The 57,671-nt window shown below is 63.6% G+C and carries 46 protein-coding genes (2 of these 46 running past the window's edge); 26 read left to right on the top strand and 20 right to left on the bottom strand.

The genetic code is table 11. The features are described from left to right. From KLP42_RS15275 to KLP42_RS15260, 4 genes are all read left to right on the top strand, one after another. Positions 1-791, top strand: the final stretch of a protein-coding gene (locus KLP42_RS15275) for an ABC transporter substrate-binding protein (protein WP_215567606.1). 820 nt of this gene lie to the left of the window's left edge; 791 of the gene's 1,611 nt are visible here — the last part of the coding sequence; its start codon lies off the left edge, out of view; the stop codon is at positions 789-791. 90 nt (positions 792-881) lie between these two features. Then, entirely contained in the window at positions 882-1,832 is a 951-nt protein-coding gene (locus KLP42_RS15270) for an ABC transporter permease (RefSeq protein WP_215567605.1), read from the top strand. Position 1,833: 1 nt separating this feature from the next. Further along, complete coding sequence (locus tag KLP42_RS15265; RefSeq protein ID WP_215567604.1) at positions 1,834-2,676, top strand: ABC transporter permease; 843 nt, start codon at positions 1,834-1,836, stop codon at positions 2,674-2,676. Next, a complete protein-coding gene (locus KLP42_RS15260) occupies positions 2,676-4,337 on the top strand; it encodes an ABC transporter ATP-binding protein (protein WP_215567603.1) in 1,662 nt (553 codons plus the stop codon). The genes KLP42_RS15265 and KLP42_RS15260 overlap by 1 nt, the downstream gene beginning before the upstream one ends. Before the next feature lie 30 nt (positions 4,338-4,367). Here KLP42_RS15260 and KLP42_RS15255 read toward each other — a convergent pair whose 3' ends face one another. Continuing rightward, positions 4,368-4,850 (bottom strand): Lrp/AsnC family transcriptional regulator, encoded by a 483-nt coding sequence (locus tag KLP42_RS15255; protein WP_215567602.1) that lies wholly within the window; start codon positions 4,848-4,850, stop codon positions 4,368-4,370. Positions 4,851-5,082: 232 nt separating this feature from the next. On the opposite strand from KLP42_RS15255, the gene KLP42_RS15250 reads away from it, so the two are divergent. Continuing rightward, positions 5,083-6,408, top strand: coding sequence for an NAD(P)/FAD-dependent oxidoreductase (locus KLP42_RS15250; RefSeq protein ID WP_215567601.1), 1,326 nt, complete (start codon positions 5,083-5,085; stop codon positions 6,406-6,408). Positions 6,409-6,450: 42 nt separating this feature from the next. On the opposite strand, the gene KLP42_RS15245 is transcribed toward KLP42_RS15250, so the two are convergent. From KLP42_RS15245 to KLP42_RS15210, 8 genes are all read right to left on the bottom strand, one after another. Next, on the bottom strand, positions 6,451-7,989 hold the full coding sequence (locus tag KLP42_RS15245) for a hydantoinase/oxoprolinase N-terminal domain-containing protein (RefSeq protein WP_215567600.1): 1,539 nt from the start codon (positions 7,987-7,989) through the stop codon (positions 6,451-6,453). Further along, positions 7,986-9,062, bottom strand: a complete 1,077-nt coding sequence (locus KLP42_RS15240) for an S-methyl thiohydantoin desulfurase family protein (RefSeq protein WP_215567599.1) — start codon at positions 9,060-9,062, stop codon at positions 7,986-7,988. Before KLP42_RS15240 ends, KLP42_RS15245 begins: the two co-directional genes overlap by 4 nt. A 78-nt stretch (positions 9,063-9,140) precedes the next feature. Then, a complete protein-coding gene (locus KLP42_RS15235) occupies positions 9,141-10,733 on the bottom strand; it encodes an ABC transporter substrate-binding protein (protein WP_215567598.1) in 1,593 nt (530 codons plus the stop codon). Between the two features lie 21 nt (positions 10,734-10,754). Further along, the gene (locus KLP42_RS15230; RefSeq protein WP_215567597.1) at positions 10,755-11,915 is read right to left on the bottom strand and encodes an S-methyl thiohydantoin desulfurase family protein; all 1,161 of its coding nucleotides are present in this window, start codon (positions 11,913-11,915) and stop codon (positions 10,755-10,757) included. After that, positions 11,908-13,464, bottom strand: coding sequence for a hydantoinase/oxoprolinase N-terminal domain-containing protein (locus KLP42_RS15225; RefSeq protein ID WP_215567596.1), 1,557 nt, complete (start codon positions 13,462-13,464; stop codon positions 11,908-11,910). Before KLP42_RS15225 ends, KLP42_RS15230 begins: the two co-directional genes overlap by 8 nt. Positions 13,465-13,481: 17 nt before the next feature. Next, positions 13,482-15,131, bottom strand: coding sequence for a nickel ABC transporter ATP-binding protein NikE (nikE, locus tag KLP42_RS15220; RefSeq protein WP_215567595.1), 1,650 nt, complete (start codon positions 15,129-15,131; stop codon positions 13,482-13,484). Positions 15,132-15,133: 2 nt separating this feature from the next. Beyond that, on the bottom strand, positions 15,134-16,015 hold the full coding sequence (locus KLP42_RS15215) for an ABC transporter permease (protein WP_215567594.1): 882 nt from the start codon (positions 16,013-16,015) through the stop codon (positions 15,134-15,136). After that, positions 16,015-17,043 (bottom strand): ABC transporter permease, encoded by a 1,029-nt coding sequence (locus KLP42_RS15210; protein WP_215567593.1) that lies wholly within the window; start codon positions 17,041-17,043, stop codon positions 16,015-16,017. The genes KLP42_RS15215 and KLP42_RS15210 overlap by 1 nt, the downstream gene beginning before the upstream one ends. Before the next feature lie 136 nt (positions 17,044-17,179). On the opposite strand from KLP42_RS15210, the gene KLP42_RS15205 reads away from it, so the two are divergent. Together KLP42_RS15205 and KLP42_RS15200 are read left to right on the top strand one after the other, a co-directional pair. After that, complete coding sequence (locus tag KLP42_RS15205; protein WP_215567592.1) at positions 17,180-19,534, top strand: helix-turn-helix transcriptional regulator; 2,355 nt, start codon at positions 17,180-17,182, stop codon at positions 19,532-19,534. 140 nt (positions 19,535-19,674) lie between these two features. Then, on the top strand, positions 19,675-23,139 hold the full coding sequence (locus KLP42_RS15200; RefSeq protein WP_215567591.1) for an autotransporter domain-containing protein: 3,465 nt from the start codon (positions 19,675-19,677) through the stop codon (positions 23,137-23,139). A 193-nt stretch (positions 23,140-23,332) separates the two neighbouring features. On the opposite strand, the gene KLP42_RS15195 is transcribed toward KLP42_RS15200, so the two are convergent. Next, positions 23,333-24,205 (bottom strand): LysR substrate-binding domain-containing protein, encoded by an 873-nt coding sequence (locus KLP42_RS15195; protein WP_215567590.1) that lies wholly within the window; start codon positions 24,203-24,205, stop codon positions 23,333-23,335. A 184-nt stretch (positions 24,206-24,389) separates the two neighbouring features. Here KLP42_RS15195 and argH point away from each other — a divergent pair, with 184 nt between their 5' ends. The 6 genes from argH (at position 24,390) to KLP42_RS15165 (ending at position 30,789) form a co-directional block, all read left to right on the top strand. Next, positions 24,390-25,850: an argininosuccinate lyase gene (argH, locus tag KLP42_RS15190; RefSeq protein WP_215567589.1), complete on the top strand. Its 1,461-nt coding sequence runs from the start codon at positions 24,390-24,392 to the stop codon at positions 25,848-25,850. Further along, on the top strand, positions 25,847-26,719 hold the full coding sequence (locus KLP42_RS15185; RefSeq protein WP_215567588.1) for an amino acid ABC transporter permease: 873 nt from the start codon (positions 25,847-25,849) through the stop codon (positions 26,717-26,719). Before argH ends, KLP42_RS15185 begins: the two co-directional genes overlap by 4 nt. A gap of 10 nt (positions 26,720-26,729) precedes the next feature. Then, positions 26,730-27,500 (top strand): amino acid ABC transporter ATP-binding protein, encoded by a 771-nt coding sequence (locus KLP42_RS15180; RefSeq protein WP_215567587.1) that lies wholly within the window; start codon positions 26,730-26,732, stop codon positions 27,498-27,500. A gap of 80 nt (positions 27,501-27,580) precedes the next feature. Then, positions 27,581-28,408 carry an ABC transporter substrate-binding protein gene (locus tag KLP42_RS15175; protein WP_215567586.1) on the top strand — a complete coding sequence of 276 codons (828 nt, stop codon included), beginning with the start codon at positions 27,581-27,583 and terminating at the stop codon, positions 28,406-28,408. A 99-nt stretch (positions 28,409-28,507) separates the two neighbouring features. Then, complete coding sequence (locus tag KLP42_RS15170; protein ID WP_215567585.1) at positions 28,508-29,899, top strand: MmgE/PrpD family protein; 1,392 nt, start codon at positions 28,508-28,510, stop codon at positions 29,897-29,899. 11 nt (positions 29,900-29,910) lie between these two features. After that, on the top strand, positions 29,911-30,789 hold the full coding sequence (locus KLP42_RS15165; RefSeq protein WP_215567584.1) for a polysaccharide deacetylase family protein: 879 nt from the start codon (positions 29,911-29,913) through the stop codon (positions 30,787-30,789). Positions 30,790-30,902: 113 nt separating this feature from the next. On the opposite strand, the gene KLP42_RS15160 is transcribed toward KLP42_RS15165, so the two are convergent. Together KLP42_RS15160 and KLP42_RS15155 are read right to left on the bottom strand one after the other, a co-directional pair. Then, positions 30,903-31,805 (bottom strand): proline iminopeptidase-family hydrolase, encoded by a 903-nt coding sequence (locus KLP42_RS15160; RefSeq protein WP_215567583.1) that lies wholly within the window; start codon positions 31,803-31,805, stop codon positions 30,903-30,905. Positions 31,806-31,899: 94 nt separating this feature from the next. Next, entirely contained in the window at positions 31,900-32,673 is a 774-nt protein-coding gene (locus tag KLP42_RS15155) for a helix-turn-helix transcriptional regulator (protein ID WP_215567582.1), read from the bottom strand. 137 nt (positions 32,674-32,810) lie between these two features. On the opposite strand from KLP42_RS15155, the gene KLP42_RS15150 reads away from it, so the two are divergent. Genes KLP42_RS15150 through KLP42_RS15130 form a run of 5 tightly spaced genes read left to right on the top strand, consistent with a single transcriptional unit; the run spans position 32,811 to position 38,676 of the window. Next, complete coding sequence (locus KLP42_RS15150) at positions 32,811-33,701, top strand: proline iminopeptidase-family hydrolase (RefSeq protein WP_215567581.1); 891 nt, start codon at positions 32,811-32,813, stop codon at positions 33,699-33,701. A gap of 2 nt (positions 33,702-33,703) precedes the next feature. Further along, a complete protein-coding gene (locus KLP42_RS15145; RefSeq protein ID WP_215567860.1) occupies positions 33,704-34,642 on the top strand; it encodes an ABC transporter permease in 939 nt (312 codons plus the stop codon). A gap of 8 nt (positions 34,643-34,650) precedes the next feature. Further along, complete coding sequence (locus tag KLP42_RS15140; protein WP_215567580.1) at positions 34,651-35,460, top strand: ABC transporter permease; 810 nt, start codon at positions 34,651-34,653, stop codon at positions 35,458-35,460. Next, positions 35,457-37,142: a dipeptide ABC transporter ATP-binding protein gene (locus tag KLP42_RS15135; RefSeq protein ID WP_252193019.1), complete on the top strand. Its 1,686-nt coding sequence runs from the start codon at positions 35,457-35,459 to the stop codon at positions 37,140-37,142. Before KLP42_RS15140 ends, KLP42_RS15135 begins: the two co-directional genes overlap by 4 nt. A gap of 22 nt (positions 37,143-37,164) precedes the next feature. Further along, entirely contained in the window at positions 37,165-38,676 is a 1,512-nt protein-coding gene (locus KLP42_RS15130) for an ABC transporter substrate-binding protein (protein ID WP_252193018.1), read from the top strand. Between the two features lie 107 nt (positions 38,677-38,783). On the opposite strand, the gene KLP42_RS15125 is transcribed toward KLP42_RS15130, so the two are convergent. From KLP42_RS15125 to KLP42_RS15115, 3 genes are all read right to left on the bottom strand, one after another. Beyond that, positions 38,784-40,028 (bottom strand): type II toxin-antitoxin system HipA family toxin, encoded by a 1,245-nt coding sequence (locus KLP42_RS15125; RefSeq protein WP_215567579.1) that lies wholly within the window; start codon positions 40,026-40,028, stop codon positions 38,784-38,786. Beyond that, entirely contained in the window at positions 40,021-40,332 is a 312-nt protein-coding gene (locus tag KLP42_RS15120) for a helix-turn-helix domain-containing protein (RefSeq protein WP_215567578.1), read from the bottom strand. The genes KLP42_RS15125 and KLP42_RS15120 overlap by 8 nt, the downstream gene beginning before the upstream one ends. A 265-nt stretch (positions 40,333-40,597) precedes the next feature. After that, entirely contained in the window at positions 40,598-41,566 is a 969-nt protein-coding gene (locus tag KLP42_RS15115; protein WP_215567577.1) for a GlxA family transcriptional regulator, read from the bottom strand. Positions 41,567-41,766: 200 nt separating this feature from the next. On the opposite strand from KLP42_RS15115, the gene KLP42_RS15110 reads away from it, so the two are divergent. Further along, complete coding sequence (locus tag KLP42_RS15110; protein ID WP_252193017.1) at positions 41,767-42,597, top strand: alpha/beta fold hydrolase; 831 nt, start codon at positions 41,767-41,769, stop codon at positions 42,595-42,597. A 66-nt stretch (positions 42,598-42,663) separates the two neighbouring features. On the opposite strand, the gene KLP42_RS15105 is transcribed toward KLP42_RS15110, so the two are convergent. Next, the gene (locus KLP42_RS15105) at positions 42,664-43,308 is read right to left on the bottom strand and encodes a GntR family transcriptional regulator (RefSeq protein WP_215567575.1); all 645 of its coding nucleotides are present in this window, start codon (positions 43,306-43,308) and stop codon (positions 42,664-42,666) included. Between the two features lie 164 nt (positions 43,309-43,472). On the opposite strand from KLP42_RS15105, the gene KLP42_RS15100 reads away from it, so the two are divergent. The 6 genes from KLP42_RS15100 (at position 43,473) to KLP42_RS15075 (ending at position 51,471) form a co-directional block, all read left to right on the top strand. Continuing rightward, a complete protein-coding gene (locus KLP42_RS15100; RefSeq protein WP_215567574.1) occupies positions 43,473-44,987 on the top strand; it encodes an ABC transporter substrate-binding protein in 1,515 nt (504 codons plus the stop codon). A gap of 95 nt (positions 44,988-45,082) precedes the next feature. Then, positions 45,083-46,000 carry an ABC transporter permease gene (locus tag KLP42_RS15095; protein WP_215567573.1) on the top strand — a complete coding sequence of 306 codons (918 nt, stop codon included), beginning with the start codon at positions 45,083-45,085 and terminating at the stop codon, positions 45,998-46,000. Between the two features lies 1 nt (position 46,001). Then, the gene (locus tag KLP42_RS15090) at positions 46,002-46,901 is read left to right on the top strand and encodes an ABC transporter permease (protein ID WP_215567572.1); all 900 of its coding nucleotides are present in this window, start codon (positions 46,002-46,004) and stop codon (positions 46,899-46,901) included. Next, positions 46,901-48,565 carry a dipeptide ABC transporter ATP-binding protein gene (locus KLP42_RS15085; RefSeq protein ID WP_215567571.1) on the top strand — a complete coding sequence of 555 codons (1,665 nt, stop codon included), beginning with the start codon at positions 46,901-46,903 and terminating at the stop codon, positions 48,563-48,565. Before KLP42_RS15090 ends, KLP42_RS15085 begins: the two co-directional genes overlap by 1 nt. Before the next feature lie 13 nt (positions 48,566-48,578). Then, entirely contained in the window at positions 48,579-49,952 is a 1,374-nt protein-coding gene (locus KLP42_RS15080; protein WP_215567570.1) for a M20 family metallopeptidase, read from the top strand. Positions 49,953-49,965: 13 nt separating this feature from the next. Next, positions 49,966-51,471 carry an amidase gene (locus KLP42_RS15075; RefSeq protein ID WP_215567569.1) on the top strand — a complete coding sequence of 502 codons (1,506 nt, stop codon included), beginning with the start codon at positions 49,966-49,968 and terminating at the stop codon, positions 51,469-51,471. Positions 51,472-51,510: 39 nt separating this feature from the next. On the opposite strand, the gene KLP42_RS15070 is transcribed toward KLP42_RS15075, so the two are convergent. Together KLP42_RS15070 and KLP42_RS15065 are read right to left on the bottom strand one after the other, a co-directional pair. Continuing rightward, entirely contained in the window at positions 51,511-53,895 is a 2,385-nt protein-coding gene (locus KLP42_RS15070) for a thiamine pyrophosphate-binding protein (protein WP_215567568.1), read from the bottom strand. An 81-nt stretch (positions 53,896-53,976) separates the two neighbouring features. Continuing rightward, positions 53,977-54,990, bottom strand: a complete 1,014-nt coding sequence (locus KLP42_RS15065; RefSeq protein ID WP_215567567.1) for a 1-aminocyclopropane-1-carboxylate deaminase — start codon at positions 54,988-54,990, stop codon at positions 53,977-53,979. A 142-nt stretch (positions 54,991-55,132) separates the two neighbouring features. Between KLP42_RS15065 and KLP42_RS15060 the strand changes: the two genes are divergently transcribed. Next, a complete protein-coding gene (locus tag KLP42_RS15060; protein WP_215567566.1) occupies positions 55,133-55,612 on the top strand; it encodes an Lrp/AsnC family transcriptional regulator in 480 nt (159 codons plus the stop codon). Positions 55,613-55,652: 40 nt separating this feature from the next. Here KLP42_RS15060 and KLP42_RS15055 read toward each other — a convergent pair whose 3' ends face one another. Beyond that, on the bottom strand, positions 55,653-56,207 hold the full coding sequence (locus KLP42_RS15055) for an RrF2 family transcriptional regulator (protein WP_215567565.1): 555 nt from the start codon (positions 56,205-56,207) through the stop codon (positions 55,653-55,655). A gap of 24 nt (positions 56,208-56,231) precedes the next feature. Then, positions 56,232-57,671: the 3' portion of an ABC transporter ATP-binding protein gene (locus KLP42_RS15050; protein WP_215567564.1), read on the bottom strand. 342 nt of this gene lie beyond the right edge of the window; the window shows 1,440 of its 1,782 coding nt (coding positions 343-1,782); the start codon falls outside the window, past its right edge — the gene reads right to left on this strand; its stop codon occupies positions 56,232-56,234.

Raw genomic sequence — 57,671 nt, 5'->3', positions numbered from 1 at the left:
ACCCGCGTTCGATGCGTCTGATCGACAGCCAGCCGGGTGTCGTGCAGTTCAAGACCACGGCCGGTAACTATACCAATCTCAACATGCGGCTCGACATGTCGCCGGGCGACAAGGCCGGCTTCGTGGAAGGCGTCAAGCACCTCATCAATCGCGAACTCATCCAGAAGTCCGCGCTGCGCGGCCTGGCGGAAGTCGCCAACGACCAGCCGGTCTCTCCGGCCAGCATCTACCACAACAAGAACCTCAAGCCGAAGGCCTTCGATCCGGACAAGGCAAAGGCGCTGTTCCAGAAGGCGGGCCTTCTGGGGCAGAGCATTCCGATCGTCGCATCGGACGCGGCCAATTCCTCGATCGACATGGCCATGATCCTCCAGCAGGCCGGCGCCGACATCGGCATGAAGTTCGACGTGCAGCGCGTGCCCTCCGACGGCTACTGGTCCAACTACTGGCTGAAGGCGCCGATGCACTTCGGCAACATCAACCCGCGTCCGACCCCGGACATTCTCTTCTCGCTGCTCTACGCATCCGATGCCCCGTGGAACGAAAGCCAGTTCAAGTCGGAGAAATTCGACAGGATGCTGATCGAGGCCCGCGGCCTGCTGGACCTCGCCAAGCGCAAGGAAATCTACGACGACATGCAGGTGATGATCGCCGATCAGGCCGGTACGGTCATCCCGGCCTATCTCACCAATGTCGATGCGGTCTCGTCCAGGCTGAAGGGGCTTGAAGCCAATCCGCTTGGCGGCATGATGGGCTACGCCTTCGCGGAATATGTCTGGCTCGAAGCCTGATCATGGCCAGGGGATGCCCGCAGAGCAGCATCTCTGGCGGGCATCCCCGGCCGTTCCGCTCTCAAACGAGGCCATGGATCGGGATCGTTGATGAACAAGCATGTCCTCCATCTTGTGCTGGCGCGTCTGGTGATCGCGCTGATCACGCTGGTCATCGTGTCCTTCACGGTGTTTGCCGCCACCGTGCTGCTGCCCGGCGACGTGGTCGAAATCCTGCTCGGCCAGGCGGCAACGCCGGAGGCCGTCGCCGGCCTTCGTGCGGCCATGCATCTGGATGACCCGGCCATCTGGCGTTTCCTGCAATGGTTCGCCGGCATCTTCACCGGCGATTTCGGCATCTCCTATGCGAACAACATGCCGGTGGCGGACCTCATCGGTCCCCGCCTGCTCAATTCGCTGAAGCTTGCCGGCATCACCACCGTGTTTTCCGTGCCGATCGCGCTGACGCTCGGCATCACCGCGGCCATGTGGCGCGGCTCCTGGTTCGATCGCACGGTCACCGTGCTGTCGATCGGCGTGGTCTCCGTGCCGGAATTCATGGTGGCAACCTCGGCCGTGCTTGTCTTTGCGGTCTATCTCAAATGGCTGCCGGCACTCTCTTTTGCCAACGAGATCCATTCCTTCGGCCAGATGCTGCGCGTCTACGCCATGCCGGTGATCACGCTCTCCTTCGTCATTTCGGCGCAGATGATCCGCATGACGCGCGCCGCCGTGATCGAAACGCTCAACACGCCCTATGTGGAGATGGCACTGCTGAAGGGCGCCTCGCGGTCACGCCTTGTGCTGAAGCACGCGCTACCCAATGCCATCGGCCCGATCGTCAACGCGGTCGCCCTGTCGCTCTCCTATCTGCTTGGCGGCGTCATCATCGTCGAGACGATCTTCAACTATCCGGGCGTTGCCAAGCTGATGGTCGATGCGGTTTCCACCCGCGACCTGCCGCTGATCCAGACCTGCGCCATGCTGTTCTGCATCGTCTACCTGTTCCTCATCACGACGGCGGATATCATCGCCATCGTCTCCAATCCGAGGCTGAAGTGACATGATGCGCTCCGCCACCCAATTCCGCGCCGCCGGCTACAGCATCAACATCGTCGGTCTCATCGGCTTCCTGCTGGTGTTCTCCTGGGCCTTGGTGGCGATCCTCGCACCCTGGATCATTCCCTATCCGATCGGCGAGATCGTCGATTTCGACTATTTCGGCCCTATCAGCGACAAGTTCTGGCTCGGCACCGATTATCTCGGCCGCGACATCCTTTCCCGCATCCTGATGGGCGCCCGCTATACGGTGGGCATCTCGCTGATCGCGGTCATGATCTCCTGTACGCTGGGCGTTGCACTCGGCATGACGGCCGCGGTCGTCGGCGGATGGTTCGACACCATCCTCAGCCGGTTTCTCGATGCACTGAACTCCATTCCGAGCAAGCTCTTCGGGCTGGTGGTCGTGGCCGGCATCGGCTCGTCGATCCCGGTGCTGATCATGACGCTGGCGATCATCTACACGCCGGGGGCCTATCGCTTCGCCCGGGCGCTTTCCGTCAACATCAACACCATGGATTTCGTCACGGTGGCCCGCGCAAGGGGGGAAGGCACCTTCTTCCTGATCCGGTCGGAAATCCTGCCCAATATTCTCGGGCCGGTCCTGGCCGATCTCGGCCTGCGTTTCGTCTTCATCGTGCTGCTGCTGTCGGGCCTCTCCTTCCTTGGCCTCGGCGTGCAGCCTCCGAATGCCGACTGGGGAGCGCTGGTGCGCGAAAACATCGGCGGCCTGCCGTTCGGCGCCCCGGCTGTGATCTTTCCGAGTATCGCGATCGCCAGCCTGACCATCGGGGTCAATCTTCTGATCGACAACCTTCCGCAGAAAATCCGGGACCGGAGCACGTGATGGCCAATCTTGTCGAAATCCGCGACCTGAAGGTGGAAGCCACCAGCGATGCGGGCCGCGTCATAGAGATCATCCGCGGCGTCAGCTTCGACATCGCCGAGGGCGAGATCGTCGCCCTGATCGGCGAAAGCGGTTCGGGCAAGACGACGATTGCCCTGACGCTGATGGGTTATGCCCGCAACGGCTGCCGGATCAGCGGCGGGTCGGTGAGCCTTGACGGGCGGGATATGGTGCGGCTGTCGGAACGCGAGCGGGCGGCCATCCGCGGCACCGAGGTCTCCTATGTACCGCAGAGCGCGGCGGCAGCCTTCAACCCGGCCCAGACCATCATGGACCAGGTGGTCGAGATCACCCGCATTCACGACCTGATGCCAAGAGCGGATGCCGAACAGCGGGCGGTGTCGCTGTTCAAGGCACTGAACCTGCCCAATCCGCAAAGCATCGGCTCACGCTACCCGCACCAGGTCTCCGGCGGCCAGTTGCAGCGCCTTTCGGCCGCCATGGCGCTGATTGCCGATCCGAAACTGGTGATCTTCGACGAACCGACCACCGCGCTCGACGTCACCACCCAGATCGAGGTGCTGCGGGCCTTCAAGTCGGTGATGAAGAAGGGAGGCATGTCGGGCGTCTATGTCTCGCACGATCTGGCGGTGGTGGCGCAGATCGCCGATCGCATCATCGTGCTGAAGGGCGGCGAGATCCAGGAGGTCGGCGCAACCGAGCAGATCCTGACGGCGCCGCAGCATGATTATACCCGCGAGCTTCTGTCTGCCTTCACGCCGAAGCAGCATGCCCGCCCGCAGGCTCCGACGGCGGCGGCAAGAAAGCCGCCACTGCTGGACGTGCTCGACATCAGCGCCGGCTACGGCCCTATCCAGGCCGATGGCCTGCCGCTGATGCGGGCGCTGAAATCGGTCAGCTTCCGACTGGAGGAGGGCCGCAACCTCGGCGTGATCGGCGAATCCGGCTGCGGCAAGTCCACACTTGCCCGGGTGATTGCCGGTATCCTGCCGCAGGTGAAGGGCGATGTGATCTTCGACGGGCGGCAGCTGGCCCGCTCGGCGGCCCACAGGCAGAAGGAAGAACTGCGCAAGCTGCAGATGGTGTTCCAGTTCGCCGACACGGCGCTCAATCCGTCCAAATCCATCGGCGATATCCTCAGCCGCCCGCTCTCCTTCTATCACGGCATGGGACGGCGCCAGCAGGAGAGCCGCGTCTGCGAACTGCTCGACATGGTGCGCCTGCCGCGCGCGGTGCGCCACCGCCGCGCCAGCGAGCTGTCCGGCGGGCAGAAGCAGCGCGTCAATCTGGCCCGTGCGCTTGCGGCAGAGCCGAAACTCATCCTCTGCGACGAGATTACATCGGCACTCGACACCGTGGTGGCCGCAGCCATCCTCGATCTCCTCAAGGAACTGCAGCGGGAACTCGGCCTTTCCTACATGTTCATCAGCCACGACCTGTCCACCGTGCAGGCGATCTGCGACGAGGTGATCGTGATGTACAATGGCGAGAAGGTCGAGGAAATGGCGACCGGCCTTGAGGAAGGCCCCGGACATCCCTATTCGCGCCTGCTGTTCTCCTCGGTTCCGAAGCTCGACACGCGCTGGCTGGACAGCCTGGAACTCGACCCTGAACTCGTCAGCGCCTTTGCCCGGCGCTGACGGGGATGCGGCAGGCATTCCCGTCGGACGTTACGAATCCACGCTGAACAGGCTGGTCAGCGGCATATGCGCCTTGATGATCGGCGATTTCAGCACGACGAAACTGAAATACTTGTCGATACCGATCTCCATGTCGATCAGCCGTTCCATGATGGTCTGGTATTCGACCACGCTCGCGGTAACGAATTTCAGGAGATAATCGTAGCCACCGGAAACCAGGTGGCATTCGATGACGGAATCCACCTTCTCCACCGCTGCCAGGAAGCGGGCGAAATCGATCTGCCGGTGGTTTTTCAGCGTCACTTCCGTGAAGACCGTCAGCGTCTGGCCAAGCTTTGCCACGTTGATCTGGGCGGAATAGCCGGTGATGTAGCCCTCGCTCTGCAGTTTCTTGACGCGCATCAGGCAGGGACTTGGCGACAGGTTGACGAGATCCGCCAGTTCCACATTGGTGATCCTGCCGTTCTTCTGCAGTTCGGAGAGGATCTTGATGTCGATGCGGTCCAGTTTCATGGGGCCTCTCCTTGGGTTACCGTGCGCGGGCACCGTCAGCATAATCTGCCTGATCCTTCCCGCGGGAAGACCCGGCAGGAGCACCGATGCACCGCAAACCTATGATATTTCATGCTGCAATAATACGCCGTCGGCAGGATCATCTGCAGCATGAAATGCTGTGGATGATGCCCCTGCGGCATCGCACGAGGTCTCATCTCGCTAAGATGCCGTAACCATCCGGAGAGAGACCATGCCTGCACCGCTTCTGCATATCGAAACGACCCAACCGCTGCCAGACCATGCGGATGCCGTGGTGATCGGTGGGGGTATCGTCGGTGCTTTCTCCGCCTATTATCTGGCGCGGCGCGGGCTGAAGGTGGCCCTCATCGAGAAAGGCCGCATCGGCGCGGAACAATCGAGCCGCAACTGGGGCTGGTGCCGCCAACAGAACCGCGATGCGCGCGAACTGCCGATCTCGACCAAGAGCCTTGCGCTGTGGGAGGAGTTTGGCGCCGACACGGACGAAGAGACCGGCTTTCGCCGCTCGGGTCTGTTCTATCTCAGCAACGACGAGGCCGAACTGGCCGGCTGGGCGCGCTGGGGCGAATTCGCCCGGACCGTCGGCGTTACTACCCACATGCTGTCCGCCGAGCAGGCCAGCGCGCGGGGAGCCGCAACCGGCCGGGCCTGGAAAGGCGGCGTCTTTTCGCCGACCGATGGCATTGCCGATCCGGAGCGGGCGGCCCCGGTGGTTGCCCGCGCCATGACGAAGCTGGGCGGATCCGTGCATCAGATGTGCGCCGCACGTGGCATCGAAACCGAGGCCGGCAGGGTGAGCGGCGTGGTGACGGAGGCCGGCACCATTCGCACGAGGCTTGCCATCCTGTCCGGCGGGGCCTGGGCTTCGTCCTTCTGCCGCCAGATCGGTATCCGTTTCCCGCAGGCTTCCATCCGCTCCTCGATCCTCGACGTACGTTTCGAAGGCGGGCATCTTCCGGATGCGCTGCATACCAAAGACGTGTCGATCACCCGTCGCGGCAGAGATCATATCCGCCTTGCCATCAGCGGCAGGGCGCGCGTCGATCTCACGCCGCAGCAGTTGCGCTTCGCACAGTATTTCCTGCCGATGTTCGCCAAGCGCTGGCGCGCCCTGGCGCCCGGCGGATTGCAGGGCATGCTCTCCGGCCATGAGACGCTGTCACGCTGGTCGCTCGACCAGGTGACGCCGATGGAGCGCAACCGCATTCTCGATCCCGTACCCGACCGCAAGCAGATCGCCCTGACGCTTGCGCGGGCAAGGACGCTGCTGCCGGACCTGCAGACCGCGCCGGTGGCCGCAAGCTGGGCCGGCTATATCGACAGCACGCCCGACGGCGTGCCGGTGATCGCCGATGTGCCGAGCCTGCCGGGCTTCGTGCTGGCGGCGGGCTTCAGCGGCCACGGCTTCGGCATCGGGCCGGGTGCAGGCCATCTGGTGGCGGACATCGTCACAGGAAGCACGCCGATCGTCGATCCGCGCCCCTACCGCCTGGAGCGGCTGAATGATGCCGCCTGGGGCAAGGTGGCCGAATTCTAGCCGAGCGGGGAGCGGTACGGCACGCCCCGCCCTGCTCTGCGTTCAACCGAAGGCGATGTCGCCGATGACGCGCACGCGCACGCGTCGCGCGCCGCCCGGCAGATAGGCGATCGGAATGTCCTCGACCTCCAGTGTCTTCAGGCTGCCGCGCAGGGCGCCGGACGCGACGGCGGCTTCCTGCGCCGCGCGTTCCGCCTCGGCAAGCGCCGCCTCCCGGCTCATGCCGGAAAAGACCTGATCCACCTCTCCCGATACCTGGGCCATGGCCGCGCCCAGCGCATTGGCGACACCGGCGTTTTCGACGCGCACCACTTCGGAGGCTCCCGTCACCTCGTCCGGGATCAGGAAGGCGCCGCCGCCGACGGCAACCAGCGGCACATCCTCCGCCGAAGTCTTCATCTGGTCGAAATTGTCCGAGACCAGGTCCCGGATGCGGGCAAGCATCGCGCGCACGAAGGCGGGATCGAGGTCCTTCACACGGTCGCGATCCCCCATGTCGACGAGACCCGCCGCCACGGCGATGTCCGATGCCGTCAGGGTCCTGCCGCCGAACACGCGGGCCTCCGTCAGGATGCGGTACCCGACCGAACGGGGGCCGATCCGCCCGGTGTCGGGGTCGATGATCGTGCCGCCGCCCAGCGCGATCGGCAGAAGGTCGGGCATGCGAAACAGCGTGCGCACACCACCGATATGGACGATGTTGTTGGCTTCGCGGGGGAAACCGCCGACGAGGCAGCCGATATCCGAAGTCGTGCCGCCGACATCGACGACCATGGCATCCTGAAGGCCGGTCAGGAAGGCGGCGCCGCGCATGGAATTGGTGGGGCCGGAGGCAAAGCTGTGGACGGGATTGGCCGCGGCCACATCGGCAAGCGCGACGGTCCCGTCGTTCTGCGTCAGGTAGAAGGGCGCCGTAACGCCCATCTCCGAGAGCGCATCGGCGAAGGCCTGTACCGTCGTCCTGCCCAGCGATTGAAGCGCCGCGTTCAGGATGGCGACATTTTCCCGCTCCAGCAGACCGATGCGGCCGAGCGTATGCGACAGCGTGATCCTCGCATCGGGAATGACCGACCGGACGATCTCGGCCGCCACAACCTCGCATTGCGTGGTCAGGGGCGAAAAGGTGGCGGAAATCGCGACGGAGGTGATTCCGGCGTCGCGGATGCGCATCGCCGCTTCGCGGATTTCGTCCGGCTGCATCGGCACCAGCGGGCTGCCGTCATATTCATGGCCGCCATGCACCATGAAGATCATCGGGTCGACGGCCTCGTAAAGGTCGCGCGGCCAGTCGCACATCGGCGGCAGCGAACCGCCCGTGGGAAGCGCCACGCGTATCGCGGCCACCCGTTCCAGGCGCGCGCGCTCCACGACCGCATTGGTGAAATGAGTGGTTCCGATCATCACCGCATCGACGGCAATGCCGGCGGACGCGGGGGCGCCGATGACATGCGCCAGCGCCGCCTTGACGCCCGACAGAACGTCCTGCGTGGTGGGAACCTTGATGGAGGCGACGATGCGCTCGCCATCGACCAGAACGGCGTCCGTATTCGTGCCGCCGACGTCAATACCAATGCGTTTCATGGGAAGACCGATCTGAAATCAATGTCATAGCCGAAGGCACGCGGGCCGACGGCGGCAATGCCCGCAGGCGTGGTCAGCAGGCTCGGCGCCGGAAGCGCGACCACCGTGACACGCTGCCCGTAGCGGACCGATTCCGTGCCGATGGCGCTGCCGGAGACGGTATCGAGAAGGCAGAGCAGGTCCGGCGTCATGGCCACCGCTTCGCCGTCGCGGAAGGCAACCGCCCATTCGTTCTGGAAGGCGAGTTCCATCCGTGCGCCGCGATCGCCATCGATCCCCTCGATGAGCGTGCGGCCGCGCAGGAAGCCGCCGGTCGTTTCGCGCGCCACGTCGATCACCTTGCCGCGAAACAGACGCTTGCCGCCCTCGTGGTCGAGAATGGCCTCGACCGGATCGGCATGGCGGCTGCGCGCGTCAAGAACGGTTCGCCCGAGTTCGACGGCCTTGGTGACCGTGTCGTGGATGCCCCATTCCTTCACCTCTCGGCCGGTGCGCGGCGCCTTGCAGGTGGCCGCCGTCGAGCCGACCTCCGTGCAGACCTTGCGCGAGATGCGTTCCATCCACTTCCACGAGGCGGCGCGGGTCACGATCACCTCGTTGTCGCGCACGTCGACGAGCGAGAGCGGGAACATCGGCAGGTTGCCGATGGCAAACGAGGTCATCTGCGCTTCCGGATAGGCGCGGCCCATGGCATCGGCATTGACGACGGGCCGGTCGAGAACGGCAGCAGCCAGGAAGGAGGAGAGCGCATTCGAGCCGCCGATCTCCACGCTCATGATGGCGCGGAAACGCTTGCCGATATAATCCTCCATCACCTCCACGGCGCGGGCAAGATGGACGGGATCGCCGAGACGTTCCTGACCGACGAGCGGCGCGCCCATCTTGGAGACCACGGCAACCATGTCGTCGTCCTCAAGCGCCATGGGATCCATCACATCGACCCGGCGCCCCTCGGCGTAAAGTCGCCGGAGGTTGAGGGTCGAGATGTAGGGGTCGCCACCGCCGCCGGTGCCGAGAATCCAGGCGCCGATGGCAAGCGGTTCGATGTGTTCTTCTGCAAATTCCTGAAGCATGTCCAACCTTCGGCTAGGCAAGGAGGGGATAGACCGGCCCCGCAAGCGGGGCCGGTTGTCAGCGAAAAGCCTGCGGGATCAGTTCGCCTTGCAATCCCAGGTGAAGTTGGAGAAGTTCAGGTCCCAGCTCTGCATGGGAATGAACTTGTAGCCCTGCAGGCACTTGTTGGCGGCATAGCGGCGGTTCGGCGCGACCGCCCAGACATCCGGCTGCAGGTCGACGATCTTTGCCTGGAGCTCCTTGTAGACGGCGTTCTGCTCGGCCACGTCCGTCGTGCCGCGCGACTTGTCGATCAGCGCGTCGATCTCCGGGTTCTGCAGCCATTCCATCGACATCCAGGTGCCGGCGGCCTTGGAGTGATACTGGTTGTAGAACATCGAGTCCGGCGAGGGATAGGTCGGCGAGATGTTGACCTGCGTGGAAGCCGGCGTGGTATCGACCTTGGACGACAGTTCCACGATGCGGTTCCACGGTTCCGGCTTGATGTCGAGCGTGATGCCGATCTGTTCCAGATTGGCCTGCAGGAGCAGCGCCACCTCGGCCTCGAAGGCGAGCGAGGCGACATAGCTGTTCACCAGCGTGATCTTCTGGCCGGCATATTTCGACTTCGCCAGTTCCTCCTTCGCCTTTTCGAGATCGAAGACACCCGGCAGGATATCGCCGTTATGGGCCTCCTTGAAGGCGGTCGACAGCGGACCCTGCATGTCGGTGCCCGGATAAATGATCTCCTGGATCGTCTTGTAGTCCGTCGCATAGGCGATGGCGCGGCGCACATGCACGTCGTCGGTCGGATAGACCTTGGTGTTCAGCTTGATGACGAAGCCGCCCGAGGTGCGGGTCTGGATCAGCTTGTAGCCGGCCATCTTGCCGATGGATTCATAGGTATCGTTGCCGAGACCATGCGAGGAGAGCCCCAGTTCGCCCTTTTCCGCCAGCGCCTTGACGGTGGCATCGTCGCTGGTCTGCACGAAGCGGACCTCATCGATCGGGGTGCCCTTCGTCCAGCCGAGGAAGTAATCCGCATTGCGGGCGATCACCATGTCGGCGGAGCGGTTGTAGCTGACGAGCTTGTAGGGCCCGGAGCCTGCGGAATGCTCGCCGACATAGGCCTCGCCCCACTTGTCGTCGGCCTTGGCATTGGCGGTGATCAGCGTCTTGTTCAGCGCCATCATCAGCGGCGTGGCGGCAAGGAAGGGCGAAAACTGCCGGTCGATCTTCAGAACGAGCGTCTTTTCGTCGGGAGCGGTGACGTTCTCCGGCTTCAGCACGCCGACGATCAGGTTGGACGGCCCCTTGTTGATGCCGAGCAGGCGCTGGATGGACCAGACCATGTCGGTGGCCTTCACCGGCGTTCCGTCCTGGAACTTCACGTCGTCGCGCAGATGGAAGGTGTAGGTCAGGCCGTCGGCCGAGACATCCCAGGACCTGGCCAGATGCGGCACGATCTCGCCGGACGGGCTGACGGTGGTCAGACCGTCATACATGTTCACGATCGCCATGTAGCCGGTGTAGTCGGTGACCTTGGCCGGATCGAGCGAGCTGAAGATCTGCTGCACATTGACGACGGTCGAGACCTTGTCGGCAGCCGATGCGGCCTGCGGGCCGCCGGCAAGCGAAAGGGCCGTGCCGAGCGCCAACAGGGCCAGGCGAGTGGATAGGACTGTTCTCATGGTCGAAGTTCTCCTCTTTTATCAGGCGGGAACCGCCCCGCTTGTCGTTCGTGGTTCTGTCCGCGTTGCCACCGGCAACGGCGAGAAGGCGATGTCGGGATAGCCGAAGGCTGCCGGTCCGACGACATCAAGCGCAGCCGCCGTGCGCAGGAGGTCGTGGCAGGGGATGGCGATGACGGCGACACGCTGGCCGTAACGCAGGATTTCCGTGGTGATCGGATAGCCGGTATCGACATCGAGCAGCACGATCAGATCCGGAACGGTGACCTCGACCACGCCGTTGCGACGGAAGATGAGGAATTCGTTCTGGATCGCGACGCTTGCCGTTTCGCCTGCCCAGGCATCGAAGCCGGCCAGTTCCATGTCGCCGACTGCAAAGCCGCCGCGCAGGTGGCGCTTCAGGTCGGTGATCTTGCCGTTGAAGATGCGCCGGCCGCCCTCAAGCGCGCAGACGGCGGCGATCGGGTCCTCCTGCATCCGCCGGGCGCGGATAACCGCCTCGCCAAGTGCAATCGCCTTGGTATAGCTGCGCGGAATGGCGTGCTGGTGGACGAAATGCGCCTGCATGGGCGCCGTTGCCAGCATGGCGCCGCCCCCCTGGGCGACAACGCAGGCGCGCGCCATGCGCTCGTGCCAGACTTCCGACACCGCATGGCTGAAGATCACCGCATTGCCATGCAGATCGCACATCACGGACGGCGTGGAACTGTGGCCGTAGATCGAGAAGGTGGTCATCTGCATTTCGGGGAAGGCGCGGCCCATGCCGTCGCAATCGAGGATCGGCAGTCCGCCAAGGGCCGCCGTCACCAGCGGGCTCATGGAATTGGCGCCGCCGATTTCCTCGCACACGATCGCGTCCATCGGGGTGCGGACCAGTTCCTCCATGGCGCGCAGGCAACGCAGACCCTCCCGCCCTTCGCGAATGCGCTCGACGCCGACAACCGGCGCGCCGATACCACCGATCGACATGCACAGCGCATCCGGCTCGATGGCATCGGTGGCGAGCAGCTTCATCTGGTAGCCCGCCTTCAGGGCCTCCAGCGCCAGAAGCTTGCCCTGATAGGGGTTGCCGCCGCCACCGGTCCCGAGAATGCCGGCGCCGATTTCCAGTGCTTCGAGATCCTCGCGGGTCAGGGTGCGCAGGGCAGCCTCGTCATATTTCAGCTTGCGCGTGTCAGCCATGATGGGCTCCCATGTCTCCGACGACCTTGACGTGAATGCGGGTCGCATTGCCCGGCAGATAGGCGAGCGGGGTATCCTCCCGCTCGATGACTTCCAACGTGTCCGGCGCCGCCCCGGCGGCGATCGCCTTCTGGCGCGCCTCGGCCTCAGCCTCGGCCAGTGCCCCTTCCCGCGTCTTGCCGTCGATCAGGGAGAAGACGCGATCCGTCTCGCCGCTGATCTGGGCGATGGCCGCGCCGACGGCATTGGCGACCGCGAAGTTTTCCGGCCGGATCACCTCCAGTTCGCCGATCCGGTCGGGCATCAGGATGGAGCCGCCGCCGACCGCAATTACCGGCACCGGCGTGGAGGAAATGCGGCTGCGTTCGACGCAGGCCTCCAGCATGGCGTTGATGCGCGCAACGGCCGCCTCGACGAGCGAGGCATCCAGACCGGCAACGAGCGAACGCTCCCCCACATCGGTCTTGCCGGCGGCAACCGCGATATCGGTCGCCGTCAGCGTCGAGCCACCGAAGCAGAGCGCCTCGCGACGCACGCGATAGCCAACCGATTTCGGGCCGATGGAGACACCCTTGTCGCCGCCGACCACGAGAGAGCCCCCGCCGAGACCGATCGAGAAGACATCCGGCATCCGGAAGTTCGTCTTGACACCGCCGATATCGACGGTGGTGGAGGCCTGCCGCGGGAAACCGTGCGACAGCGAGCCGACATCGGTCGTCGTGCCGCCGACATCCACCACCACGGCATCCTTCAGCCCGGTGAGGAAGGCTGCACCGCGCATGGAATTGGTCGGCCCGGAGGCGAAGGTGAGCACCGGGAAGGCGCGCACCACTTCGGCTGCCATCAGCGTTCCATCGTTCTGGGTGATGTAGAAGGGGCAGGTCAGTCCCGCCTGGCGCAGCGCCTGCTGGAAGGCCGCGACCGTGCGCTCGGCGAGCGAAAGCAGGCTCGCATTCATGATGGCGGCACTTTCGCGCGCCAGAAGACCGTGACGGCCGATATCCTTCGACATCACCACCGGCACGCCGGGGCAGTGCCGGTTGAGAAGCTCCCGCGTGCGCAGTTCCATTGCGTCGTTGATGCCGCTGAACACGCAGGTAACCGAGGCCGCCTTCAGTCCCTTGCTGCGGATCTCGCCGGCAATGCGGACGATCTCGTCCTCATCGAGAGGGGACAGGATGCGACCGTCGAACTCGTAGCCGCCCTTCACCTGATAGCCGTGATTTCCGACGATGTCGCGAATGTCGTCCGGCCAGTCCACCATGGGCGGCAGGCCCGCTCCGGACGGCAGGCCGAGCCGGATGGCCGCCACCTCATCCATGTGGCGGCGCTCGATGACCGCATTGGTGAAGTGGGTGGTGCCGATCATCACCGCACCAATGGCCTTGCGGTCGATGCCCGAAGCGGCCATCACCTTTTCCAGCGCCTCGATGACACCCGAGGTCACGTCCTCCGTGGTCGAGGCCTTTACCCCGGCCAGGACCGTCTTTCCGTCCAGCACGACGGCATCCGTATTGGTGCCGCCGACATCGATCCCTACGCGATACACGCCAGGCTCCTCTTCCATCAGTCTGTAGATTTGACGAGGAAGCGCATGCGTTCCTCTTCGGTGACAACGGGCTTCTGTCGCTCCTCCTCGTCCGAGACGACGGGAATGGCGGCGATCAGCGCCCGCGTGTAGGGGTGGGCCGGCGCGGCAAAGACATCGGGCGTCGCCCCCTCCTCGACGATCTCTCCCCGCAGCATCACGGCAATCCGCGAGCAGAAATTGCGCATCAGCGACAGGTCGTGGGAAATCATCAGGTAGGTCAGGCCCAGTTCCTCGCGCAGCTGCACCAGAAGCTCGATGACGGTCTTCTGCACCGAGACATCGAGGGCCGCCGTCGGTTCGTCGAGGATCAGGATCTTCGGCTCGGCGGCGAGCGCACGCGCAATCGCCACGCGCTGCTTCTGGCCGCCAGACAGCTCGTGCGGATACTTGGCCAGATAGGATTGCGGCAGGCGCACGAGATCCATCAGCTCACCAAGGCGCGCTTCGCGCGCATCTGCCTGCATGCCGATCGATTTCAGCGGCAGCGTCAGGGTCTGCCGGACGGTGCGCTTCGGATTGAGCGAGGTGCCCGGATTCTGGTAGACGATCTGGGTCAGGCGCCGGCCTTTTGCGGGCGGCGCTGCGTCGATGACAAGGTCGCCGGAACTCGGACGCAGCAGCCCCATGATCATCCGCGCGACCGTGGTCTTGCCGGAGCCGGACTCGCCGGCCAGGCCGAAAATCTCGCCTTCGCGCAGCGTCAGGTTGACGTTGCGCACCGCGTGATAGCCGTTGCGCCGGCCATAGACCTTGTTGAGATCGCTGACCTTGATGACGGGCGCCCTGTCGCTTTGTGCCATGTCGACGACCTTCGGCCCGTAAAGCGCCGGCACGGCATCGAGCAGCGCACGGGTATAGTCGCGCGCCGGACTGCTCAGGATCTCGCGGCAGGGGCCGCTTTCGACGATGTCGCCGTGATGCATCACCACCACGCGGTCAGCCACCTTGCGGACCACGCCGAGATTGTGGGTGATCATCAGCAGGGCCATGTTCTCCTCGCGCACCAGCGTGTTGATCAGGTTGAGGATCTCGTCCTGCGTGGTGACATCAAGCGCCGTTCCCGGTTCGTCGGCGATCAGCAGCTTCGGCTGGTGCAGCAGCGCGAGCCCGATCAGCACGCGCTGGCGCATGCCGCCGGACAGTTCGAACGGATAGGCATTCATGATCCGCTCGGCATCGGCCAGTTGCACCCGGCGGAGAACGGCGGCGATACGGCTGCGCCGCTCGGCACGCGAGGCGGAAATGCCGTTGCGGCGGTCGGCAAACCGCATCACGTCATCCAGGTGCGTGCCGATGCGAAACACCGGATTGAAGGAGGACAGCGGATCCTGCATGATCAGCGAAAAAGCCGTTCCCTTCAGCGCCTCGCGCTCGGCGCGGGCAAGGCCCAGCACGTCCCGCCCGTCGAAACGGATGCTGCCGGAGCGCACCGTCGCATTTTTCGGCAGCGTTCCGATGATGGCCTTCGCCGTCACCGATTTGCCCGATCCCGTTTCGCCGATCAGGGCGACGCGTTCACCGGCCGCAACCGAGATGCCGACATCGCGCAGCACCTGCCGGGTGCGCCCATAGGCGGTGAAATCGACACAGAGGTTGTCCACCATCAGAAGCGGTTGGTTCTGCATCCTCAGCCCTCCACGTCGAACATGTCGCGCAGGCCGTCGCCCAGCAGGTTGAAACCGAGCGTGACGTAAAGCACCGCCGCACCGGGGCAGAGCACCTCCCACCAGAAATCCGGCATGAACTGGCGTCCGTCCGCCACCATCGAGCCCAGATCCGGTGTCGGCGGTTTCACACCGAAGCCGAGGAAGCTCAGCGTTGCGCCGAACAGGATGACGAAGGCCGCGTCCAGCGTCGTCTTGACCGAGATGACCGCCACGCAATTGGGCAGGATTTCCCGGAAAAGAATGTGGAACGGGCCGGCGCCGGCAAGGCGAGCCGCCTCGATGTAATCCTCGGACGCAATCGACTTGGAGACCGAATAGATGAGGCGCGCATGCCAGGTCCACCAGAGCAGCGTGATGGCGATCATCGCATTCGTCAGGGTAGGTTCAAGCAGGTTCGAGATGGCGAGCGCCATCACCAGCGGCGGCATGGCCAGCATCACATTGGTCAGCCCGCTGATCAGCTTTTCGGTCCAGCCGCCGAAATAGCCGGCAACCAGCCCGAGAACAGTGCCGACGGGCACCGAAATGCCCAGCACTCCGACGACCAGCAGGAGCGAGACGCGCAGGCCGAAGATGGTGCGCGAGAAGATGTCGCGCCCGGCCTTGTCGGTTCCGAACCAGTGGGCCGCGTCCGGAGGCAGGTGGCGCGCGCGGAAATCGACGATGCTGCCGACATGCTTCGGATAGGGCGTGAGCCAGGGCGCGAAGAGCGCGAGCACCACCACCGAAAGCAGGATCAGCGTGCCGATCACCGCAGCCGGGTTGCGGCTGAAGCGGTACCACATCATGTAGCCGGCGCTCAGGCCGCGATCGCGGGGATCGAGCATTTTCATGTCAGCCATCAGCGTGCCTCCTTGCGGCGCATGCGCGGGTCGATGATCGAAATCAGGAGGTCAACGATGAGATTCGCGACGATGAAGAAGAGTCCGGCCACGAGGACCACGGCAGTCACGGCGTTGAGATCCTTCTGCAGGATGGCGTTGAGGCCATAGGAGGCAAAGCCGCCCCAGGCGAAGATCATCTCGATGACGAAGGCATTGCCGATCAGCGAGGCGAATTCGAGCCCCATGATCGTCAGCGGCGCGATGGAGGACAGCTTCAGCAGGTAGCGGAAGATGATGACACGCTCGGGCACGCCAAAACTCTGCAGCGTCAGCACGTGGTCCTTGCGCTGGTTCTCGATCATCGAGGAGCGGGTGATGCGGGTGATCTGGCCGATGCCGGCCATCGACAGGGCAAAGGCCGGCAGGGCGATGTGCTGCAGGGCGCTTGCCACCACGTCCAGCCGCCCGGCCACAAGTCCGTCGAGCAGCAGGAAGCCCGTCGGCCCGCCCTGCCAGCCGAGCGCGTGATCGATGCGCCCGATGATCGGCCAGTCGTGCAGCAGGCGTGCCGCCAGCAGCTGAAGGGTAATGGCAAACAGGAAGCTCGGAATGGTGACGCCGGTGAGCGACAGCACGCGGCCGATGTGATCGAAAGCCCGGTCGCGGTAATGGGCGGTGACGACCCCCAGCGGAATGGCGACGAGGAACATGAAGATCACCGAGACGAGCACAAGCTCGACCGTTGCCGGAACGGTCTGGGCAAGGTCGGTGGTCACCGGGCGCTGGGACACCAGCGAGATGCCGAGATCGCCATGCAGCGCCTTGCCGAGATAATCGAGGTACTGGACCGCGACCGGCCGGTCGAGCCCCATCTGCAGGCGCAGAGCCTCGACCTGTTGCGGGGTCGCCGCCGGCCCGAGCGCCATTCTCGCCGGGTCGCCCGGCACGATGCGCGCCAGCGCGAATATCATCAGCGACAACACGACCATCACCAGCAGAAAGGTGCCGAGCCGCGTCAGTATGGCCGCCAGCGGGTGTTGCTGCATTGTCCGAAACGTCCTCTCCCTGGGGTTTTCCAGCGCCAAGCTTCCACGCAGGACCGGTCATCGACAACCGAGAGAAAGGATAGTTTTTAACGCAAGAGGGATAGGTTTTTGGTCGAGCCACCTCTATGAAGGCAGGATGCAATCGCATCTGCCCCGGCCCCGTCTCCGCGATCTCATCCACGACGCAACCTGCGGCGTGGTCTTCCTGCGCGCGCCGGCAGGCGCCGGCAAAAGCGTGCTGCTTCGCCAGGTTGCAGCGGCAGCCGGTCTCACCGTCTGCACGTCCTCGCGCCCCGCCCTTCGGGACATGGTGCGCGGCTGGCTGTTGTGGGACATGCCGCCGTCGCTGCGGTCGGTGCGGCTGTCCCCCGATCTGGCGGAGGCGGCACAACGCATTGTCATTGCCTGCCGTCCGGAGCAGAAGGTGGGCGGACTGAGCCGGGTGGCGCTGCATGCCGGGCAACTGTCGATCGGGGCGGAGGCGCTGTCCTTTCGGGCGGACGAACTTGCTGGGCTCCCCGGCGAGACGGTGCAAAGCTTCTTCCATCACTATGCCGGCTGGCCGGCCTTCCTGCCGCTCGTCCGCGCCCCCGACGAGCGGGCGCTGATCGACTACCTGAAGGAGACCTGTCTCGACCGCTTCACGCTCGGCCAGGTGGCGGCGCTGTCGATCTGGCTCCAGACGGGAACGGAACCGGCCGGGCAATCGTCGGCACCCCTGCTTCCGCCCGCGTTGATGGCAGAGCCGCAGCGCTATCCGCTGCTGTGCGGTGCACTGAAGACAGCCGTCGCCGAAAGCCTTGCATCCTGCACCAGTCCCGGCGCGCTGGTCGACATCGCCGCGACCCTGGAGCAGTCGGGACAGGCGCTCGCCGCCATGGACATGCTGCTCGATCACGGCCACGAGACACAGGCCGCGCAGATCCTGGAGCGGGCGGACGGACGGGACCTGATCTATCGAAGCAGCGTGACGGCCTTTCAGGATATCGTCATGCGTTTCTCGCACGAGATGATCGCCGGCAACGAGACGATCCTGTTTGCCATCTGCCGCAGCCTGATGAAGCAGGGCGAACTGCAGCGCGTACGCCATCTTCTCGCCCGGCATCTGGGGTTCGATTACCTCGATCCGCTGAAGGTTCTGGTCAAGGGATCACGCTATTCCTTTGCTGCACGGACCTTCCGCCTCAACCTGATGATTTCGGAGGACCTGACGCCGAGCGACGCCATGATCGGCCGGCTGGGCGAGTTCATGGCCGATTACCCTATGGGGGAATACGGCAAATGGGCCGCCTACTATAACGCGCTTCTGGAGTTCGAAATCCGTCGGCGCAACTTTCGCGAGGCGGAGGCGGCCGCAGCAAGGGCGTTGATCTACCTGAAGAAGATGGGCGGGCAGCCTCTCCTCGAATTCTTCATTCACCTGCACCAGATCGTCCTTCGCCTGACGAGCGGCGACGTGCTTCTGGCGCGCCGCGCAGCACAGGATGCAAGGGGCCGGCTGGAACAGGTGCCGCACCAGGCCGAGGCGGAATTCCGCATGCTGCGCCTGGCGGAGGCCTGTCTCGACTACGAGGCGGGGCGCCACCGCGCCCTGCTGGACTTCGTTCAGCGGGACTTCGAAGCCTTTGCCGCTGCCGAAATCTGGCCGAGCCTCATGCAGTTCGCCCTGCATTATGCCTCGCAGGTGCTGATCGACCATTTTCCGATGACGATACGGCCCGGCTTTCTCGACGGGCTGTGGATCCACCTGTCCGACGGGCTTCAGTTTCATGCGATGATGGAAATCCGCGCCGCCATCGCCTACCAGAATGTCGAGCGCTGGCGAGAGGCTGCGGCGACGCTTTCGGCCATCCGAATGCCGCTTGGCAAGCACTGGATCGAAAGCGCGACAGACGATCTGGCGCGGCTGGGCCGCCGTGACGAGATCGCCTATGTGATGGCCTGGCTGCGCGAGGGCGTCCACCTTTGGACGCCGCGACCCTACCTGCCGCGACAGATCGAGGCCCTGCTTGCCAATCCGAAGGTGACGAACAGGGAACGGGTGGCGCTTCTGATCTGGCAAAGCTATGCCGCCCACCAGCGCCGCGACACGGCGGCAGCCCGCGCCCATCTGCTATCCGCGCTCGAAAGCGCGTCCCGGCAAGGATGCCACGGCGTGCTTTCGGAAGAAAGGCTGTTTCTCTCGCCGCTCCTGGAAAGCCGGGCGATCCGCAGCTTCGTCGAGACCTCCGCCGAAGTGCGAAGCGCCCTGTCCATCTTCAGCGCCTCGCTCAACTCCCCGCATGCCCGCGCCCTGCGCGGCGGGCTTTCGCAACGCGAGGCGCAGATGCTGCAACTGGCGGCGGGCGGCCTGTCGAACAAGCGGATCGCGGCAACGCTGAACATTTCCGAAGTCACGGTGAAGTTCCACCTGAAAAACCTGTTCCGCAAACTCGGCTGCAATCGCCGCGCAGAAGCAATTCGTGCAGCAACGGCGCTCGGCTGGCTGTGAGCGCCTGCGCGCCATTGTTGCATTTCTGTCTCTGTATCGAACATTCGCCGCCATTTTCCTGCCTGAGGTTGTGTCCGCCCCATCTTACAAATTAGAAACTTGAAAGAAATCGATATCTTATGTTCGGGGGGAGCGCATCAATGAACAGCTTACGGTCTATATCGGGCGAACGTCGGCATCGCCGCCTGATGGTGTCGACGGCATTGGCGCTTCTTGTCGTTCAGTCTTTCTCAGCCCGTCAGGCATATGCGGATACTGTACTATGGTCCGGCGGCGGCGGCACCAGTGACTGGTTCACCGACAGCAACTGGATCTGGGACGGCCATAGCCCGACGGCAGCAGACGACGCCCGAATCAACGCAACGGGCGTTGTGGTGGGCGCGCCGGGAGCGGTCAAGAACCTGCTCGTCGGCGTCGGCGGTACGGGCTCGCTGACGCTCCAGGATGACTTCAACTCCACCAACGTGACGCTCGGCAACGGCGCCGGCGATTCGGGAACGCTGACCGTTTCCGGTGGCTCCGGCAATGTCTGGACGAACAGCGCCGCAATCTATGTGGGAAACGCCGGAACAGGCCGGCTTGACATCCTCAGCGGCTCCGCCGTTGCGACGGACGACCTTTATCTCGGCGCGGCCGCAGGCGGAAGCGGAACGGCACAACTGGAAAATGCCTCCACCCTGACCGCAAACGGCACGATCTATGTCGGCTACGGCGGCGACGCCACCAATGGCGGAACCGGGTTCCTCAACATCTACAGCGGCTCTAGCGTAACCAGCGCCGCCGCCAGCATTGCGGACGGGCTGAACACGCAGGGCACGGTGGCCGTGGAAGGCAGCGGCTCCCTCTTCGACAACACGGGTGCGCTGGTCGTCGGTGGCGGCGGACGCGGTCTGCTGGCAGTCGCCAACGGCGGTGCCGTCGATACGGGAAGTCTCTCGATCGGCAGCCTTGCCACGGCGTCCGGCAGCGAGGTGACAGTCGAGGGGAACACCAGCAGCCTCACCGTGGATGGCGACGTGGCGGTCGGCGGCTCGACCGACGCAGAACTTGCCTTGACGGACAAAGCCTCGGCAACGGTCGGCTCGGTCAAGCTCGGCATCACCGCACAGGGCGACGGGACACTGACCGTCGATGACGCCAGCCTCGACGTGACCGGCCGCGTCTATGTCGGCCAGGAGGGGACAGGCACGCTGGATATCGGCAATGCCGGCACTGTCGATGCGGCCAGCGCGGTGATCGGCTGGTATGCGGGCAGCACGGGCGACGTCACTGTCGATGGGGCCGGGAGCCGCTTCGACAATTCCGCCGAACTCTATGTCGGCAACGAAGGCGATGGCGCCCTCACCGTCTCGAACGGCGGCGTCGTCAGCAGCACTGCCGGCTATGTGGGCACGGTCACCGGCTCACAGGGCGAGGTGACCGTCACCGGTACCGGCTCCCGCTGGGACATGACCGACGCCTTCATCGTCGGCTATCAGTCCGGAACCGAAGGCATCGTGACGATTTCGGCCGGCGGCGTGATCGACGGTCTCCAGGGGTCTCTGGGTGACCTCGCAGGATCTGTGGGGCGGATGACCGTTACAGGCTCCGGATCGACATGGAGCGCCCACCTCGATCCAAACATCCAGTATTCTGGCGACCTCAACGTCGGGCGCCATGGCGAGGGCCATCTCAGTGTCGAAGACGGCGCAACTGTCTCCGGCCGCATGCTGCATATCGGCAACGAGACTGGCTCCTCCGGCGAGGTAACCGTCACCGGCATGGGCTCCAGTCTCGATATCACCACGCAGCTGTCGATCGGCCTTGACGGAAGCGGCACGCTGACGCTCAGCAATGGCGCCACCATCGTTGCCGGGCGGATCGTCATTGCCGGCGGGGCGGCATCGACCGGCATCCTGACCATCGGCACCGGGGCAGGGTCGGTGACCACCTCCACGGTGACCTTCGGCGACGGCACCGGCAAGATCGTCTTCGATCACGGCGCCAGCAATTACACCTTCGCCGCGGATGTGGAGGGCAACGGCACCCTGCAATTCGATTCCGGCTTCACAAACCTCACGGGCGATTACACGGATTTCATCGGCAATCTGCTGATCGCGGGCGGCTTCGTCTCGGTCAACACCTCGACGCTCTCCGTCGTGACGGATGTGGAGGCGGGCGCGACGCTGGGCGGATCGGGCACGCTTGGCAATGTGAACGTGGCCAGCGGCGGCACGGTCGCCCCCGGCAATTCGATCGGCACGCTGACGGTGGCCGATATCGACTTCGCCTCGGGCTCCACCTATTCGGTCGAGATCGACGAGACCGGCGCCAGCGACCTTCTGCATGCCACGGGGATCGCCACGATCAGTTCCGGCGCGACCGTTCACTTCGCACCGGAAAACGGCACCGATGACGGCAGCACCTACACGATCGGCACCCGCTATACGATCATCACCGCCGATGGCGGCATCTCCGGGCAATTCGGATCGCTGACGGACAGCTTTGCCTTCCTCGACGGAACGCTGGTCTATGATGCCAACAACGTCTACCTGACGCTTGCGCGCAATGGCGTAAGCTTTTCAAGCCTCGGCATCACCGCCAACCAGCGGGCCGTTGGCACCGCCTTCGATGCGATGGCCGCAAGTGGCGCCCTGTGGGGCTCCGTTGCCACGCTGACCGATGCGGCCGTGCCCGGTGCCTATGATCAGCTGTCCGGGGAAATCCATGCCTCCCTGCGCGGCGTTATCGCCGAAGACAGCACGTTCCTGCGCGATGGTTTGCTTGACCGGCTTCGCAGCGGCGATGACGGCGTCTGGCTGTCGGCCTTCGGCGGTTGGCGCGATGGTGGAGGCGATGGCAATGGCGCCTCTCTGCGACGCAATACCGGCGGCTTCGTGACCGGCCTTGACAGCACGGTGACCGAAGACTGGCGCCTCGGTGTCGCCGCCGGCTACAGCCGCACCAGCATCGATGTCGACAGCCGTTCGAGCAAGGCGACGCTCGACAACTATTCGGTCGGGATCTACGGCAGCAGCGCGCTCGGAATGGTCGATCTGCGGTTTGGCGGCAGCTATACGGTCCACCAGATCAGCACCGACAGGGCCGTGGACGTCAATGGCCTCAGCAACCGGCTGACGGCCGACTACGATGGCGGCACCGCCCAGGCCTTCGCCGAGGCAAGCGTTTCGATCGAGGCGGGACAGGCGAAGCTTTCGCCCTTCGCAGGCCTTGCACATGTGCGCAGCCACACCGACAGCTTCAGCGAGGCGGGCGGCGATGCGGCCCTTTCCGTTGCCGATGACGACTATGCCGTCACCTATGCATCGCTCGGTCTTCGCGCGGAAACGCCCGTCGACATCGGTGGCATCGCTGCCGCGCTCCACGGTCAGCTCGCCTGGCGACACGCATTCGGCGACGATACGCCGGATGCCGTCAACCGCTTCAGGACTGGCGAGATGTTCTCGGTCTCCGGCACGCCGATTGCCCGCGATGTCGCCTTGCTGGGTGCCGCTGTCTCGATGCCGGTCTCAGACAGCGCAAGCCTCGGCCTCGCCTATACGGCCCAGCTGGGAGACGGCGACTGGCAGAACCAGATCAAGGCCCGGTTCGACGTGAAGTTCTGATCGACACCACGTCGCGCGCGCCGTGCCACCGTGCGGCGGCGTGGGCCATCTCGCTGTCGTTCGAGCAACCCGCTCCGCATCAGGGCATTCCGGCGCATGTCAGTCTCGCAGAGCGCCCTGTCGCCGGTCCATCCGGAGGCGCGGCAGATCAAGCCGATGCTTCTCCACCTCCTTGCGGATGAGCCATCGCGGGTTAATCCCTCATCGTGCGGGCTTCGTCGTGCAGCCACCGCTCGAAAAGGCGCATGGAGTGGCTGGTCGGAATGTTGCTTGGCCTGGTGAACCAGTATCCGTAATCGCTGCGATAGCCGAGACCGGCGGGATTGACGAGGCGGCCGGCGGCAAGGTCATCGACGATCAGCCCATGCGGGATCAGCGCCATGCCCTGGCCGGCGAGAGCCGCGCGGATGACCATCGTGTAATAGCCGAAGCGCATCGTATGGCGCGCCGCCAGCGCCCCGGCACCGTGGGCCGCCGCTAGGAAGGGCCAGTGAAACGGCGTTTGCGGATGTTCGAGCATGACGCCCCGCGCCGCCGCTTCGAGGGACCGGGGATTGCCGAGCTTTTCCCAGTAGGAGGCGGCACTGACGAGGCGGATATCCTGGCCGAACAGATAGGCGCCCTCCTCGTCCGCAGCCGGCGTCACCAGAAAGCGCACGCTTCCATCGGGAACCTCGGTCTGCGTGTTCGACACGAAGGTGGTGAACTGCACCTCGATGTCCGGATGCGCCTCGGTGAACTGGACAAATCGTGGCAGAAGCCAGCGATCCCCGAAGATCGGCGGCACCTGCAGGCGAAGAACGCGCGGCCCCGGCTTCAGGCGCGCAACCTTGAGCGCGGCATCCTCCATCGCCTTGATCGCCGTGCGCGCATGTTCGATGTAGATGGCGCCGAGCTCGGTCGGAACCATGCCGTTCGGCGTGCGCGCAAAGGCGGCCCCTCCGATGCGCTCTTCAAGCGCGATCAACTGCTTGCTGACGGCACTCTGCGAGAGCGCCAGCGGGCCGGCGGCAGCGCTCGTCGAGCCCCGCTCTGCCACTGTCAGCAGAACCTGAAGCGCGGTCATCGATGGAAACTGCTTGCGACCTGTCACACTGACCTCATGCGGCTCGCCTGATCATCCGGAAACCTAGTCCGCGGGCGGGCCATTCGCTAGTCGTTTTTGTCATAGCCCAAGGAATTAACTTCGCTTGCCCAGTTTGGTGGCGCATGGGAGCGTTGCCTCAATATTAAACACAAGGGAACAATTCATGTCGGAGCCGACCCAGCTCTGGGGTGGACGCTTCAAGTCCGGCCCATCCGAAGCACTCGCCAATCTCTCCCGCTCGCATCCCAGCTATTTCCGTCTTTACCGGGAAGATCTCGCAGGCTCTCGCGCGCATGCATCGGAACTGAGACGTGCAGGCGTACTGGACGAGGTGGAGTTCCTCACCATCCGCGCGGCACTCGATGAGATCGAAGCTGATGTCGCAAGCGGGTCCGAGAAGCCCATCGCTGCGGATGAAGACATTCACACTTTCCTTGAGCGCCTGCTGATGCAACGGCTTGGCGTGCTGGGCGGCAAGTTGCGGGCCGGACGCTCGCGCAATGACCAGACGTCCAACAACACGCGCCTCTATCTGCGCCGCATGGCGCGCGAACTGTCGCGCGGCGTCATCGCCGTCGAGCTTGCGCTCGTTTCCCAGGCTTCCCGGCATACAGAAACGGTGATGCCCGGCTTCACCCATCTGCAGCCGGCCCAGCCGGTGGTGCTCGGCCATCACCTGATGGCGCATGCGCAGAGCCTGTTGCGCGACCTCGAACGTTTCGAGGAGTTCGACCGGCGCTTCGACCGCTCGCCGCTCGGTGCGGCCGCGCTGGCCGGTTCCGGCATCGCCTGCCGCCCGGATCTGTCGGCCATCGAGCTTGGGTACGCAGGGGCCTGCGAGAACTCCATCGATGCGGTTTCCGCCCGCGACCACGTCGCCGAGTTCCTGTTCATCTGCTCGCTGGTCACCATCAGCCTGTCGCGCCTTGCGGAGGAAATCTGCATTTGGAGTTCGAAGCAGTTCAGCTGGGTGCGGCTGCACGATTCCTATTCGACCGGCTCGTCGATCATGCCGCAGAAGAAGAACCCGGACATTGCCGAACTGACCCGTGGCATGACCGGCACGCTGATCGGAAACATCGCCGGCTTTCTGGCGACGATGAAGGCCATGCCGCTGGCCTACAATCGCGACCTCGCGGAAGACAAGCGGGCCCTCTTCGAGAGCATCGACGTTCTCGAACTCATCCTGCCGGCCTTTGCGGGCATGGTCGAGACGCTGGAATTTGATGTGGCCAAGCTGCGGGAGGAAGCACCGAAGGGCTTTACGCTTGCAACCGAAGTGGCGGACTGGCTGGTTTCGCAGAATGTGCCGTTTGCGCAGGCCCACGAGATCACCGGCGCCGTGGTGCGCTATTGCGAAGAGCGCGGCCATGATCTGGCAGGCCTTGTCGAGGAAGACTTGCCCCGCATCGACGCCCGTCTTGCGCCCGGTGTTCTGAAGGCTATCACGCTGGAAGGCGCGCTTGCCAGCCGCACCGGTTTCGGCTCGACCTCGCCGGACAGGGTCCGGGAACAGATCGAGCGCTTCACCGCCGCGCTTGAGTCAAGAAAGGCCTTCGCGGCAAGCACGCTGAACCTGCCGGGCGCCGTTTCCGCACCCGGGAGCGCGGAGGCAGGACGATGAGCATGTCCGCTCCCCAGCCTGTCTCCGGCGACCAGACCTACGAGATTGCCCATCTGACACTCGTTCCCAAGCGCCATATCGGGCGCATGGTGGCCGCCGCCCTGGTTCTGGCCGCTCTTGCCGCCCTTGTGCGTGCCTTCAGCGTCGGGCAGATCGAGTGGTCTTACGTCCGCGACTTCCTCTTCGCGCCGGCCATCCTGCAGGGCCTGCAGAGCACGCTGCTGATGACGGTTGCTGCCATGTCGCTCGGCATCGTGCTGGGCGTGGTCATCGCCTTGATGCGTGTTTCGGGCAATCCGGTGCTCTCCTCCATCGCGGTCGGTTATGTCTGGATCTTCCGCGGCGCGCCGGCACTCTTGCAATTGATGATCTGGTTCAACCTGGCGCTGATCTTTCCGACCATGGGCATTCCGGGTCTGTTCGAGTTTCGCACCGTCGACATCATGACGCCGTTCGTCGCGGCCATGCTCGGCCTTGGCATTTCGCAGGGCGCCTATACGTCCGAAGTCGTGCGCAGCGGCCTTCTGTCGGTCGATAGCGGGCAGTATGAGGCGGCCCGTTCCATCGGCATGACGCAGATGATGATGCTGCGCCGCATCGTGCTGCCGCAGGCCATGCGGGTCATGGTACCGCCGATCGGCAACGAGGTGATCGGCATGGTCAAGCTCACCTCGCTTGCCAGCGTCATCCAGTATTCGGAAATCCTGCACAACGCGCAGATCATCTACTTCGCCAATACCCGCGTGCTGGAACTGCTGCTGGTCGCCAGCTTCTGGTATCTCGCAGTCGTCTCCGTCCTCTCGGTCGTCCAGCATTATATCGAGCAATATTTCGGCCGCGGCAGCAAAGCCGTCAGCGCATCGATGTGAGGAGGATGAGATGAGCAAGGACATCGTTGTAAAGGCCGTGGACGTTACCAAGCTCTTCGGCACGTTCAAGGCGCTCGACAAGGTCAGCCTCGACATCGCCAAGGGGGAAGTCTGCTGCATCATCGGTCCATCCGGATCGGGGAAAAGCACTTTTCTGCGCTGCATCAACCAGCTGGAAAAGATGAATTCCGGTGCGATCTGGGTGAACGACGAACTGGTGGGTTATCGTCGCGAAGGCAATAACCTGCATGAAATCGGCGATGCGGAAATGTCGCGGCAGCGCCGCCGCATCGGCATGGTTTTCCAGCGCTTCAACCTGTTTCCGCACAAGACGGCGCTGGAAAACATCATGGAAGGGCCGGTGCATGTGCTGCGCGAACCGGTCGCCGATGTCCGCAGGCGGGCACAGGATCTGCTGCAGCGCGTCGGGCTCGGCGACAAGGGCTCCCACTATCCCTCGCAGCTGTCGGGCGGCCAGCAGCAACGTGTCGCCATCGCGCGCGCCATGTGCATGCGACCCGAGCTGATCCTCTTCGACGAACCCACATCCGCACTCGATCCGGAACTTGTCTCCGAGGTTCTGGAGGTGATGAAGGATCTGGCCGCCAGCGGCATGACCATGATCGTGGTGACGCACGAACTGGGCTTTGCCCGCAGCGTCGCCAACACCGTCGCCTTCATGGAAGCGGGCAAGATGGTCGAGGTCGGCCCCGCATCTCAGGTCCTGAGCGCGCCGAACAGTCCGCGCACGGCGGAATTCATCAAGGCCGTCCACGCCTGATGCCATCGGACCGACCGACCCGGCCGGTCCGCAACACGAAGCACAAACCGATCCAGCCAGTGTCCAGAAGGGGAACGTTCATGAAAACAGCTCTTATCACCCTCGCCGCGATGGTCGCCGCCACGGCGGTACAGGCAGAAGGCCTGCCGGACCGCATCAAGTCCGCCGGCAAGGTCATTGTCGCCAACCAGCCCAACTACCCGCCGATGGAATACAAGGACCCGGCCACCAATACGCTGATGGGGGTGGATATCGACCTCGGTGTCGCCCTTGCCAAGCAGCTCGGCGTCAAGGTCGAATGGGCAGATATCGGCTTCGAACAGATGATCTCGTCTCTCGAGACGGGTCGCGTCGACCTGATCCATAGCGGCATGAGCGACCTGCCGAAGCGTCGCGATACCCTCGATTTCGTCGATTACATGAAATCCGGCGCGCAGTTCTATACCTCCGCAGCCCGCGCTCAGGAGTTCAAGACCCCGGCCGATTTCTGCGGCAAGACGGTGGGCATGAGCCGCCGCACGTCCTTCCCGGACGAAACGGCAAAGTGGAGCGCGGCCAATTGCGAGGCCAAGGGTCTTGCCGCCATCAAGGTGGTCGGCACCGAAGGCTCGGCCGATGCACGCGCCCAGCTGAAGCAGGGCCGCGTCGATGGCGCCGTGCAGGGCTCCGAAACGCTGCCGTACCTGATGACGCTGGAGAAGAATACCTATGCCATCGTCGGCGAACCGATCACGGCCGTCTATCAGGGCATTGCCTTCTCCAAGAAGGACCCGGCCCTGCGCGATGCCTATGCTGGCGCCCTGAAGGCCATCATGGCTTCCGGCGAATACAAGGCGGTCTTCGCAAAACACGGTCTGGAAGGCACCATGCTGGACGGCATCTACATCAACGGTGAAGCCGTGAAGTAATCCGGAAATCCCGCACGACAGTCCCGGGCGCAGCTGACCTGCGCCCGGGCTTTCTCCTGCAGTTGCGCTGCGGGCAGCCTGATTCTCCAAGGACATAGCATGAACCGTCTTCTTGCCGACGCGCCAATCGACAGGCTTGCGCGTTTCGTCTCGGCGCTCGATTATGACGCCATTCCCGAAACCGCCGTCGCAAAGGCGAAAATCCACATCGCAGATACATTGGGTGCGGCCATCGCCGGTGCCCGTTCCGTCGAATATTCCCTGGCGCTCAAGGCGATGCAGCCGGTGGGCCCCACGCAGCTCTGGGGCACGGGTCTTTCCGGCTCGCCACGCGATGCAGCGCTGATCAATGGCGTTGCAGCCCACGCCTTCGAACTGGACGATTCCGGCGGCTGCGACCATTCGGGCGCGGTGATCATGCCGGCGGTGTTTTCGGCCTTGCAGGAGACGGGCGCACCGGTGAGCGGCCGGCGGATGATCGCCGCCGTTGTCGCAGGTTATGATGCCGGGCGCCGCATTCTTGAGGCAACCGGCGGTTATGATGCGCATAACAGTCTTGGCTGGCATTCGACCGGCACCTGCGGCACCTTTGCCGCAGCCGCCGCCGTCGCCAATCTGCTTGGCCTCAATGCCGCAGCGACGCGCGATGCCATGACGCTGGCGACAAGTTTTTCATCCGGTCTCTGGGCCTTCATCCATGATGGTTCGCAGGCCAAGAAGCTGCATGCCGGTCGTGCCGCGGAAGGTGGTCTGCTGGCAGCACGTCTGGCGGCGCAAGGCTATGCCGGCCCGTCACGCGTCTTCGATGAGGTCTGGGGCGGCTTCTTTACGTCGTTCAACAAATCCGCATGCCAGCCTCAGCTTCTGTCGGAAGGGCTGGGCGAGGTCTGGAAGGTCAATCGGGCGGTGCTGAAACCCTATGCCTCCTGCCGCGGCGCCCATTCCGCCGTCGATGCGCTGGAGGACCTGCTTGCCGAAACCGGCCGCGCGCCTGAAGAGATCGCCCGCATCGGCCTTCGGATGAGCGGCATGCTCGCCGACATGTGCGGCGCAAAGGCAGCGGGCGCCATGGCGCCAACCCAGATGAGCCTGCCTTTTGCGCTTGCCGCCCGGTGTGTCTTCGGGACCGCCGGCCTTCAGGCCTATACCGGGGAACGGCGCAGCCATCCGGCTGTCAAAGCAATGATGGACCGGATCGACATTGCCGTTGATGCATCGATGGATGCCATGGCCGAGCCACGGGTGACGCTGACCTTCAGCGACGGCCTGGTTGTCGAGCGGATGGTACCGCGCGCGACGGGCTCTGCCGAGCGGCCGATGTCGCCGCTTGCCGTTGCCGCAAAGTTCGGCGAGCTTGCCGCCATGAGCATGGCCGAAGGCCAGGTGGAGACGCTCTGGCAAAGGCTCGGCAGCCTTGAGGAAGTCAGCGACTGCACCGAAATCGAGGCGCTGATGGCCGGCCACGCCGACACGCTTCCCACTTTCCGCTGAAAGGCACCGTCATGACGTTTGATCTCACGCCACGCCCCCTCAACCCGGCAGCGAAGGCGCCTCACATGATGTGGCCGAACGGCGCGAAAAGCGCGCTGTTCATCGGCTTCGACGTTGACGCCGAAACCGCCTGGATCGGTAACAATCCCTCCAATGTCGACCGCATGGTCACCACCTCGCATGGCGGTTATGACGCGCGCGTCGGCATTGCCCGCATCCTTGGCCTGATGGACGAGCTTGGCCTGAAGGCGACCTTTTTCACGCCCGGCTGGACGGCGCTGGCGCACCGGGCCGAATGCGAGGCCATGGTGGCAGCCGGCCACGAGATCGGCCATCACGGATATCTCCACAAGCTGCCGGACCGGACAAAGCTGGATGAAGCCGTGGAGGAAATCGACCGGGGTTTCGAGGCCCTGCAATCGGCGCTCGGGGTGCGTCCTGTCGGTTACCGCGCACCATCGGGCGAGAATTTCCCGGAACTTCTGGCCTATCTCAAAAAGTCCGGCATCCGCTATTCCAGCTCCTTCCGGGATGACATCATGCCCTACCGGCATGGGCCAAGCGATGGCGTGCCCGGCCCGGTCGAAATTCCGGTCAACTATGCCTTCGACGACTGGAATTTTGGCATGACAAGCCGCACCAGCCCGCGCGCGATCTTCGGGCGCGATATGATCCTGCCGCTCTGGATCGACGAATTCGAGGCAACCCATGCCTGGGGCGGGGTGACAACGCTTGTGCTGCATCCGCAGGTCTCCGGCCGACCGATGCGTTGGCACATTCTGCGCGACTTCCTGAAACATGTGCTTGCCCGGGGCGATGTGTGGATCGCCACCGGACGAGAAATCACCGACCACTTCGAGGCGCAGGAAACGGCAGGCCTGTCGATCTGAACGACAGGCGGAGAATGAGCCGGCTCCTTCCGGATGCCGCAACGGCACCCGAGGGCACCATTTCCCGCGTAAAACCTGCCCGGCGGCAGGCGTGAAGGCCGGCGCTGCCGGCCTCAGTCATATGCCGAAAGAAAATCCGAGACCGTCTTCAGGCAAAGCTCGCGCTCCTCGACATGCGGCATGTGGCTCGACTGCTCGAACAGCACCCAGCGGATATCGGGAACGCGCTCCCTATAGGGGCGCACCACCTCCGGCGTCGCCTCGTCATGAGCGCCGGAGATCAGAAGCGTCGGCGCCACGATACGGTGGAGCCGGTCCTCGATGGTCCAGTCTTTCATGGTGCCGATGACGTGGAATTCCGTCGGACCGTTCATGTTGCGATAGACGGTATTGTCTTCGTCCATGGCCGCAAAGGTGCGGGCCACATCCTCCGGCCAGGGTGTGACGCGGCAAACATGCCGGTCATAGAAAACACGGGAGGCGGCGATGTAGTCGGGATGCGTCAGCGTGCCGGCCGCTTCATGAGCGAGCAACGTTTCCTGCACCTCAGCGGGAAGCGCGCTGCGCAGGCGGTTTGCCTCCGCCACCCAGGTGTGCATGTTGGCCGGGGAATTGGCAATGACCAGCGCCTTCAGGCCGCCGGGTTGCAGCACTGCATGTTCGGCGCCGAGCATGCCGCCCCAGGACTGGCCGAGGAAGGCGTAGCGATCCGCAATTCCGAGATGGCTAAGCAGACTGTCCAGCTCCTCCAGGAAGAGCGGGACCGTCCAGAAATCCGGCCCCTTGTCCGGCAGATGGGTGGACTTGCCGTTGCCGAGCTGGTCGTAATGGATGACGGCGCGCCCGTCGAGCGCGGCAATGCCCTTGAAGCTATCCACATAGTCATGCGTGCAGCCCGGCCCGCCATGGGCAACGACAAGCGGCAGGCGATCGCTTTCGAGATTGCCGGTGATGCGATACCAGGTCTGGTAATCACGGAATGGCAGGAAACCTTCACGCGTTTCGACAGGTTGCACTCTGCGCTCCTTGAATTGGGAAATCCTTCTGAGCGCACAATAGAGCCGCAGCTGGCGGGGCGGCAGCTATCACAACTGATAGGGTGCGGGATGGTCAGCCGCGCGGCTGGTCGAACAGGCGCAGATGCGCTGCCCGGGCAACGGCCTGCGTGCGGTTGCGGGCACCGAGCTTGCGGGTCGCGGCATTGAGATGCATCACGACGGTTGGCACCGAGCGGTTGATGACCCGTGAGATCTCCTTGGCGGACAGTCCCTCCGCCGAATGGCGCAGGCATTCGCGTTCGCGCGTGGTCAGCCGCGGCAAGCCGGTCAGTGTCTGTTCACGGGCTATGCGAAGCGCTGCCGCGCGCTGGAAGAGATGCGCGATCAGGCTGAAATCGCCAAGGCACAGCCGCGCCTCCCGCTCAAGGCGCACAGGGTCTCCCGCGCGGATGCCTGTAACGGTTGCGTAATCTCCACCCGGCAGATGGATCGGAACGGTCACACCCGCCGTCAGGCCGCGCTCCCACAGGAATTCCGCCACGGGAGCCGATTCCTCGTTCATGAAGGCATGGATGAGTGTCTGCGCCTTCGGGTCATAGTTCCAGAAGAAGGGCGCCGTCGTGCCGAGCGCGGCGTGCTGCACGGGGTCATGCCGGAAATAGCCGCGGCTGAACCAGTAATCACGCATGGCCTCGTCCACATTGCGCAGTTCCAGCACCGTCGGGATCATCAGTTCGCCGCTCAGATCGTAGCGGCCGGGCGTATAGTCGTAGATCAGCGTGTCGAAGCCATAATCCTGCATGGCGAGAAACAACTCGTCGATCTGGCCGGACAGGCTCGCCGCCGCCGCAAACCGTTCTTCGATGCCGATCGTGTCCATACCCATCTCCGTCGTCCTCAGCCGGGCTCGAACCTGGAACACTCTTCCAAGGATCTTCACCCTATCACTTCTGATAGCTGGTGTAGAGCCTCATTTGCTTTAGAAATAAGCCTGCATAAATGTTGTGCAGGAGCAGGCGAACAATGTGGCGCGAGATCGAACCGGACGAGAGGCATGAGCTGACGATCCAGGGGTTCCGCGTCATGGCCTATGTCTTCGGCGCCGGACCGGAAACTCTGCTCTGCCTGAATGGCGGACCGGGTCTGCCTTGCGATTACCTGCGCGAGGCACATTCCTGTCTGGCGGAGCAGGGTTTCCGGGTGGTCGCCTTCGACCAGCTTGGCACCGGCGCCTCCGAACGACCGGACGATGCAAGCCTCTGGACGATCGAGCGCTATGTGACCGAGACGGAAGCGGTGCGCCAGGCGCTGGGGCTCGGCCCGGTGCATCTGCTCGGCCATTCCTGGGGCGGCTGGCTTGCCATCGATTACGCGCTGGCGCATCCGGATGCGGTCAAGAGCCTCATCCTTGCCGATACCGTCGCTGACATGCCGCATCTCGTCGGCGAACTGGAGCGCCTGCGGGCAGCACTTGGCCCCGAGACGGTGGCGATGATGCAGGCGCATGAGGCGGCCGGAACCTATGATCACCCCGAATATCTGGCGGCCATCACGCTCTTGAACTACCGCCATGTCTGCCGGCTGCCGGAATGGCCGGCGCCGGTCCGCCGCTCGCTCGGCGATTGGAACATGGCGCCTTACATGACCATGCAAGGGCCGAACGAATTCCTCTACACCGGCAATCTGAAGGACTGGAACCGCATTCCGGACCTGCCGAAGATCAAGGCACCGGTCCTGATCGTGGTCGGCGAGCATGACGAACTGACACCGGCCTGTGCGCTGCGCATGAAGAACGCCCTGCCCGACGGCGCGCGGATCAATGTGGTGCGCAATGCCAGCCACATGCCCTTCTACGAGAACCCTGAGGGCTATTACCCGCCGCTCCTCTCCTTCCTGAAGGATGTGTCGCGCTGATGCTGCACCGCTATCGCTTCATTCTCACAAGGCCGCTGCAGTTTCTGCCTGTCATCCTCGGTGTCAGCATCATCACCTTCGTGCTCGTGCGCCTGATCCCCGGCGATCCGGCCCGCGTGCTGCTCGGCACCAAGGCAACGCCGGAGGCGATTGCCAATATCCGCGCCCAGTTCGGTCTCGACCAGCCGATCTGGCAGCAATATTTCTATTTCGTACAGAATCTGCTGCATGGCGAAATGGGCCGGTCGATCACCTTCAGGATCGACGTGCTGCAATTGATCTCGACCCGTATCGAGCCGACGCTGGCGCTTGTCTTTTCCTCGGTTCTGCTCTCCGTTGCGATTGCCGTTCCGCTGGCGGCGATTGCCGCGCGCAACGAGGGCCGCGTCATCGATCATGCCGTGCGTCTTGTCTCGACCTTTGGCATCGGCTTTCCCTCCTTCTGGCTGGCACTGATGCTGATCCTGCTGTTTTCCATCAGCCTGCCGCTGCTGCCGGTGTCCGGCTACGGAAATACGTTCTCCGACAAGCTCATCCATCTCATCCTGCCATCGCTGACCATCGCGCTTTCGCTGTCCACCGTCCTGTTGCGGTCGCTGCGCGCGGCGATGATCGAGTGGCTGAAATCGGATGTGGCGACAGCTGCCCGCGCCCGCGGCATGCCGGAAAGCATAGTCTTCTGGCGTCATGTCGTGCCGAACGCCATCGTGCCGACGATCAATCTCCTTGCCGTCAACATCGGCTGGCTGATCGGCGGAACGGTGGTGGTGGAAAGCGTCTTTGCCCTGCCCGGCATGGGCCAATTGCTTGTGCGGGCCATCTTCTCGCGCGATTACATGGTGGTGCAGGGCGTGGCGATGGTGTTTGCCTGCGCCACCGTCCTCGTCAATTTCCTGGCCGACATTGCCACTGTCGCAGCAGACCCGCGGGTGAAGCTGTGAGCGGCGCGATGATCACCAGACGCAACACGACGCTTGCCGCCGGGCTTGCCATTCTCGCGGTCTTCGTGCTGATGGCCGTGTTTGCGCCGCTCGTCGCGCCCTATGATCCGATCTTCCAGGATGCGGCGGCGCGGCTGAAAAGCCCGAGCCTCCTGCATCCCTTCGGCACCGACAATTTCGGCCGCGACATTCTCTCCCGCGTCATCCATTCGACCCGCATCGACCTGCAGATGGCGCTGATCGGCGTCGCCTTTCCCTTTGCGATCGGCACCGTGGTCGGCGCCATAGCCGGCTTCCTTGGCGGCATCGTCGATGCCGTGCTGATGCGGCTGATCGATGTGATCCTCGCCTTTCCCTTCCTGGTTCTGATGCTGTCGATCATTGCCATCCTCGGCACGGGGCTCTCCAGCTTCTACATCGCCATGGCGCTGGTCGGCTGGGTATCCTATGCGCGGCTGATCCGGGCGCAGATCCTTGTCCTGAAGAACAGTGACTATGCGATGGCCGCCGAGAGCCTCGGCTTTTCCAGGGCGCGTATCCTCTTTCGCCATCTTCTGCCCAATGCGGTGGCGGGCTCGATCGTCTTTTCCATGTCAGATGTGGTGCTGGTACTCCTGTCGGGGGCCGCGATCAGCTATCTCGGCCTCGGCGTGCAACCGCCGACCGCCGAATGGGGGGTGATGGTGGCGGAAGGCCAGAGTTTTGTCACGCAGGCCTGGTGGATCACGCTGTTTCCGGGTCTGTCGATCGTCATGCTCGCCTTCGGCTTTTCGCTCATCGGCGATGGTCTTGCCGAGCGGCTGGGAGTGAACGGATGACGACCACCATGCTGTCGGATACCCCGCTTCTTGCCGTGCGCGATCTCTCGGTCACCGTCGACGCCCCGGAGGGGGCGCGCACGCTGCTCGACCGCGTGTCCATCGAAATCGGCCGCGGCGAGGTGCTGGGCCTTGTCGGCGAAAGCGGTTCGGGCAAGAGCCTGCTCTGCCGCACGCTGGTCGGGCTGATGCCGTCCAGCACTCTTCGCCGCACCGGCGGATCGATCCTGCTCGATGGCCAGGAGATCGCCGGAGCCGACGAGAAGGCGCTGCAGGCGATCCGTGGCGCGCGCATCGGCATGATCTTCCAGAATCCCACCAGCCACCTCGACCCGGTGATGCGGATCGGCGACCAGATCGTCGAAGGCATCCGCTTCCACCAGGGGCTTTCCCGCGAGGCGGCGAAATCGCTTGCGCTCGACATCATGGATCAGGTCGGTTTCACCGATCCGCCGCGCCAGTTTGCAAGCCACGCGCATGAATTTTCCGGCGGCATGCGCCAGCGCGCCATGATCGCCATCGCACTCGCCTGCAATCCGGAAATCCTGATCGCCGACGAACCGACGACGGCACTCGATGTCACAATTCAGGCGCAGATCCTGCATCTTCTGCTGGATCTCAGGGGCAGACGCGGCCTTTCCATCATTCTCGTCACGCATGATCTCGGCGTCGTCGCCCAGACCTGCGACCGTATTGCCGTGATGCGCCACGGCCGCATTGTCGAGACCGGTGCCAAACGGCAGATCCTGAAGGCGCCGCAGGCCGACTACACACGCACGCTGATTGCGAGCCACCCCTCCATGCCGGCAGAACCGGAGGCCGGCATTGCGATTGCGTATTCCGGTGAAGCGCGGCAGGTGGCCGGCACGCCGCTGATCGAGATCGATGACCTGTCCGTGCGCTTTCCGGCCGGCGGCGGCCTTTTGTCCAGGCGCCGCAGCTTTAGCGCGGTGGACGGCGTGTCGCTGCAGATCTGGCCAGGCGAGACGGTCGGCATCGTCGGTGAAAGCGGATCGGGCAAGTCGACGCTTGCCCGCGCCATGCTCGGCCTGACACCGGCCACATCAGGCCATGTGAGCTTTGACGGCACAAGCCTTCGCCTGCAGCGCGCGCAGGCGCTGAAGGCGCTGCGAAGCAAGGCGGCCATGGTGTTTCAGGACCCTTACAATTCGCTGAACCCGCGCATGACGATCGGCGAGACGCTTGCCGAGGTGCTGCGCGTCCAGAAGAAGATCCCGGCGGAACGGATACCGGAGCGGGTAAACGAGCTTCTCGATCTCGTGGAGCTTGACCGCAGCTTTGCCAGCCGCAAGCCGCGCACGATGAGCGGCGGCCAGTGCCAGCGCGCCGGCATTGCCCGGGCGCTCGCCATCGATCCGCGCGTCATCGTCGCCGACGAATGTATTGCCGCCCTCGATGTCACCATCCAGGCGCAGATCGTTGCGCTCTTCCGCAAGCTGGTCGCGACCATGGACCTGACGCTGGTGTTCATCGCCCATGACCTGCCGGTGGTGCGCTCGCTCTGCCGTCGCGTCATCGTCATGCATCACGGCCGCATCGTCGAGGAAGGCCTGTCCGACGATGTCTTCGCCCATCCGCGCGAGGCCTATACCGCCGCCCTTATCGACGCCATTCCCGATATCGACCCCGACCGGCCGCTTTCAGGACGTTCCACCCCATAATAACCACCAGAGGATCGCTCACATGAAGTTCAAGATGACAAAAGCCATAACCGTCGCCTTTGCCGCCGTCCTGTCTCTTTCGGCCTCCTATGCGGATGCTGCGGGCGTGCTGACCATCGGCCGCAACGAGGATTCCACCACTTTCGATCCGATCAAGTCGGCGCAGAATGTCGACAACTGGGTCTTCTCCAACGTCTTCGACGTGCTGGTGCGCGTCGATGCCACGGGTACCAAGCTGGTGCCGGGCCTTGCCGAAAGCTGGACGGTTTCCGATGACGGGCTGACCTACACGTTCAAGCTGCGCGATGCGAAATTCTCTGACGGCAGCCCGGTGACGGCTGGCGATGCCGCCTTCTCGCTCACCCGCATCCGCGATGACAAGGGCTCGCTCTGGTCCGACAGTTTCAAGATCATCGACACCGCGACCGCCGCCGATGACAGGACGCTCGTCGTCAAGCTGAAGAGCAAGTCGGTGCCCTTCATCTCCATGATGGCGCTGCCGAATGCCTCGGTGCTGCCGAAGAAGGCGGTCGAGGCCGATCCCGATGCCTTTGCCGAAAAGCCTGTCGGCTCCGGCGCCTTCACGGTCGCCGAATGGCGACGTGGCGATCGCATCATCCTCAAGAAGAACCCGACCTACTGGGATGCCGGCCATGTCAGCCTCGACGGCGTGGAATGGATCGTGATCCCGGACGACAACACGCGCATGCTCAACGTCCAGACCGGCCAGATCGACGTGGCGATCACGGTGCCCTTCTCCCGCGTTGCCGAAATGAAGAACAACCCGGACCTGACGGTGCGGATGGATCCCTCGACGCGCGAGGACCACTTGCTGATCAACCATGAGCACGGCGCGCTTGCCAAGAAGGAGGTGCGCGAAGCGCTCGATCTTGCCATCGACAAGAAGGCGATTGTGGAGGCTGCCACCTTCGGTCTCGGTGAAGTCGCCAATTCCTACATTCCAAAGGGCGCTCTCTACCACTATGCCGACAACCTGCAGCGCCCCTACGATCCGGAAAAGGCGAAACAGATGCTGAAGGCGGCTGGCGCCGAAGGGCTGACGCTGAATTACATCGTCAATGCCGGCAAGGAAACCGACGAGCAGATCGCCGTGCTGATCCAGCAGCAGCTTGCCAAGGCGGGTGTCACCGCAAACCTCCAGAAGGTCGATCCGAGCCAGAGCTGGGACATGCTTGTTGCTGGCGACTACGACATCTCCGTGGCCTACTGGACGAATGACATTCTCGACCCGGACCAGAAGACGACCTTCGTGCTGGGTGACGACTCCAACTTGAACTATCTGACCCGCTACAAGAATGAGAAGGTCAAGGAACTGGTGGCTGCCGCCCGTCTGGAGACGGACCCCGTCAAGCGCGAGGCGATGTATGTCGACCTGCAGAAGATGGCCAAGGCCGACGTCAACTGGATCGACCTGTTCTACAGCCCCTACATCAATGTGATGCGCAAGAATGTCACCAATTTCTACCAGAACCCGCTCGGTCGCTTCTTCCTGGAAGACACCGTGAAGAACTGAGGCCCGAAGGCTGCCGGCGAATCTTGGCATTGCCGAGGTTCGCCGGCGCTTTGATCCGGGGACGGAATCCTCCGGACACTCGATCGCCCCACCACAAGGCAACGCCTTCAGGCGCGAAGCACCGGCATCATCTGCCGCACATGCGCATCGATCCGCTCCAGCACCCTTTCAGGAATGAAGGCACGCTCGGGAAGGCTCCACCAAAGCTCGTCGACGCGCTCGACCGTCTCGGCAACCGCCTTCAGGACAGCGGGCTCCGGCAGGCGCGCGCGGTTGGCAAAGCTTCTCCATCGCTGCGCGTTCAGTGCCTTGAAGGCGCGCTCGCCCGCAAGCGACAGCGCCATGCTGTCGGCCGGAATATAGGGAACCGTCGAAAGCACGTCGTAGACCGGGGCAAGGGCCGGCCTGTCGCCGGCGCCCGGATAGATCAGCGACCAGTTCTTCAGATGCATGTCGCCATTGCCGGTGATGGCCGCAAGGGCCAGCCGGCGGACAAATTCGAGCGCGGCGGAGGCGGAAACGGCCATTCCCAGGGCCGCGGCGATATCATGATAGGCCGCGCCTTCATATTTGCGCGCGGGATAGATGCCGAACACCTGGGCAAAGTCCTCGATATGGACCCGCGCGCCGCCTGGCCCGCGATCGAAGCGCCGGACCAGCAGGACCTTGCCGTCCGACAGCGTGCGGAACTCCTCGGGAATGCCCTCGAATTGCGACTGCTCGACCAGTTCGCGCTCCGGCACCTCCATGCCAATCGCTTCGGCCAGGGCGAGGTTGGCATATTCATTCTCCGAAACACCGGGAAACGATGTCGAGGGAAACTTGGCGATATAGGCCCCCTGCTCGTCGCCCAGCGGAATGGTCAGGCCGCCTCCCTTGCCGATGTTCTTGATGACGGAAAGCTTCATCTGCACGCCCGCAAGCGAAAAGCGGGCCTTCGGCCTCACCGGCGGCGGCGTGTCCTGCCGCGCGATAGTCGCTCCGGCCGGGATCACCCGCACCGCGCCGGGCAGATCCGATCCGAGTGCTGCCAACAGATCGAAATCATTGCCGGGCCGGACAGTGCCGGCATGGTGCTTCTCCATCGCCTCGCGCAGCTTGTCCTCCGGAAGAAGATTGGCGAAAAAGGCCGGCAGCGCCCGGGCGACAGGCCTGGGGTCCTTGCGCAATCCGCCGGTCGCCGCGCGAAAGGACAGGCTGAGCACGGGAAAGCCCCCGGTGGCGCGGTAGCTGTCCTCAAAGCTGAACGCGTTGAAATCGCCGGGTGTCCTGACAATCGTGCCGATCTTGCGATCGTTCAGCAGCACCTCGAGCGACGAGACGGATCGCGGATCGGCAAAGACATCACGCATCGGCATCCCCTTCGGGATGGGACACGAAGGCCGGCAGATCCTCATCGTCATCATGCGGCCGCAGCAATGCATCGACCGCAGGAACCATGGCTTGCGGCACGAGCATCAGTTCGAGACCCAGCGCGCGCGCGATGTTGATGAGGGTGGAGGTTCGCGCTGCCGTGCCGCCCGCTTCGATCTCGCGATAACGCGGGCGCGACAGGCCCGCCATGTCGGCCACCTGCTCCTGGGTCAAACCCTGCCCCTTGCGCGCCGCCTTCAGCAGTTGGCCGATCTGTTGCAAGGCTTCTGATTCAGGCTTCATCTTGATCCATAAACCTATCATTTCTCGGAGAATGATACGCCTGTGTATCTTTCTCTGTGATGGTTGGTCAAGCGAGTGATACGAAAATGGATCTCACAGCAATAAATGATCCGTAAAAGGATCTATTTCAAGCGGGCCGGGGCAGAACCAGGTGAAAGACCACCCCCTCCCCGATGACGTGCATGCGGATCACCGCAGGCACCGTCTACCGCCTAATCCGGCATCCATCTCACCCGCATTCCGATCCGCCGGCGGCGGCAGACCTCTATCTGGCTGCGATGCCGAACTGCTGGCGATAGGCAGCCGGCGGAAGGCCCGTCAGCTTCTGGAAGATCTTGCGGAAGGCTGCCGGGTCCGAATAGCCCACGTCCCAGGCGATCCGGTCGACGGGGACCATGGTTCTCTCCAGTGCCTCGCGGGCCTTGGCGATGCGCACCTGCTGCAGATATTCGACGGGGGTGATGCCGGTTGCGGCGGTGAAACGGCGCAGGAAGGTGCGGCCGGTCATTCCAGCGGCGGCGGCGAGGTCCGCCACCCCCTGCATCGTGGCGGCATGCGCGTGGATATGGTGCTGACTCTGCCGGATCGCATCGTCACCGTGGTCGAAACGCGGCAGAAACTGCGCGAAGGGACGCTGGCTGTTGCGGGGCGGCTCGATGAGAAGGAAGCGGGCGGTGGCCAGCATCGTCGCGGGCCCCAGCAGGCGCTCGACCAGGGTGAGACCGAGATCCGCCCAGGCCAGGATGCCGCCTGCGGTCATGATGTCGCCCTCGTCCACGACCATGTGCTCGTCGGCCAGATGCACCTTCGGAAAACGCGCGGCAAGCTGCTGTGCAAAGGCCCAGTGGGTCGTGGCGCGGCGACCGTTCATCAGGCCGGTTTCCGCCAGGACGAAAGCGCCGGCACAGACGGAGCACAGCGTGGCGCCGGCGGAATGCTGGTCCAGCAGCCAGGAGGCAGCCCGAGGCGCCGGGCGCATGTGCTCCGGCATGATGATGCTTGGCGGCGCAATGACATGCGTGAGCCTGTGATCCTGACCCGGATGACTGTCCCAGATGCAGGCGACGTGATCGTCGTTCGCCTGCCAGTGCGAGACGCGGATGGCGCGCCTGTCCTCCCCCGCCCAGTCGGCGGCGATCCGGAAAAGATCGGTCAGCCCATGGATCGCTGCCAGCTGACATCCCGGATAGATCAGCAGGCCGATATCGGCCACCAGGGACACCGTTTTCGCCATTGTCCTTTTTGCCTCGATTATTGTCTTTTTCGCCGCGCCCGGTCATCGCCCCCACAGCCTATCTTGTCAACATCGAACAGGGAGACAGCGCGATGAACCCAAGCCTGACCAGACGCACACTGCTGGCAACCGGAGCCTCTACGGCTGCCCTTCTCATCATGCAACGCACACTTTCGGCTCAACCTCAAGGAGACCTCATCATGGCAACCATCAAGACCCAGGACGGCACCAACATCTTCTACAAGGACTTTGGCCCGCGCGACGCCCAGCCCATCGTGTTCCACCATGGCTGGCCGCTTTCCAGCGACGACTGGGACAACCAGATGCTCTACTTCCTCGAACAGGGCTACCGCGTCATCGCCCATGACCGCCGCGGACACGGGCGCTCCGACCAGACCGAGACCGGCAACGACATGGACACCTATGCCCGTGACGTGATCGAACTGGCGCGTGCCCTCGACCTGAAGAACGCGATCCATGTCGGCCATTCCACCGGTGGCGGCGAGGTTGCCCGCTACGCGGCACGCGCCGAAAAGGGGCGCATTGCCAAGGCGGTGCTGATCGGCGCCGTACCGCCCGTCATGGCCAGAACCGCCAGCAATCCGGACGGCATTCCGCTGGAAGTGTTCGACGGCTTCCGGGCCGCGCTGATCGCCAACCGGGCGCAGTTCTTCCTGGATATCCCGTCCGGTCCGTTCTTCGGCTTCAATCGCGCCGGCGCCAAGGTCAGCCAGGGCCAGATCCAGAACTGGTGGCGGCAGGGCATGATGGGCGGAGCCAAGGCGCAGTATGACTGCATCAAGGCCTTCTCGGAAACCGACTTCACCGAGGATCTGAAGGCGCTTTCGATCCCGGTCCTGCTGATGCATGGCGAAGACGACCAGATCGTTCCGATCGAGAATTCCGCCCACAAGGCGATCAAGCTGTTGAAGAACGGCACGCTGAAGACCTATCCGGGCCTCTCGCACGCCCCCTTTGCGACGCATCCGGACCTGATCAACGCCGATCTGCTGGCATTCGCCAGGGCCTGAGCGGCGCATGAAGCGAGGGGGCGGATCATCCGCCCCCCTGCCCCGTTCTGCATCCGGGGCTCTGAATCAGCCGCGCAGCTGCTGGTAGACCACGCTCTGGATGCGCAGATGGGCACGCGCCAGATCCTCGGCCTTCGGCGCATCCCGTGCCTCCAGTGCGGCCAGGATCTGCCTGTGCTCCTCCATCGAGCGATCGAGCCGGTCGACGGCGAACAGTTGCGCCTGCCGGAACGGGCGAAGCCGTCTCTGCATGCTTCGGGTCTCTTCCGCCAGAAACCCATTGCCGGCCGCATCATAGATGATGCCGTGGAACGCGGCATTTTCGTCGTAGTAGCGATGATAGTCCTTCTGCCCCAGCGCTCTTTCGCACAGGCTGGCGGCCTGGCGCAGCAAAAGCAGTTCCGCCGACGTGATCCTGTGCGCCGCAAGCCTGGCGCACCACGCTTCCAGTTCCGCCATCACCTCGAACATCTCGACCAGCCGCGTGAAATCGGGCTGGCGCACGAAGGTGCCGCGGTTCGGAATGAATTCGGCAAGGCCGGCATTGGCCAGCAGGCGCAGGGCTTCCCTGAGCGGCGTGCGCGACACGCCGAATTCTGCGGCCAGCCGCACCTCGTCCAGCCGCTCGCCATCGGCAAAGCGCCCCTCCGCCACCAGGCCTTCAAGACGTTCATAGATCAGGTCGGCAGTGGCTGTTTTCGGTCGCGACACGATGTTTCCCCACGGGATACCGGGCGCTCGCCCGGTCCTCGGACATTTTATTAGCGTGAAGCCATTTTGCGTTCAAACGGAAAAAATTGTGTACAATTTTGATGACGTGTCTATAGTGACAGCAGTTCATAAAAATGCACATCGAACGTGCAAAGGGGAACGATATGAGACTGATCAATGCCGCGGCAGCGGTGCTGCTGCCCGTTTGCCTATTCTCGTCGACCGCTCTCGCAGGAAAAGCCGATGATACGCTGAACATCGCTTTTTCCAAGGAACTGGAGCATGTGGATCCCTATTACAACACGGCGCGCGAGGGCATCCTGCTCGGTGCCGCCGTCTGGGACGCGCTGCTTTACCGCGACCCGAAGACCGGCAACTATGTCGGCAATCTCGCCACAGGCTGGACCTGGATCGACGATACGACGCTGGAACTGACGCTGCGCCAGGGGGTGACGTTCCACAATGGCGAGCCGTTCGACGCCGACGATGTGGTGTTCACGCTGAACTATGTGATCGATCCGAAGAACGGCAACAAGTCCCAGGCCAACACGAGCTGGATCAAGTCGGCCGAGAAGGTCGACGCCTTCAAGGTTCGCATCCACACCAACGGGCCCTTCCCGGCAGCGCTTGAATATCTCGCCGGCCCGATCATCATCCAGCCCAACGAATATTACGCCAAGGTGGGCCAGCAGGGCGTGGCACTGAAACCGATCGGCACCGGCCCCTATCGCATGGAAAGCGTCGAGCCCGGCAAGCATTTCGTGCTGAAGCGAAACGATGCCTATTTCGCCGCAGCAAAGCCGAAGGCTTCGATCGGCACCGTCGACATTCGCACCGTGCCGGACGCAAACACCCAGATGGCGGAACTGTTCAACGGCGATATCGACCTCGTCTGGGGCGTGCCGGCCGACCAGGCGGACAAGATGGCGAAGATGGGCAAGTTCCAGGTCATCAATGCGCCGACCATGCGCGTCGGCTATCTGAGCCTCGACGCGGCCGGCCGCACCGGCGCCAAGAACCCTATGACGGATCTCAGGGTCCGTCAGGCCGTCAACCACGCCATCAACCGGCAGGGCATCGTCGATGCGCTGATGAAGGGCACCTCGGCGGTCATCAACAGCGCCTGCTCGCCGGTACAGTTCGGCTGCGAGCAGGCGGTCACCACCTATGCCTATGATCCGAAAAAGGCCAAGGCGCTCTTGGCGGAAGCCGGCTATCCGCAGGGCTTTTCCATCGACTTCTATGCCTATCGCGACCGGCCGCTCGCCGAAGCCATGATCGGCATGCTGGCCGAAGTCGGCATCACCGCCAAGCTGAACTACATGCAATATGCCGCCCTGCGCGAAAAGCGCATCAAGGAAGGCACGCCGATCTCCTTCATGACCTGGGGCTCCAATTCCATCGCGGATGTTTCGGCCATCACCAGCGCCTTCTTCCGCATGGGCGGCGAGGACGATGCGCGTGACCCCGAAGTGGCCGCACTTCTGGAAAAGGGCGACAGTTCCGTGGCGCTGGATGCACGCAAGGCAGCCTATGGCAAGGCCCTGACGACCATTGCGGACAAGGCCTACTGGGTGCCCTTGTGGATCTATTCGAGCAATTACGTCATGGGCGCGGATGTCAGCTTCACCCCGACGCCGGACGAACTCATCCGCTTCTACGATATCAGCTGGAAATAGGCCCAGTCTGCCGCTGCCCGGCAGTTCCCGATGTCGGGCAGCCTCCTGCACAGGCAAACCTGCCGCCCCAAAGGGCCGGTCGCATGAGGTGACGGATGCTGAAATTCATATCGATGAAGCTGGGACTGGCCCTGCTGGTGGCGCTCACGGTGTCCTTCATCAGCTTCATCCTGCTGTACATGGCCGGCGATCCGGCCGTCTCGATTGCCGGCGAAGGCGCCACGGCCGACGTCATTGCCGCCATCCGCCAGCAATACGGCTTCGACCGGCCGCTGCTCGCACAATATATCGAGTGGCTGATGCGGGCGCTCTCCGGCGATTTCGGCATGAGCTACTATTTCAAGATGCCGGTCTCCGACATGGTGGCGGAGCGCCTGCCCGTCACGATAACGATCGGGGTGCTCGGCATGGGGTTTGCCCTGGTGCTGGCCATCCCGATGGGCGTTCTGGCGGCTGCCTTTCCCAACAGCTGGCTGGATCGGCTGGCACTCGGCATTGCCGTCGTCGGCCAGGCCATTCCCAGCTTCTGGTTTGGTCTCATCCTCATCGTCATCTTTTCGGTGAACTTGGGCCTGGTTCCGGCATCGGGCACGCGGCACTGGACCGGCTACATTCTGCCGATGATCGTGCTCGGTTATTATGCCACGCCGGCCATCATGCGCCTCACGCGCGCCGGCATGCTGGAGGTGCTGTCTGCCGATTACATTCGCACCGCCCGCGCCAAGGGTCTGAACTGGCGCTCCATCCTCTTCAAGCATGCCCTGCGCAACGCCATCATTCCCGTGGTCAGCCTTGCCGCCGTGCAGCTCGGCTTCATGTTCGGCGGCTCGGTGGTGGTGGAGACCATCTTTGCCCTGCATGGCGCGGGCTTCCTCGCCTGGGAATCCATCTCGCGCAACGACCTGCCGACCATGCAGGCGCTGATCCTGATCTTCTCGATGTTCTACATCGGTTTCACCCTTCTGGCCGATATCCTGAATGCCTGGCTGGACCCGCGCCTGAGGAGTGGCTGACATGAGCGATATTCCCATGACAGAGGCAGCAGCGATCACTGCCCCTCCCTCGCCGGCCCGTCTTCTCGCACGAAAGGCGCTGCGCCATCGCGGTTTCATGCTCGGCCTCGTCGTCGTCGGCTTCATCACGCTGGTTGCCGTCTTCGCGCCCTTTCTTGCCCCGCATGATCCCTACAAGCAGGATCTGCTGGCCCGCATGGCGCGGCCCGTCTTCCTGGGCGGTGACTGGAAGCACATTCTCGGTACCGACGCGCTTGGCCGCGATTACCTGTCGCGGATGCTCTACGGCGCCCGCGTTTCGCTGATGATCGGTTTAGTGGCCGCCATGATCTCGGCTGTCATCGGCACCACGCTCGGCATTCTCGGCGGCTATTTCGGCGGCAAGGTGGATGCGGTGGTGATGTTCATCGTTTCGGTGCGCCTGGCGCTGCCGGCCACGCTGGTGGCGCTGGCGGTGGTTGCCCTGTTCGGCGGTTCGCTGACCGTCGTCGTGCTGGTGCTCGGCTTCCTGCTCTGGGACCGGTTTGCCGTGGTGATGCGCAGCGCCACCATGCAGGTGCGCCAGATGGATTATATCGCCGCCGCCGAAGTGCTGGGCGCCAGCCTGCCGCGCATTCTCTGGAAGGATGTGCTGCCCAATGTGATGAATGCTCTGATCGTCATCATCACGCTGGAAATGGCGCATGCCATCATTCTGGAAGCAGCGCTCTCCTTCCTGGGGCTTGGCGTGCAGCCGCCGACGCCCTCCTGGGGGCTGATGATTTCGGAAGGCAAGGAAATGCTGCTGTTCGAAAGCTGGCTCATCACCATTCCCGGCATTGCGCTTTTCATTCTGCTTTTGGCCATCAATGTTCTGGGCGACGGCATTCGCGACATCACGGCTCCGGAGGGACGCAACTGATGACCGAGCATGATCCAAGATCGGTACTGTCCATCCGCAACCTCACCATCGACCTGCCGAAGGGTGGCGATCGCCCGCACGCCGTCAGCAATCTTTCGCTGGATATCCGCGAGAAGGAGATCCTGTGCATTGTCGGTGAATCGGGATCCGGCAAGTCCATCACCTCCTTCGCCGCCATGGGACTTCTGCCCAAGGTGCTGAAGCCCTCCGCAGGGGAAATCTGGTTCGACGGGCGCGACGTCCTGTCGATCTCTGCGAAGGAGCATGCGGCACTGCGTGGCAAGCGGATGGGCATGATCTTTCAGGAGCCGATGAGTGCGCTCAACCCGTGCTACACGGTGGGCGACCAGATCGAGGAAGTCTTCAGCGCCCATACCAGCCTGACGCGCGCGGAACGGCGGCAGATGACGCTGGCGCTGCTGGCCGAAGTGCGGCTGCCGGAGCCGGAGCGGCTGTATCACGCCTATCCGCACCAGCTATCCGGCGGCCAAAGGCAGCGCATCGTCATTGCCATGGCGCTTGCGATGGAGCCCCGCCTGCTGATTGCCGATGAGCCGACCACCGCGCTCGACGTCACCACCCAGGCGCAGATCCTCGACATGTTCAAGGAACTGAAGGAAAGCCGCAATGCCGGCATCCTGTTCGTCACCCACGATTTCGACGTGGTGGCGGAAATTGCCGACCGCGTTCTGGTGATGCAGAAGGGCGTGGTCGTCGAGCAGGGAAGTGCCGCCGACGTGCTGAACAATCCGCGTCACGCCTATACCCGCAAGCTGATCGATGCCGTACCACGCCGCCACGTCACCAAGGGCGCGCCCCCAGAAGACAGGCCCGTCGGCCTTCGGGTGGCAGGCATCGAGAAGACCTTCAAGAGCCCGCGCACCCTGTTCAAGCCGGCCCGCACCGTGCACGCCGTCCGCCCCATCGATTTCACCATTCTGGAGGGCCAGACGCTCGGCATTGTCGGCGAATCCGGATCGGGAAAATCGACGCTGGTGCGCTGCCTCATGGGGCTGGTGGAGCCGGATGAAGGCAGCGTCTGGATCGGCAATGAACGGCTGAAGACCGATACGGCAGAAAGCCGACGGGCCTTCCGCAAGCACATCCAGATCGTGTTTCAGGACCCTTACGGTTCGCTCAATCCGCGCCGTCGGATCGGCGACCTGTTGATCGAGGGGCCGCTGAATTTCGGCGTCTCGAAAGCCGAGGCGCTGAAGAAGGCACGCGAACTGCTGAAGATCGTGCGGCTGGAGGAGGATGCGCTCGATCGTTATCCCTCGCAGTTCTCCGGCGGGCAGCGGCAGCGGATCTCGATTGCCCGCGCGCTGATGGTGGAGCCAAAGATCCTCATTGCCGACGAGGCCGTGTCGGCGCTCGATGTCTCGGTGCAGAAGGACGTGCTGAAACTGCTCGATGACATCAAGCGCAGTGTCGGCCTGACGATGATCTTCATCACGCATGACCTGCGGGTCGCGGCGGAGATTTCCGATCATATTCTCGTCATGCAAAAGGGCGAAGCGGTGGAATATGGCAGCGTCGATGCCGTCTTCGGCAACCCGCAGCGCGATTATACCAGACACTTGCTGGCGGCGATGCCGGGCAATGGCTGGGAGGCACCGGACATGGCGGCACTGGCCGCCGCACAAGACAGCATCATGGCATAAGGTGGCAGCAAGCATGGAACGGCAGACGATACTGGAGGAGGCCTCGGCCTATGTGACGGGCGGAGGGCTTGCCACCGATCTGGCGCGGCTGGTCGCGCATCGCTCCGTGAGCCAGTCGGAAGGGCGGCCGGAGGATCTTCTTGCCTACCTTGAGGCGGAGATGCAGCCGATGCTGGCGGCAATCGGCTTTTCCTGCGCGATCTTCGACAATCCGCGGCCAGGCGGCGCCCCGCTGCTGATCGGCACGCGCATGGAGAATGAAATGCTGCCGACCGTGCTGATCTATGGTCATGGCGATGTCTGCAATGGCGAGGCGCATCGCTGGCGCGAGGGGCTCGAGCCATTCGTGCTGACGGTCGAGGGCGACAGGCTCTTCGGACGCGGCACGGCCGACAACAAGATCCAGCACCTCATCAACATCAAGGCGCTTCAACAGGTGATCCGGGCCAAGGGTCATCTCGGCTTCAACGCCAAGATCATCATCGAGATGGCCGAGGAGACGGGATCGTTCGGTCTGCGCGAGTTCTTTGAGACAAAGAAGCAGGCGCTTTCGGCAGACGTGCTGATTGCCTCCGACGGACCGCGCCTTGCAGTGGATACGCCGACCATGTTCATGGGGTCGCGCGGCGGTCTGTCTTTCGATCTGGTGGTGAATCTGCGCGACGGCGACCACCATTCCGGCAATTTCGGCGGCCTGCTGGCAGATCCGGTCATCCTGCTCTCGCATGCCATCGCCTGCATCGTCGATCGTCGCGGCCAGATCCAGATACCGGAATGGCGTCCGACAAGCCTGACGCCGGAAATCCGGGCGGCGCTCAAGGATCTGCCGCCGCGCCGGCATGACGCCGATTGGGGGGAAGTGGAACTGACGCCGTCCGAACGCGTCTTCGGGTGGAATTCGCTCGCAGTTCTGGCCATTTCGGCCGGCAATATCGAGGCACCGCAGAACGCCATTTCCGGGTCAGCCCGCGCCACATGCCAGCTGCGCTTTGTCGTCGGCACGGATATGGCCGAAATCCTGCCGGCACTTCGCCGCCATCTGGACGCCCACGGCTACCCGATGGTGGAGGTCCGGGCCTCGAAAGGCGAACCTTTCAAGGCCACCCGCTTTTCGCCGGATCACCCGTGGGTGCGCTTCGTCGAGCAGTCGATTGCCCGTACTTGCGGCAAGGCACCGCATGTGCTGCCCAATCTGGCGGGCTCGCTGCCCAATGATGCCTTTACCGATATCCTCGGCCTGCCGACCATCTGGATCCCGCATTCGCATGCCGAATGCGGCCAGCATGGCCCGAACGAACACGCGCTGGTGCCGATTGCAGAAGAGGGGATGCGCATCATGACGGCGCTTTTTCTCGATATTGCAGAGAATGCGCAGCGGTTGAAATAATCGAGGAGTTGCCATGCGCGACGCGAGCCACCCCGCAGACCTCTCAGCCCATGATGCCGCCCGCCGGATTGCCCGGCGGCAATTGTCGCCGGTGGAACTGGCCGAGGCCTGTATCGCCCGCATCGAGCAGCTGAACCCGGCAATCAATGCCGTCGTCGCGCAGGATTTCGATCGCGTTCTTGACGAGGCGAAGCGGGCGGAACGGCAGGTGATGGAAGGCGAGCGGCTGGGCGTGCTGCATGGCCTGCCCTTCGGCGTCAAGGACATGATCGATGTCACCGGCCTGCCGACCACCTTCGGCTCGGAGATCTTCCGCGACAACATCGCCACCAAGGACGACGCCATTGTCGCGGCCATGCGCCGGGCCGGCGCCATTCCGCTCGGCAAGACCAACAATCCGGACTGGAGCGCGGGCGGCAACACGATCAACCGCGTCTATGGCGCAACCGGCAATCCGCATGATCCGACAAAAAGTGCCGCCGGCTCCTCCGGCGGCTCTGCCGCGCTGCTTGCCGCACGCATGGCACCGCTTGGCACCGGATCGGATACCGGCGGAAGCCTGCGCAATCCGGCGGCTTTTTGTGGTGTCGTCGGCTTTCGTCCCTCGCCCGGCGTGGTGCCCGGCGATACGCGGGCGCTGTCGCTGCTGCATCTTTCCACCAGCGGCCCCATGGCACGCAACGTGGCCGATGTCGGCCTGATGCTCTCCGTCATGGCAAGGCCGGACCGGCTCGACCCGTTCACGACGGTGGTGGATCGACGCACGCCCTGGGATCCGGCGGCATTCGCCACGCCGGGCCGGGTGAACCTTCTGGACCAGCACATCGCCATCACCGAAGATTTTGGTTTCGCGCCGACGGAAAACATTGTTCGGCGAGCTTTCCGCCGGGTGATGGCGCGGCTGTTGCCGCATCTCGGCAGGGTCGAGGAGCGCCATCCTCAGTGCGATGATGCCGACCGGATTTTTTCCGTGCTGCGCGGCCTCGCCTTCATCGGCCATGGAAAATACCTTGAGATGGCGCCGGAAAAGGTCGGCCCCAATGTCACCGCCAATGTGGCGGAGGGCTTGAGCTTCAGCCCGCAGGATATCTACGATGCCATGGCCGCGCAGGGGCGCTACTATCGCGACTGGCAGGTTTTCTTCGAAGAGTGCGACGTCATTCTCTGCCCCGCCGTCACCATATCGCCGCGCGACTGGCACGAGCTTTATCCGGCAGAGATCGATGGCGAGGCAACGAAGAGCTATTACCACTGGCTCGCCATGGCCTATGCCTCGACCTTGTCCGGCCACCCCTCCATCACCATCCCGGTCGGGCGCGACGAGACAGGCATGCCGTTCGGCCTGCAGATCATCGGGCGGCGTCACGACGATCTTGGCACATTGAAGGTCGCCGCCGAAATCGAGGCGATCCTTGCCGACGATACCGATTTTGCCGCGCCATCTGTCGATCTCGACAGACTGGCCGCATACCCGCCGATTGCTGCTTCGCCCGGCTTCTTCCCGGATTGGTCGGTTTAGCGCGCGCAGACCTTGCGGTGGTCAGCGCGCGAACCGGATTTATGGAAACAGCAGCAGATCCGACACCAGCTTGCCGCTGGACAGGCGCGAGGCCAGCTTGACGATCGACTGCGTATCGATGCCGAAATGACGATAGAGATCCGCCACCCGGCCCGTCTGGCCGAAGTGCTCGACGCCCAGCGGCACCGTCCTGTGGCCCGCAACGCCGCCGAGCCAGGCAAGCGTTGCCGGATGCCCGTCGATCACGGTCACCAGCGTGCAATGCGCCGGCAGGTCGCCGATCAACTGCTCCACATGGGATTTTGCCCCGGCATGACCACGGGCGCGAGCCCGCTGTGCGGCGGTCCATCCGGCGTTCAACCGGTCGGCGGATGTGACGGCGAGAACACCGATATCACGCCTCGCCTCGCCGATCAGACCGGCGGCCTTGATGACCTCGGGCGCGATGCATCCCTGATAGACCAGCACGACCTCCGCATTCGGCCCGGGCGGGCGCAGCCAGTAGCCGCCGGAAATTACCTCGCTGCGGAACCTGTCGCTGTCGCGCCAATTCGGCTGTTCCAGCGGCCGCGTGGTCAACCGCAGATAGACAGAACCGCCGGTCTCGTCGCGCAGCCAGGTCTTCTCGTCCGGCATGCCTTCGCCATCGCGCTGCATATAGTCGAAGGACCAGTCCATTATGGTGGAAAGCTCATCCAGAAAGGCGGGCTCGAAGCTGGCGAGCCCATCCTGGCTCATGCCGATCAGCGGCGTGCCGATCGACTGATGCGCGCCGCCTTCCGGGGCAAGCGTAATGCCGGAAGGCGTGCCGACGATCATGAAACGGGCATCCTGGTAACAGGCATAGTTCAGCGCATCCAGTCCACGGGCGATGAAGGGATCGTAGACCGTGCCGATCGGCAGCAGGCGTTCGCCGAACAGCGAATGCGAAAGACCGGCGGCCGCCAGCAGCAGGAAGAGGTTCATTTCGGCAATGCCGAGTTCGATATGCTGCCCCTCCGGCGCAAAATGCCATTTCTGCGTCGAGGGAATACGTTCATCCCGGAAAGTGTCGGCCTGATGCGCCCTGCCGAACAGGCCGCGGCTGTTAACCCAGGGGCCGAGATTGGTCGAGACGGTCACATCCGGCGCAGTCGTCACGATCCGGTCGGCGAGCGGATGGCGCGATTTGGCGAGCCCGTCGAGGATCTTGCCGAACCCCGCCTGGGTGGAGAGCAGGCGATCCTCCAGCCTGACCGGGCCGGGCGTCGAAATCCGCCTGCCCTGGTAACGGCGCGGACCTTTGCGGAAAAACGGCACCTCCTTCAGGAAGTCGCGCATCTCCGGCCCGTTGCCTGCGATTGACAGGGGCGCCCATTCCTCGCCCGGGGCGACGCCTATCCGCTGCTGGAACTCGGTCATCTGCTCCTTCGTCATCAGGCCGGCATGGTTGTCCTTGTGGCCGGCCAGCGGCGTGCCCCAACCCTTGATCGTATAGGCAAGAAACACCGTCGGCCTGTCATGATCGATGCTGTCGAAGGCGTCCGTCAGGCTTTCGAGGCAGTGGCCGCCAAGATTGTTCATGAGATCGGCGAGTTCGTCGTCACTGCGTCGTGCCAGCAGATCGCTCACCGGCCCCTGATCGCCCAGATCATCCATCAGGCGCCTGCGCCAGGCGGCGCCACCCTGAAAGGTCAGGGCGGAATAAAGCTGGTTCGGGCAGGCATCGATCCAGGCGCGCAAGGCCTCTCCACCCGGTTCGGAAAAGGCTGCCTTCTGCAGGCTGCCATATTTCAGGATCACCACCTCCCAGCCGAAGGCTTTGAAAATGCTTTCGATCCGCTGCCACAGCGTTTCACGCACCACGCCGTCGAGGCTCTGGCGGTTGTAATCGATGATCCACCAGGTGTTGCGAAGGTCGTGCTTCCAACCCTCCTGCAGGCATTCGTAGATATTGCCTTCGTCCAGCTCGGCATCACCCGCAAGCGCGATCATCCGCCCCTGCGGAATGGCCTTGCCCCAGACCTTGGCGGCCACGTAATCCTGGATCATCGCGGCAAAGGCGGTGATGGCGACACCGAGGCCCACAGAGCCGGTGGAGAAATCCACGTCGTCAATGTCCTTGGTGCGGCTCGGATAGGACTGGGCACCGCCAAGGCCGCGAAAATTCTCCAGTTTGTCACGGGTCTGGTTGCCCATGATGTATTGAATGGCGTGAAAGACGGGCCCGGCATGCGGCTTGACGGCCACGCGGTCCTCGGCCCGCAGCGTGTGGAAATAAAGCGCCGTCATGATCGAGACGAGCGAGGCCGAGGACGCCTGATGTCCGCCCACCTTCACCTCATCCTTGTCGCGCAGGTGGTTGGCGTTGTGGATCGTGTAGCAGGCAAGCCAGAGAGCCTGCTGCTCCAGGCGTTTCAGAAAAGCATGGGGGCGGTCGATCATGGCGGGCTCCACAGGGCGGTGAGGCATGTTGAGGGCTTGAAGCGAAACGGCCGGGCATCAAGCCCGGCCGTTCGTCACGTATCAGCCATTGCGGAAGGCGTAGCCGTAGCCGTTCAAGGCCGGCGCACCGCCGAGATGGGCGTAGAGGACCTTCGAGCCCTTCGGGAAATAGCCCTTCTTCACGAGGTCGATCATGCCCTGCATGGATTTGCCCTCATAGACCGGATCGGTAATCATGCCTTCGAGGCGGGCGACCAGGCGGATGGCTTCCTTGGTTTCTTCCGAGGGAACGCCGTAAACCGGATAGGCATAGTCTTCCACCAGGACGACATCTTCCTCGGTGATCTCGCGGCCGAGTTTGACGAGGTCGGCGGTCCGCTTTGCGATTTCCAGCACCTGCGCCCTGGTCTGGGCGGGCGTGAAGGAAGCATCGATGCCGATGACGCGCTGGGCGCGGCCGTCCTTGGCAAAGCCCACCGTCATGCCGGCATGGGTGGAGCCGGTGACCGTGCAGACGACGATATAGTCGAACTTGAAGCCGAGTTCGGCCTCCTGGGCGCGGACTTCCTCGGCAAAGCCGACATAGCCGAGGCCACCATATTTATGCACGGAAGCGCCAGCCGGGATCGGATAGGGTTTTCCGCCCTTGGCCTTCACGTCCTCGATGGCGTCTTCCCAGCTCTTGCGGATGCCGATGTCGAAACCGTCGTCAACCATCTGCACGTCGGCACCCATGATGCGCGACAGCATGATGTTGCCGACGCGGTCATAGACGGCGTCCTCATGCGGCACCCAGGCCTCCTGCACCAGACGGCACTTGAAGCCGATCTTGGCGGCAACGGCGGCGATCATGCGCGTGTGGTTGGACTGCACGCCACCGATGGAGACGAGCGTATCGGCATTCGACTTGATGGCGTCCGGAATGATGTATTCCAGCTTGCGCAGCTTGTTGCCACCATAGGCCAGCCCCGAATTGCAGTCTTCGCGCTTGGCGTAAAGCTCTACCTTCCCGCCGAGATGTTCGGAAAGGCGATCGAGCTTCTCGATATGCGTCGGACCGAAAGTGAGGGGATAGCGTTCGAATTCTTCCAGCATGCGATGTTCCTCTGGGGTTTCAGTTGACAGCATGCTAGACAGAAACGGGATGAGAGGTCCTCTCTAAGTTTGGCACAAAAACTCGTGTTTTTATCCAAAAACCGGCATTTTATGAAGAAATCTATCGCTATTGATGACTGAAATGAGCGAAAACATCAACGTCGAAAACCTCGACCGGATCGACATGAAAATCCTGCGGCTGCTGCAGAAGGACGGGCGCATTTCCAACGCGGATCTGGCGGAAATGGTGGCGGTCAGCCCCGCCACCTGCCACCGCCGCACACAGCGCCTGTTCCGCGAGGGCTACCTCAGCGGGGTCCGGGCACTGGTCAATCCGCAAAAGGTGGATCGTGGCGCGCTGGTCATGGTGGGCGTGGTCCTCGACCGTTCCACGCCCGAAAGTTTCGCCGATTTCGAAGCGGCGGCGGCAAGTCTCAGCTTCGTGCTTGATTGCCATCTGGTGGCAGGAGATTTCGATTATTTCCTGAAGATCCGCGTCGGCGACATGGCCGATTTCAACCGCATTCACGGACAGCAGCTGATCGGGCTGCCGGGTGTACGCCAGACCCGCACCTTCTTCGTGATGAAGGAAGTGGTCGACAACCGTCCCCTGGATTTCTGAGGCGCCCGCAGACCGTGCCAGACAGGCCCTGCGCCGGCGGTCACGACACGCCGGCGCAGGGCCTGTCTGGCAAGGGGGCTGCCAGCGGCTCCGGATTGCCCGGCAGGGCGGTCCGTGCGGCAACCTCGTTGCGTTTTCGCAGAACCGGATCGAGCAGGCGACAGTCGAGGCAGGCAAACCGTTGAATTGCGGCTTCACCGACAAGGTCTGCGACGGAAAAGCGATCCATGAAGGTCAGGAAGGCGGCTTCCGCTGCAAACAGGATGATCGCAAAGGCCGGTGTGACGTGATGCGTGACGCCGTGCCCGAAGATATCGCCCTGACCGGCACGCTGCACGAGATCGGGTTGAACCCGGCGCAGGACGTCGCCCAGCAGAATGTCGGCCGCCGGCAGGGCAAGGGTAATGCCGCCGCCACGACCGCGCTCGGTGCGCAGGAAACCTTCCCGCGCCAGCAAGCTGACCACCTGGGCAGCATGATCCTTCGTCGTGACGGACGCCTTCGCCACCTGAAGGGTCGTCATCACCCTCGTCGGGGAGCCGGCACAGGTGGCAAGGATCGCGAATGCAATCTCACATTGACGGGTCAGGCGCATCGGTCTTTCTCCCTTATCATGCGTTCATGCGCCGGCAAGCGGTGCGTCGCACGGCTTCAGCCCGTCCAGGACGGTGAAACGATGGACGCCCTCAGCCGCATGCAGCATCCGGTAACGTCCGTCCTTGCGCGCCAGAAGCTCGGCATGGCCGCCCTGCTCGACGATATGGCCGTCTTCCACGACCAGAATGCGGTCTGCACTGGCGATCGTCGCAAGCCGGTGGGCGATGACCAGCGTGGTGCGGCCTCGCGAAAGGTCTGCCAGCGATTGCTGGATGGCGCGTTCCGTCTCGGTGTCCAGCGCCGAGGTCGCCTCGTCGAGGATCAGGATCCGCGGGTTCTTGAGGAAGATGCGGGCAATGGCCAGCCGCTGCTTCTGCCCGCCCGAAAGCTTGACGCCGCGCTCGCCGATCACCGTGTCGAGACCGGAGGGAAGTGCTGCGATCACCGTGTCCAGCCTTGCGCGCCGCGCCGCCTCCACGATCTCCGCTTCCGTGGCACCCAGGCGGCCATAGGCGATGTTCTCGCGGATGGTGCCGGCAAACAGGAACACATCCTGGGCAACAATGCCGATGTGAGAGCGCAGCGACTTCAGCGTCATGTCGCGAATGTCGATGCCGTCGATCGCAATCGACCCGCCCGTCACATCGTAAAAGCGCGGCAGCAGCGAGCAGATCGTCGTCTTGCCCGCCCCCGACGGGCCGACAAAGGCGATGGTTTCGCCTGCCCTGATCGAAAGGCTCAACCCTTGGAACACCGGCTTTTGCGGGCTGTAGCCAAACTGCACGTCGCGGTACTCGATATCCCCCTTCAGCCGCGCGACGGCTTTTGCACCCTCGCGATCGGCAATATCCGGCCTTGTATCGAGAAACTGGCAATAGCGCTGGAACCCGGCCAGACCCTTGGGATAGGTTTCGATGATCGAGTTGATCTTCTCGATCGGGCGGAAGAACACGCCGACCAGCAGCAGGAAGCCGACGAAGCCACCGGCGGAAAGTTCCCCCCGCACCACGAACCAGGCACCGGCCAGCATTACCACAACCTGCACGAAACGCATCGACAGGTAGGACAGCGACATCGACGCCGCCATCACCTTGTAGGCTTCCAGCTTGGTGGTGAGATAATTGCCGTTATTCTCGGCAAACAGTTTTCGTTCGTGATCTTCATTGGCAAAGGCCTGCACCACACGGATGCCGCCGACATTTTCCTCGATACGGGCGTTGAACTCGCCCACCCGGCCATACAGCGCATGCCAGGTTGCCGTCATGCGCTGGCCGTAGACGGCGGTCAGGATCGCCGTGACCGGCACGATGATGGCCGTCAACAGCGCCAGCGGCACATGCACCCACAGCATCAGGGCCAGTGCGCCGATCAGCGTCATGATGGCGATGAACAGATCCTCCGGACCGTGATGGGCCACCTCGCCGATCTCTTCCAGATCCTTGGTCAGCCGCGCCACCAGATG

Source organism: Rhizobium sp. CSW-27 (genome assembly GCF_018760785.1).
GTDB lineage: Bacteria > Pseudomonadota > Alphaproteobacteria > Rhizobiales > Rhizobiaceae > Neorhizobium.
The sequence above is the reverse complement of the archived record's forward strand: the minus strand, read 5'-3'. Positions and strand labels throughout refer to the sequence as shown.

Bases quoted from the DNA above. Each gene is read 5' to 3' on its own strand.
- KLP42_RS15055 (WP_215567565.1), bottom strand. From the start codon at position 56,207: ATGCGCCTGACCCGTCAATGTGAGATTGCATTCGCGATCCTTGCCACC.
- KLP42_RS15175 (WP_215567586.1), top strand. From the start codon at position 27,581: ATGAAAACAGCTCTTATCACCCTCGCCGCGATGGTCGCCGCCACGGCG.
- KLP42_RS15125 (WP_215567579.1), bottom strand. From the start codon at position 40,028: ATGCGTGATGTCTTTGCCGATCCGCGATCCGTCTCGTCGCTCGAGGTG.
- argH (WP_215567589.1), top strand. From the start codon at position 24,390: ATGTCGGAGCCGACCCAGCTCTGGGGTGGACGCTTCAAGTCCGGCCCA.
- KLP42_RS15065 (WP_215567567.1), bottom strand. From the start codon at position 54,990: ATGCTGGAAGAATTCGAACGCTATCCCCTCACTTTCGGTCCGACGCAT.
- KLP42_RS15155 (WP_215567582.1), bottom strand. From the start codon at position 32,673: ATGGGTATGGACACGATCGGCATCGAAGAACGGTTTGCGGCGGCGGCG.
- KLP42_RS15265 (WP_215567604.1), top strand. From the start codon at position 1,834: ATGATGCGCTCCGCCACCCAATTCCGCGCCGCCGGCTACAGCATCAAC.
- KLP42_RS15170 (WP_215567585.1), top strand. From the start codon at position 28,508: ATGAACCGTCTTCTTGCCGACGCGCCAATCGACAGGCTTGCGCGTTTC.
- KLP42_RS15150 (WP_215567581.1), top strand. From the start codon at position 32,811: ATGTGGCGCGAGATCGAACCGGACGAGAGGCATGAGCTGACGATCCAG.
- KLP42_RS15075 (WP_215567569.1), top strand. From the start codon at position 49,966: ATGCGCGACGCGAGCCACCCCGCAGACCTCTCAGCCCATGATGCCGCC.
- KLP42_RS15235 (WP_215567598.1), bottom strand. From the start codon at position 10,733: ATGAGAACAGTCCTATCCACTCGCCTGGCCCTGTTGGCGCTCGGCACG.
- KLP42_RS15185 (WP_215567588.1), top strand. From the start codon at position 25,847: ATGAGCATGTCCGCTCCCCAGCCTGTCTCCGGCGACCAGACCTACGAG.
- KLP42_RS15180 (WP_215567587.1), top strand. From the start codon at position 26,730: ATGAGCAAGGACATCGTTGTAAAGGCCGTGGACGTTACCAAGCTCTTC.
- KLP42_RS15080 (WP_215567570.1), top strand. From the start codon at position 48,579: ATGGAACGGCAGACGATACTGGAGGAGGCCTCGGCCTATGTGACGGGC.
- KLP42_RS15230 (WP_215567597.1), bottom strand. From the start codon at position 11,915: ATGGCTGACACGCGCAAGCTGAAATATGACGAGGCTGCCCTGCGCACC.
- KLP42_RS15110 (WP_252193017.1), top strand. From the start codon at position 41,767: ATGGCAACCATCAAGACCCAGGACGGCACCAACATCTTCTACAAGGAC.
- KLP42_RS15255 (WP_215567602.1), bottom strand. From the start codon at position 4,850: ATGAAACTGGACCGCATCGACATCAAGATCCTCTCCGAACTGCAGAAG.
- KLP42_RS15270 (WP_215567605.1), top strand. From the start codon at position 882: ATGAACAAGCATGTCCTCCATCTTGTGCTGGCGCGTCTGGTGATCGCG.
- KLP42_RS15195 (WP_215567590.1), bottom strand. From the start codon at position 24,205: ATGACCGCGCTTCAGGTTCTGCTGACAGTGGCAGAGCGGGGCTCGACG.
- KLP42_RS15060 (WP_215567566.1), top strand. From the start codon at position 55,133: ATGAGCGAAAACATCAACGTCGAAAACCTCGACCGGATCGACATGAAA.
- KLP42_RS15205 (WP_215567592.1), top strand. From the start codon at position 17,180: ATGCAATCGCATCTGCCCCGGCCCCGTCTCCGCGATCTCATCCACGAC.
- KLP42_RS15200 (WP_215567591.1), top strand. From the start codon at position 19,675: ATGAACAGCTTACGGTCTATATCGGGCGAACGTCGGCATCGCCGCCTG.
- KLP42_RS15135 (WP_252193019.1), top strand. From the start codon at position 35,457: ATGACGACCACCATGCTGTCGGATACCCCGCTTCTTGCCGTGCGCGAT.
- KLP42_RS15070 (WP_215567568.1), bottom strand. From the start codon at position 53,895: ATGATCGACCGCCCCCATGCTTTTCTGAAACGCCTGGAGCAGCAGGCT.
- KLP42_RS15210 (WP_215567593.1), bottom strand. From the start codon at position 17,043: ATGCAGCAACACCCGCTGGCGGCCATACTGACGCGGCTCGGCACCTTT.
- KLP42_RS15120 (WP_215567578.1), bottom strand. From the start codon at position 40,332: ATGAAGCCTGAATCAGAAGCCTTGCAACAGATCGGCCAACTGCTGAAG.
- KLP42_RS15100 (WP_215567574.1), top strand. From the start codon at position 43,473: ATGAGACTGATCAATGCCGCGGCAGCGGTGCTGCTGCCCGTTTGCCTA.
- KLP42_RS15240 (WP_215567599.1), bottom strand. From the start codon at position 9,062: ATGCTTCAGGAATTTGCAGAAGAACACATCGAACCGCTTGCCATCGGC.
- KLP42_RS15165 (WP_215567584.1), top strand. From the start codon at position 29,911: ATGACGTTTGATCTCACGCCACGCCCCCTCAACCCGGCAGCGAAGGCG.
- KLP42_RS15215 (WP_215567594.1), bottom strand. From the start codon at position 16,015: ATGGCTGACATGAAAATGCTCGATCCCCGCGATCGCGGCCTGAGCGCC.
- KLP42_RS15250 (WP_215567601.1), top strand. From the start codon at position 5,083: ATGCCTGCACCGCTTCTGCATATCGAAACGACCCAACCGCTGCCAGAC.
- KLP42_RS15115 (WP_215567577.1), bottom strand. From the start codon at position 41,566: ATGGCGAAAACGGTGTCCCTGGTGGCCGATATCGGCCTGCTGATCTAT.
- KLP42_RS15085 (WP_215567571.1), top strand. From the start codon at position 46,901: ATGACCGAGCATGATCCAAGATCGGTACTGTCCATCCGCAACCTCACC.
- nikE (WP_215567595.1), bottom strand. From the start codon at position 15,131: ATGCAGAACCAACCGCTTCTGATGGTGGACAACCTCTGTGTCGATTTC.
- KLP42_RS15260 (WP_215567603.1), top strand. From the start codon at position 2,676: ATGGCCAATCTTGTCGAAATCCGCGACCTGAAGGTGGAAGCCACCAGC.
- KLP42_RS15090 (WP_215567572.1), top strand. From the start codon at position 46,002: ATGAGCGATATTCCCATGACAGAGGCAGCAGCGATCACTGCCCCTCCC.
- KLP42_RS15130 (WP_252193018.1), top strand. From the start codon at position 37,165: ATGAAGTTCAAGATGACAAAAGCCATAACCGTCGCCTTTGCCGCCGTC.
- KLP42_RS15140 (WP_215567580.1), top strand. From the start codon at position 34,651: ATGATCACCAGACGCAACACGACGCTTGCCGCCGGGCTTGCCATTCTC.
- KLP42_RS15245 (WP_215567600.1), bottom strand. From the start codon at position 7,989: ATGAAACGCATTGGTATTGACGTCGGCGGCACGAATACGGACGCCGTT.
- KLP42_RS15095 (WP_215567573.1), top strand. From the start codon at position 45,083: ATGCTGAAATTCATATCGATGAAGCTGGGACTGGCCCTGCTGGTGGCG.